The sequence below is a fragment of the Deinococcus yavapaiensis KR-236 genome (assembly GCF_003217515.1).
GTDB classification, from domain to species: Bacteria; Deinococcota; Deinococci; order Deinococcales; family Deinococcaceae; genus Deinococcus_A; species Deinococcus_A yavapaiensis.
Map to the genome: position 1 here is coordinate 1 of NZ_QJSX01000021.1, position 57207 is coordinate 57207.

Genomic DNA, 57207 nt, shown 5'->3' on the forward strand with positions numbered 1-57207 from the left:
GAGACGGCGGAGAATCTCGTGTACGAGGTCATGATTCGACTGATGGTGCGCCGACTGGTCAAAAGTACGTCCTGAGGCTTATCAAACGCACTTTAGTTGTTAGAGGTGTCGTTTTCGCTGGGCAGCGCCGGATATGATCACCACATGGGCCGATCTTAGGGAATCTTAGGTGCGTCAGGCAGCCCCTGGTAGTTTCAGCGCTGAAGAAATGAAGGTGTCGGCGGCGGAACAGGATGAAACAGGATCGCAGGCCATACGCGCCTCAGGTGTTGTCCGGTTGCGCTCGAAACCCTAGCAAAACTTAGCAGCCTCGAGCGGATTGACGCGGGGCGGGCCGTCTTCGAGGAGCGTCACGAGGAAGGCGCGCACCTCGTCGGCTGCGCATCGCTGGAAGGTCAGGGTGAAGGCGTGCGTGGGCGGCTCGAGGAAGCTCTCGGGCGCTGTGCCGTCTTCGTGAATGTGGAAGTCGAAGCCGGGCGGCGTGGATCGACGGGTTAGCGGAGTGATAACGAGCACATGGGCAACGCTAGCGGGTGTACCTGAACGCTGGGGAAAACGCCGGGCGGGAAGCCCCGCGCGCTTTTTGCGGTTTGCAAGCCGTTGCAGACGGGCAAAGAGACAGTACCCTTTCTGAGTACTTATTTGTTGATGGCGTCGGATGCCTTGTGGGTCACCGCCATTCCGGTACTTGCTGTACAGATTTTCCATGATGTTTTCTACGCTCTTCGAACTTTCCCTGTCCGTGAGTAATAGATAATGCCTCCTTTATAACAGGCAGGTTGGGTGAGTGAGAGTTAAGAGTACGCTCAAAAGGTAAACCAAATAACCGGGATGCAACGACCTCCACCCCACGTACGGTCACTTAGTGTGGAGCGAGCAAATAGTGAGACCGCCCCGGCGGAGGTCCGTATGAACCAGGCTCCTGCACGCCGTTCACGCGCTCCCAAGGGTCATCACGTCCCCGCCACCCTCCTCGCCGCCACGCTTGCAGCGAGTGCCTCCACGGTACTTGCGGGGGGAACCGGAGCACCGGTTTCCATGCCGACGCTCGCCCAAACGGCGCCCGGCATCAAGGTCATGTCATCACTCGAAGGCCAAACGACGCTGCCTCTGCGCACCAAGTGGACCGTCACCACCAACCTCTACCCCAACCAAGTCGCGTCCGTCACCTTCCTGATCGACGGGGTGGCCCGCTGGATCGAGAAGATCATTCCGTACTCGTACGCGGACGAGGGGTACCTCATCACCACCTTCCTCAGCCCGGGCCGACACACCTTCACGGCCACCGTGAAAGCCGACGATGGCAGAACCGCCTCCAACACGGTCACCGCCACTGTCAGTAAAACGCCTGCACCACCCGCGGCGCTCGCTGGACGCTGGCGACGCACGGTCCAAGTGGCTGGTGAGCCATCGCTTTCCGGCCCGTGGGACCTCATCTTCGACGATGTCGGCGCGTGGGCGATCGCTCCCGTGAGCAGTGGCGTCGTGGAACAAATCAGTGTGCGGGGCGACGTCATCCAAGTATTCGCGCCCGTTCAGATGGGCTTACCGGAGTTGGGCGTAGCCGCGTATGGTGCGCACGACATTTACGGCACCATCTGCTCCCTGGACGGACCGGAGCAAACGTTCAAGTGGTCCAAGCAGGGCGATCAACTGAAATTGCAGTCCATCAGCGGTGGCTGCGAAGGACGCACGCATCTTTGGGAAGGGACGTGGACGCGCGTGCCATCCTCAGCTCCACGTGGACCACTAATGCCACGAAAGTAAGTCGTTCACTGCAATCGGAAGGGTAGGGAGTTTCCTCCGTGCCCTTCCTAGATCTAGGGCCGTCTTCCGAGGCGCGCAAAGAAGAAAGCGCCCTTCTTGGGCGCTGATAAGGAAAAGATTGCGTGCTATGCGTCGTGAGTCAACTTAATGCGGCGCTCGGTTACCTGCACTTCTCAATTTCTGATGCAGATCGGTCCTTCGTTACTGCGCTCCACCCTCACGTTGCCGTTCGAGTCGATCACCAATGCAAAGCGACCCCTGTCTAGCGTCTTGGTACCGTCACTGCTTGTGAGATGGCCGGTGCCAAGGTCAACGACAGCCAACCTGCCCTCGGGATACCCGTTAACGGTCAGACGAGAGCGGGTCATTCCCGTGTAGGTTGTGCCTGAAGAACCCGTGTATGTACCGCGGAAGAAGACCTGGATGACTATGTGGAATCCGCCGTTGGCATCCTCAAACCGTCGCTCCTCGCCGGTCACATAGGTAGTTCCAGTGACGGTTTCTCCCGTGCAAGGATCCGTGAAGTTTTCCTCTTGAATTCTATCGATCGGGATGACCGTTGGGCCAGCCGCAAAGGCAGTGGTGGCGAAGAAGGCGATAGCAAGAATGCTTCTCTTCATACGAACTCCCTTCTCGATTGTTCTTCGAGGTTTTTAGTGTGCGCTCAAGAAGCGCTCATTAGTTGCAGGACACGTGAAGGTTCTAAGAGACGTGCCTCTACAAGAACCTAATGTTTTTACGGCGCAAGGGACGACCCCCTCTCCCACAGCGTGAATTGCCCTTAGAGGGTGCCAAGGAGGGGTTTGAAGTTCAGACAAAGAGGTTGTTCGCCAACAGAAGGCAAAACGCCCCGGTGTGAAAGCCAAGCAAGGTCGAAGACAACCGCTCCAAATCCCGTCCCAGCCGCCTGAACCTCGACAACCAGTCGCAACTCGTCATTCAAGACCCCAAGACGTACGCATCGAAGCGAACGATCCACCTAGCGCCCGGCACGGTGAGCGTGCTCGAAGCGCACCGTGAGCGACAAGCCCGCGAACGAGCGGCGGCAGGGGAGGCGTATCACGACCAAGGACTCGTCTTCGCCTCGGAAATCGGCAGGTTGACGTACCCGCGCAACCTTGAGCGGGCCTGGTACATGCTCCTCGAGCGCGTGCGGCGAGAGCAAGCACATAAAGCTCGTGATGCTGGGCAAGAGCCGAAGGAAGGCGATCTTCTGCCTAAGATTCGCCTTCACGACCTCCGCCATACGGCCGCCTCGCTCATGGCCCGCAAGGGTGCCAGCTTGAAGATAATCGCGGACGTTCTCGGGCATGAAGACGAAGCGTTCACATCTCGCACGTACATGCACCTCTATGACGAGCAGCGGGACGAAGCGGCACTTGACCTGTCGGATCTGTTCCGGAGGGCGAGCGGGCAGAATTGATACCGTTGTGACACGGTGGTGACAATCGAGGTACTGTGACGGTCGAAACGTCAGAGATTCAAAAAGAAAAACCCCGTCTCTGACGGGGTTTCCTGCTGGTGGGTTGTGTAGGGCTCGAACCTACGACCCGCTGATTAAAAGTCAGCTGCTCTACCGGCTGAGCTAACAACCCGGAGCACAAGGAGTATAGGGACGCGCATGGAGCGTGTCAACACACCCGCCTGCCAGACCTCGCGTCATGTGACGTTTTGCGGCGGCGAGCGCGATAGACTGGGGTGTGACGTTGAACCGTGTCGTTTTGGCGACTTCGAATGAAGGAAAAATCCGTGAGTTCACCGAGGCGCTCGCGCCGCTCGGGTGGACCCTCGTTCCACTGCCGCGTGTGACGATGCCTCCCGAGGACGGAGCGACGTACGAAGAGAACGCCGCGCTCAAGGCCTGCGCCATTTCGCTGCAGACCGGTCTTCCCGCCATCGCCGATGATTCCGGCTTGGAAGTGACGGCGTTACGAGGCGAACCGGGCGTGTACAGCGCTCGCTTCGGAGGCCGCAAGACGGACGTGGAGCGCAACGTGTACCTGCTGGAGCGCTTACGAGACGCGAAGGCCAAGGACCGCTCGGCGAAGTTCGTGTCCGTCATCGTCCTCGCGTACCCGGACGGCCACTTGGAAACGTACCGAGGAGAAGCGCCGGGTGTCATTTTGGAAGGTCCGCGCGGTGAGGGAGGCTTCGGGTACGACCCTCTCTTCGTACCCGCCGGAAACGACCGGTCTTTCGGTGAGATGAGCGTGGAGGAAAAGCGTCCCCTCTCGCACCGCGGTCGCGCGCTCGGAGCCCTCTTGGACGCCCACAAGAACGGTCCGCCGGAACGAGAGATCATTTCAGTCGAGTGAGCGAAACGGCGACGGGCGGGTCATCGACCCGCCCGTCTTTTCGTGGCGTTACGCGCTTACTGCGTACTTCTGGGATCGAGCACGTCGCGAAGTCCGTCACCGAGCAAGTTGAAGCCCAGCACCGTGAGCAAAATGGCGAGACCCGGGAAGATCATCGTCCATGGAGCGGAAAGGTACACGCCAAGCTGAAAGGCGTCGGCGATCATGGTGCCCCACTCGGGCGCGGGCGGCGTCGCGCCGAGGCCGAGGAAGCCCAACGCGGCGACTTCGATGGTCGCTGTGGCGATGCTGAGGCTTCCCTGCACGATCAGGGGCGTCATGGAGTTCGGCAGGACGTGCCGGAACATCACGCGTGAACTCGTGGCGCCCAGTGCGCCGGCCGCTTGCACGAACTCGCGCTCGCGTATGGACAGCACGACGGAGCGCGCGAGGCGGATGTAGATGGGAATCTGAACGATCGACACAGCGAGCATCGCGCCGTACAGGCGCACGTCGACATTGTGCGAGGCGAGCCATCCGATGAAGCGACCGAACGCGCCGCCCGTGCTGGGATCGCTGGGAATGATCGCCGTGATCATGATGGCCAGGAGGATTCCCGGAAAGCCCAGCATGAGGTCCGAGATGTACCCGATGACGTTGTCGAACCAACCTCCGAAAAAGCCGGACAAGACGCCGAGCAAGGCGCCCGCGATCATCGCGAGCAATGTCGCCACGATGCCGACTTGAAGCGAAATGCGAGCGCCGTGCAGAATGCGCGTCGCGACGTCGCGCCCGAGCTGATCGGTGCCCATGATGTGCTCGGCGCTCGGAGGCTTGAGACGCGTGAGGTAGTTGCGGTCCGTGAGGGGATCGTAGGGACGAATGACCGGGGCGAGCGCGGCGAGCACGACGAACAGCAGCACGATCACCGCGCCGACCTTCGCGGGCGTGCTCTTGCGCATGCGGCGCCAGAAGACGCCTTGGCGCCGCTTCTGGGACGGCGCGGCCGTCGACGTCGGAAGAACTTCGTTCGTCATGAGTAATGAATCCTAGGGTCGAGGAAGGCGTAGCTGAGGTCCACGGCGAGGTTGACCACCGACACGACGAGCGCCGCGAAGATCACGCCTCCTTGAATGACAGGGTAGTCACGATCGAAGATGCCTTGATACAGCCAACTGCCGAGACCGGGCCACGAGAAGATCGTCTCGGTGAGGACAGCGCCCCCGAGAAGCGCTCCGATTTGCAACCCGATGACGGTCACGACGGGCAGCATGGCGTTTCGCAAGGCGTGCCGAACGACGACGCGCGTGCGCGACACGCCCTTCGCGGCGGCCGTTCGGATGTAATCTTGCGACAGGACTTCCAGCATGGCGCTGCGTGTGATGCGCGCGATGATCGCCATGGGAATCGTCCCGAGCGCGACCGAAGGCAAGATGAGGTGGCGAAGCGCTTCCCACGCCACGGCGAACTGACCGCGCAGCAAGCCGTCGAGGACGAACAGCCCCGTGATCGGCTCGATGTTCGAGTCGGTGGAAAGGCGGGCGGACGGCGGCAGCCATTGCAACTTCACGGCGAAGAAGTACGCAAGCAACATCCCCAGCCAAAAGACGGGCATGGACACGCCGACGAGACTGATTGTCATGGCGGCGTTGTCGAGGAACTTGTTGCGATTCAAGGCGGCGATGATGCCGGCGGGCAGTCCGACGAGAATCGCGAAGAGGATCGCGCCGATCGTGAGTTCGAACGTCGCGGGGAAGCGGGTACGCAGATCGTCCACGACGGGAACTTGGCTCTTGATGCCCGCGCCGAGATCACCTCGGGCAATGTCGGCGACGAACTTGCCGAACTGCACGGGGATCGGCTGGTCGAGGCCAAGCTGGGTGCGCAGACGCGCGACGGACTCGGGGGTGGCGCGCTCACCGAGGATGACCGTGGCAGGGTCGCCGGGAATGGCGCGCACGAACGCGAACACCACGAGGGTGATGCCGAGAACGACCAGCAGCGTCCTGAGGACGCGCCGGATCAGAAACGAGGTCAAGCGAGTCTCCTTAAGGGAAACGTCCCTCCCCGAAAAGAGGGGAGGGACGAGACGGGAATGATCAGCGCTTGCCGTCGACGCTGATGGTGTTGAACGGTTCGCTGCCGAGCGGCGACGGCACCCAGCCCTTGACGTAGGTGCGAGCGGCGGCCAGCGGACGCGAGTGCACGATGGGCAGGCGCACGTTCGCTTCGTAGGTGAGCTCGTGGACTTGCGCGTAGAGCTTGGCCTTGTCGGCTTGACTCGTCGCCGAGCGCGCCTTGTCCATGAGTTGCGAGATGTTGGTCGGGTTGAAGCCCGAGTCGGCCGCGGCGTTCGCCGAGCCGTAGTACGCGCTGTAGAAGTTGTCGGGATCGCCGTAGTCGCCGGTCCAGCCGATCATGTACATGTCGAAGCCGGGGTCCTTGTTACGATCGGCGAGGTACTGCGCCCAGTCCTTCGTCTTGAGGTTGACCTTGATGCCGATGGCGCTCAGGTCGGCGGCCATCGCTTCGGCGATGGGCTTGGGCGTCGGGAAGTACGGGCGCGACACGGGCATGTACCACAAGTCGAGCGTGAAGCCGTTCGGGTAGCCCGCGTCGGCGAGCATCTTCTTGGCGCCTGCCGGGTCGAACTTGTAGTCGGCGGGGACGCTCTTCGAGTTCGCCCATCCGAGGGTATCGGGGAGGAACGAGGCGTTCGAGGTGCCCAGGCCGTTCCAGAAGGCTTGCACGATGGCCTTCTTGTTGATCGCCATGGAGATCGCTTCGCGCACCTTGTCGTTCTTGAGGTACTGGTTACGCGTGTTGAGGCTCAAGAAGCCGACGTTGAACGAAGGCTTGAGGACGGCGCGCAGGTTCTTGTCGGCCTTGACCGAGGCGTAAGTGTCGGGCGCGAGGTCGACGGTGAAGTCGATGGTGCCCGCCTTGAGTTCGTTGAGGCGCGCGCTGGGGTCCTTGATGAAGCGGAAGACGAGTTCGTCGACCTTCGGCTTGGCGCCCCAGTAGTTCTTGTTGGCGCTGAGGACGATGCGGTCCCCGGTGCGCCAGCTTTCGAAGGCGAAGGGGCCCGAGCCGACCGCCACGCCGGCGGGCGTGCCGTACTTCGCGCCTTGCTCGCGAATCGCCTTGGGCGAGGCGATGCCGAAGTAGCCTTGCGCCAGCAAATTCGGGAAGGCGGGCACAGGCTGCGTCAAGGTGAAGCGGATGGTGTAGTCGTTGACCTTCTCGGCGCTCTTCACGAGGCTGTTCTTGTCGCCTTTGAAGCCGCCGAACTGCTCGCCGAACGACTCGAACGTGCGGCCTTGGTCACGGTAGCCGTATTGATCCTTGGGATCCCACCAGCGGTTGAAGTTGAACAAGATCGCGTCCGCGTTGACGGTCGTGCCGTCGTGGAACTTCACGTTGCGGCGCAAATTGAACGTCCACTGCGTGAGGTCCGCGTTGGGCTTCCACGACGTGGCGAGGCCGGGCGCGAGGTTCGCGCTGCCGGTCTTGAAGCCGACGATGTAGTCGTAGATTTGTCGGTGGACGATGGTCGAGTTGCCGTCCGTGACGTTGCCGCCCTCGAGGTTGACCGGTTCGCCGCCTGACCCGTACACGAGCGTCGCAGCCGAAGCGCTGCCGAGCATGGCGGTGGCGAGAAGCGCGGTGAGGAATGCCTTCTTCATTCGTCCTCCTGTGAAGTCACTCGCACGTTGCGTTCGGGTGAGTGAAGCTTCGATATTCCTTGAACGTGCAGTGTATCAAAGTTCACACCAAATACAAGGTCTTGCACAAAGACCCGGCATGGTGTAGCGGCGCTTGCAAGAAGAAACGTGCCCCGAGCTTACGCCCGGAGCACGACCGCGTCAAGTTTCACTCTTCGCCGAGATACGCCTTGCGTACACTTTCGTCACGCGCGATGTCGGCGGCGTCGCCCGACAAACGAATCTCGCCCGTTTGCAAGACGTACGCTCGCTGAGCCACCGACAAGGCCATGGACGCGTTTTGCTCCACGAGCAGAATCGTCGTGCCCCGCTCCTTGTTGAGTCGCTGCACGATGTCGAAGATGGTTTCGACGAACTTCGGCGACAATCCCATCGACGGCTCGTCGAGCAAAAGCACCTTCGGATCGACCATGAGGGCACGCCCGATGGCGAGCATCTGCTGCTCGCCGCCCGACAGCGTCCCGCCGAGCTGGCTTTCGCGTTCCTTGAGGCGCGGGAAAAGCTGGAACACCTCTTCCATGCGGCTCGCCGTGAGCTTGCGATCCGTCACGCGGTACGCGCCGATGTCGAGGTTCTCGCGCACCGTGAGCTGTCCGAAGATGCGCCGACCTTCGGGCACGTGACTCATCCCGAGCGCCGTGATGTCGTGCGCCGGCATGCCGACGATGTTCTTGCCCGCCAACGTCACGTTGCCCACCTTGGGTCTCAGCATGCCCGACAGCGTGCGCAGCGTCGTCGTCTTGCCCGCTCCGTTGCCGCCGATGAGCGCGACCACTTCGCCTTCGCCTACCGTCAGATCGATGCCCTTGAGCGCGTGGATCTGCCCGTAGTACGTATGGACGCCCTGAACTTCGAGCATCACAGCGCTTCCTTTCCGTACTCTCCCGCCGCCGCGCCGCGCCCGAGGTACGCTTCCATGACGCGCGGATCGTTCCGTACCTGGTGAGGCAGACCTTCGGCGATCTTCGTGCCGTAGTCGAGCACGGTGATCTGCTCGCTGAGGGTCATGACGAGGCGCATGTCGTGCTCGATCAACACGATCGTGATGCCGAGCTCGTCGCGAATTCGGCGAATGAGACTCTTGAGATCTTCGGTTTCACGCGGATTCATTCCGGCGGCCGGCTCGTCGAGCAGCAGCAGCTTGGGGTCGGTCGCGAGCGCCCGAGCGATTTCCAGGCGGCGCTGGTCGCCGTACGGCAAGTTGGTGGCGTACTCGTTGCGGTAACGATCGAGTCCGACGAACTGCAGCAACTCACGGCCACGCGCGCGCGCCTGGCGTTCGTCTTCGTGAAAGCGGCGGTTGTGCAGCAAGGCGTCCACGAACGACGACTTCATGCGAGGATGGCGGCCGACGAGCAGATTCTCCTCGACCGTCATCGCTCCGAACAGACGAATGTTCTGGAACGTGCGCGCGATGCCCGCCGCCGTCACTTGATCCGGTCTGAGGCCCACGAGGTCACGTCCGTCGAGGGTGACGACCCCGTTGTCGGGCTTGTAGATGCCCGTCACCATGTTGAAGAACGTCGTCTTGCCCGCGCCGTTCGGGCCGATCACGGACGCGATGCGCCGACCGGGCACTTCGAGGTCCACGGCGTTCACGGCGAGCAGACCGCCGAACGTCTTCGTGAGGTTCTTGACCGACAGCATTACTTCTCTCCTCCCGTGCGGTCGTTTTCTTCGCGCGTAGCGAGGCCGGGCGAGCGCGAGTCCGTGCCGATGTTTCGACCCGTCGTGAGGGCGCCGTCGTTCGCGTGCCGCTCGGCGTTGTCCCCGAGCGAGTCCACCGCTCCGACCGCGCCGTCGCCCTCATGCATTTCGATTTTACGGCGCACGTTCGGCAAGAGACCTTCGGGGCGGAAGAGCATCATAAGCACCAAGATGATGCCGAACACGAGCCGCTGATACTGCGCGGGATCGAGGGTGGCGTTGAGGCCGCCCGGAAAGGCCCCTTGAATCTGCTCGCTTAGAGCGGGCAGGAGATTGAGGTTGAGCAGCGTCACGACCGTCGCCCCGAGGATCACGCCGGGAATAGAGCCCATGCCGCCGAGAATCACCATCGACAGCACGCCGATCGATTGGAAGAAGTTGAACGACTCGGGCGAGATGAACTGCTGCTTGGCGGCGAACACGACGCCCATGATGCCGGCGAACGAGGCGCCCGACGCGAACGCCAGCAGCTTCGTGCGCACGAGGGGAATGCCCATCGCTTGCGCGGCCACCTCGTCTTCGCGAATGGCGATCCACGCGCGGCCGATGCGCGACCGGTCGAGTCGCATGTTCACGATGATCACGAGGAGAATGATCAACAGCACGAGAAAGTACAAGAAGAAGAGGTTGAACTGCTCGGGCGCGAAGCCGAGGGAATTCGCGATGGAATTCAAGATCGGCACGGGCGCACTGCCGATCGGGGTGATGCCTTGCGAGCCGTTCGTGTACTTCGTGAGGTTCGTGGCGAGGACGCGAATGACTTCACCAAGGCCGAGCGTCACGATGGCGAGGTAGTCGCCTCGCAACTTCAGCACGGGCAGACCGATCACGATTCCGACGATGGCGGCCGCCGCGATGGCGAGAATCAAGAAAAGCCAAAAGAGGTTCGGGTTGACGCTCGACAGCCCGGCATTTCCCAGGATACGGCCGATTTGCGGCGAAGCGAAGATGCCCCACAAGTAGGCGCCCACCGCGAAGAAGGCGACGTAGCCGAGGTCGAGCAGACCCGCGAGCCCGACGACGATGTTGAGGCCGAGGGCGAGCGCCGCGAAGATACTGATTTGAATCGCGAGGTCGAAGATGCCGGTGTTCTGCCGCCCGACGAGGGGCAGCACGACGATCAAGCTCCCGAGGGCCACGACGAGCCTCGCCCACGGCGCGGCTCGCCATTGAAATGCGAACAGCAAATTCGCGAGGAACAGCACCAGCAAGCCCGACTGCAGCACGGCAGGCAAGTTCTTCTCGAAGACGAGCATCAAGAAACTGGTGATGGCCGCGTAGCCGACGAGCAGCCACGTGCGGTCCGAACGAGGAGAGGGTCGAAGAGCGGCCGTCATACTTTCTCCGTGTTGCCGCGGCCCAACAGGCCTTGCGGCTTGAGCATGAGAATCAGGATGAGCGCGAGGAAGGCGCCGATGTCCTTGTACTCCGCCCCGATCGCCTGCAGAAACGACAGCGGTTGGAACAGCGAGCCGAAGATCGAAATGATTCCGAGGAAGTTCTCCAAAAGGCCGAGCACGAGTCCGCCGAGCACCGCGCCTGGAATCGAGCCGATGCCGCCGAGCACCGCCGCCGTGAAGGCCTTGATGCCGGGAATGATGCCGCTGTAGGCGTTCACCGTTCCGAACTGCAGCCCGAACATCACGCCGCCCACCCCGCCGAGCGCTCCGCCGATGAGGAAGGTCAAGGCGATCATTCGGTTCGCGTCGATGCCCATCAGTCCGGCCGTCGTACGATCTTGTGCGACCGCGCGAATGGCGCGTCCGACCCGGGTGCGGTTGACGAGGTAATTCAAGAACGCCAGCATCAAGAGCGCGATGACGACGATCAAGATGTCCTTGACGCTGAGACGCACCCCGAGCGACGTCACGAACGCGGGCAGGCTCAACTGGGAGTTGAACTCGGTGGGCAACTCGTACACGAGGTTGAAGCGGCCTTGCGTGCCTTCCAGGAACTTCAAAAGGTCTTGCAAAATCAGCGAGACGCCGATCGCCGTGATGAGCGGTACGAGGCGAGGCGCGCCGCGCAGCGGACGGTAAGCGAGGCGTTCGATCACCACGTTGAGAACGCCTGCGACGAGCATCGCCGCGAAGAGTGCGATCAAAAGCTTGAGGTAGGCGTTCAGCGCGACGGGCGCGAGGATGCGAAACGCTTCGAAGCCGACGACCGCGCCCGTGACGAACACCTCGGAGTGCGCGAAGTTGATGAGTTGCAGCACCCCGTACACCATCGTGTACCCGAGCGCGATGATCGCGTACACGAAGCCCAGGGTGAGGCCCGTCACGAGCACTTGGACGAGCAATGGTCCGACGATATCCACGAATCTCCCTTCCGTTCCTACGACGAACTCCGCTCGACGAGGACGTTCGAACGGAGTCTTACTCGAAAAGGGCCGAGCGCGCGGCTCGGCCCTCGACTACACGTTCAAGCTGTTTACGACCCGGTGGGACGATCAGCGACGCGGAGGCTCGACCGTGAGTTCGGCGGCGACGCGCGTCGAGAGGTTGGGGCGCACTTCGACGATGTACATCGTCGCGCTTTGACGATCGCCGACCGAGTTGAAGCGCAGGCTGCCCGAGAGCAGGCCGGTCGCGTTGATGCCGCGAATCGCCGTTTGCACTTGAGCGCGCGTCGGGAGCTTGTTGCCGTTGCTGCGAATGGCGTTGAGGACGCCTTGCAAAACGACCTTGGCAGAATCGTAGCCGTTCGCGCCGAAGCCTTGCGCGTCGGTGTTGAACGTCTTCTTGTACAGCGCGGCGAAGCTACGCGCGGTCGGCAGCTCGGAAAGCGGCGCGGCCACCGTCGTGAAGAGCGCGCCCGCGGCGGCGCTGCCGGCGATGCGTTGCAAGTCGGTGGAGTCCCATCCGTCGCCGCCCATGACCTTGGCCTTCACGCCCGCGTCACGCAGTTGCTTGATGAACACGCCCGCTTGGTCGTAGATCGAGCCGAAGTAGATGACGTCGGGGTTGAGCGCGCGGATCTTGATGATGAGAGGCTGGAAGTTGTTCTTTTCTTCCGTGCCTTCCGAGCCGAGCACACGCACGCCGTTGGCCTTGAGGTACTTCTCGACTTCGGCCGACAGACCTTCGCCGTACGCCGTCTTGTCGTTGAGGACGTACGCCGTCTTGGCCTTGAGGGTCTGGATGATGTAACGGCCGGCGGCCGGACCTTGTGCGTCGTCGCGCGCGACGATGCGGTTCATGTTCTTCAGGGCGCGGTCGGTGACGGCGTTGGCCGTGTTGGCGGGCGAAACCATGGCGACGTTGGCGGGCGCGAGGACTTCCGACGCGGGAATCGCGACGCCCGAGTTCAGGGTGCCGACGACGGCGAGGATGTCACGATCGGCCGCGATGCGGCGAGCGCTCGCGGTGCCCGTGGCGGGTTCGGCTTGGTCGTCGTACGCGACGAGTTGCAAGTTGAAGCCGAGGTTCGCGAAGCGCTGACGGTACTCGTTGAGGGCGAGTTGCGCGCCGTTGCGGATTTGCGTGCCGAGGTTCGATTGACCGCCCGACAGGGGGCTGAGCGTCGCGATCTTGATCGTTTGACGCGTCTGGGCCAGCGAGGAGCCGAGCGACAACGCGCCGACGAGGGCGAGGGTGATTGCACCAATTCTCTTCATACGTCCTCCACTTGACAGAGGCGCCAAGCGCCAGTTTGAGATTTGCGTCATTCTATGGGCGCCTTTAGCGCTTGTCAATAAAATCCTGACGAGGGTCACAAATAGCCGATTGTGGCCAAATTCATACTTCGCCGAGATAACGCTCTACTTCCCAAGGATGAACTTCCGCCGAGTAGGCGTTCCACTCGGCGCGCTTCGCCGCGATGAAGTGGTCCACGACGTGCTCGCCGAGCGCGGCACGCAGCACCTCGTCCTTCTCCAATTCCTCGACCGCCTCGCCGAGGTTGGCGGGCAGATTTCGAATGCGGTGGGCTCGACGCTCGCGCACCGTCATCTTGTAGATGTTGCGCTGAATGGGCGGCGGCGGCTCGGTCTGCTCCTCGATGCCGTGCAGTCCCGCCGCCAGCATCGCCGCGAGGGCGAGATACGGATTGCACGCCGGGTCGGGCAAGCGCAACTCGGCGCGGGTGCTCACTCCGCGCTTGGCGGGAACGCGAATCATCGCCGATCGGTTCGACGTGCTCCACGCGGCCGTCGTCGGCGCTTCGAAACCTGGCACGAGACGCTTGTACGAGTTCACGAGCGGATTGGTGATCGCGCACAAGCCCGGCGCGTGCTCCAAGAGTCCCCCGATGAAGCGCATCGCCACGTCCGACAGGCCGTGCTCGCCGCCCTCCTCGTAAAAGGCGTTGCGGCCGTCTTTGAACAGTGACAAGTGCACGTGCATGCCGCTTCCGGCGAGGCGTCCGACCGGCTTGGGCATGAACGACGCGTGCAAGCCGTATTCCAACGCGACGCGCTTCACGACGAACTTGAACGTGCAGATGTTGTCGGCCGTGCGCAAGGCGTCGGTGTAACGAAAGTCGATTTCGTGCTGACCGGGCGCGACTTCGTGGTGTGCCGCCTCGATCTCGAAGCCGAGCCCCACCAAGACGTTCGTGATCTCGCGCCGCAGCCGCTCTCCTCGGTCGATGGGCGCGAGGTCGAAGTAGCCCGCGTGGTCGTTGGTGATGGTCGTCGGTCGTCCCGCCGCGTCGCGCTCGAACAAGAAGAACTCGGGCTCGGGGCCCGCGAACATCTCGAAGCCTGCCTGCTTGGCCCGCTCGATTTGGCGGCGCAGCACGAAGCGCGGGTCGCCTTCGAACGGCTCTCCGCCGGGCAAGGCGACGTCGCAGATGACGCGCGCCACGCGGCCGCGCTGCCCTTCCACCTCCGAGAAGGTCGGCAGCACCAGAAACGTCGAAAAGTCGGGCTTCAGCAGCATGTCGGACTCCTCGATGCGCGTGAAACCCTCGATGGACGATCCGTCGAACATGATCTCCCCGGCGAGCGCCTTCTCGAACTGAGAGGCAGGCACCTCGACGTTTTTCACGAAGCCGAGGATGTCGGTGAATTGAAGGCGCAGGAATCGCACGTCGCCGGACGTGAGTCGCGCGAGGATCTCGCTTTTGGTCATGCTCATGCTCGCCCTTGAGCTTAGCTCAGCGAAGCGTCTTTGAGCGTTGTGCACTCTCGAAGAGGCGAGCGTGGTGTTACCATTTGCTCAGCATGTTGAACTTCCTGCGGCGTCCCGCCGTTACAGAGGAAGAGCTGGTGGAAGCCCTCGCCGAGTGTGGTCTGGACGGCACTTCGCACATCGTCGCGCACGCCTCGCTGCGCGCCTTCGGCTTCGTGGAGGGCGGCGCGCCCGCCATGATCCGGGCGCTTCGCACGGCCGCCGCGACCGTCGTCATGCCTGCCTTCAGCTACTACACCTTGGTGTGGCCCGAGGAAGGGCGCCAACCCGACTGGCCTCGTCCCGCGCCACCTCCCGGCGCGGGGTTCGGGCGTTTCACGCGGGTGAGCAGCGACATCGGGCGCGTGCCGCAAACGCTCGTCGACGACCCGTCGACGCTCCGCTCCTTCCACCCGGCTCTGAGCTTCGTCGCAGTCGGCGACCAAGCCAAGGAGATTCTCGACGCGCAGACGCTCGAAGCGCCGTACGCGCCGATCGGAAAACTGTACGACCTCGACGGTCACACGGTGCTGCTCGGCGTGGACCACCGCAGCAACACCACCGTCCACTACGGCGAGTACCTCGCCGGGATGCCGCTGCTCGACCGTTACGTGATGGTGAACGGCAAGGTGCGCAAGACGAGCTTCCCGAATTGCTCGGCGGACTTCGGCCGCATCGCCTCGAACATCGAAGGTCGGGTCGCGCACGTCGGGCGCGGCAAGATCAGCGTCTTCGAAGTGCGCGAACTCGTCGACCGTACCGTCGAGCTGCTGTCGCACGATCCGGAAGCGCTGTTGTGCACCTATCCCGGCTGCCGCTGCCAAGCCGTGCGAACGCTCGTACGCAAGCACGGCCTCACGCCGCGCCCACACGTCAACGTCAACGCTTGAAGTCGGGAAGCTTCTTGTCGCTGGAGTGGCCCGGCTTCACATTGAGGTCGGGCCGCACGAAGTGAACGGCGTGGTTCGCCGCGACGCCGCCCTGCGCAAAACCTGCCGCGAGCAACTTCAAGTCGCCTCCGTTCGACGAGAGGTCGCCCGCGACGAACACGCCCGGCAAGTTCGTCGCGCCGCTCGCGTCCGCGACGACGTACTCGCCCGTCCAAGCGAGGTTCCAGCTCGACAGGGGAGACAAGTCGGGCAGGTAGCCGTTCAGCACGAACGTCGCGTCGAACGCCCCGAGATCGGCGAGGTCCGAAGGAGCGCGCACGTCGAGCTTCGAGAGCGCGGCGAGCTGCTCGGGCGTCCCTCGAAAGAGGGCTCGGCGGTGTCCGAGCAGGACGTGAGCACCCGCGTCGTGCAAGGCGAGCGCCAGCGTCGCGGCTTGCGGTACGCCTCCGAACACGAGGACTCGCTTGCCCGCGAGGCTCGTCACGTCGGTCGGCACCTCGTCGTTTCGAGGCCGCAACGCGCCGATGCCCGCCGAGAGAATCACGGCGCTCGCCGTGTACGACGCGACGTTCGTCGTGACCGTCCACGCGCCTTCCGAGCGCTCCAACTTCGTCGCGACGCTTTGGAGTTCGACGGCCGGATCGAAGCGTGACAGTTGCTTCACCAGCTTCTCGACGAGGTCGGCGGCGCGCACGGCGGGAAAGCCCGGAGCGTCGTACACGAACTTCTCGGGGTAGAGCGCCGCGAGTTGACCGCCGAGTTCCGGGCGCGCCTCCACGATCCTCACGGTGAGGCCGCGCAAGGCGACGTAGAAGGCGGCGTACAGCCCGACCGGTCCGCCTCCCACGATCAACACGTCCGAATGGGGGTTCGACACGCGAGAATCCTGTCGAATCAAGCGGAGGTCGATTGTTCCCTTTGCCGCTCGCGGTGCGTGCGAATCAGGTCGAGGAGTTCGTCGCGTCGCACGACCTTCACGCGCGGACGGCCCTGCGAGTCTCCGCGCGTCTTCTCGTGCGCGTCGAGCGCGAGCCATTCGTGCAGAGTCACGAAGTCCACGGCCTTCGACTTGAGAAAGTCCGTGACGGCCTCGGGCTTCGGCTCCTCGGCGAGCGGAAGCCGCTCGAGGTCTTCGAGCAAGAGCTTCACGGTCGCGACCGAGTCGGCCTTGTTCGTGCCGATCACGCCGCTCGGGCCGCGCTTGATCCAGCCCGCGACGTACTCGCCGACGCTCGGTTGTCCGTCCGCGAACACGCGACCTCCGTCGTTCGGAATGATCCCTTTGCGGGCGTCGAACGGCACGCCCGGCAGTGGCACACCTTTGTAGCCGACCGAGCGCAGCACCAACTGCACGTCGAGCGTCTCGAACTCGCCCGTGCCGACGGCGTTGCCGTTCTCGTCGAGTTTGTTGCGCTCGATCTTGAGCCCCTCGACCTGCTCGGTGCCGAACGCCTCGACGGGCGAGACGAAGAAGCGCAGGTGGATGCGGCGCGTCTTGCCGCTTGGCGTTCGCCGCGCGAATTCCTGCAAGACTTCGACGTTCTTTTTCACGATGTTGTCGGTGACGCCCGCGAGTTCCTCGTCGCTCACCGCGACTTCTTCGGGCTTCACGATGACGTCCGCGTCTTCGAGTTCGCCGAGTTCGCGTAGCTCCTTCGTCGTGAACTTCGCTTGCAGCGGTCCGCGGCGACCGAGAACGTAGATGTCGGTGACGTGGTTTCGTTCGAGCGCGTCGAGGGCGTGATCGGCAATGTCGGTCACCCGCAGTTCGGCGACGGTCTTCGCGAGGATGCGCGTGACGTCCACGGCGACGTTCCCCACTCCGACGACGGCCACTCCCCTGGCCGTCAGCACCATCTGGCGCGCTTCGGCGTCGGGATGGCCGTTGTACCAAGCGACGAACTCGGTCGCGGACATGGAGCCTTCGAGCCGTTCGCCGGGAATTCCGAGGTTACGGTCCGACGAGGCGCCGACGGCGTACACCACCGCGTCGTAGAAGCGGTTCAAGTCTTCTCGCGTGAGGTCGCGCCCGAACTCCACGTGGCCGAGGAAACGCACGCGAGCGTCCTCCAAGATCTTTTGGTACTGCGTCGTGACGCTTTTGATCTTCTGGTGGTCGGGCGCCACGCCGTAGCGCACGAGACCGTAAGGCGTGGCGAGCCGATCGAACACGTCGACGCTGACGGGCACGTCGCCTTGCTTGAGAAGGGCCTCGGCGGCGTAGAGCCCGCTCGGTCCCGACCCGATCACGGCGACGCGCAAAGGACGATCCGAAGTGAAAGGATGCGACATGACCGGTAGTTTAGTGTGCTGAGTACGCATCGGAAAAGGACTTGTCTGATTTTGCGCCGTCCGCCTCGTCAAAAGGCGGTTCGTTCGCGTTCTCGCATCAAGGCGAGGCTTTCCGAGATGCGCGACCGAGCGCCGGAACGACGAAGCCCGCCCTCCAATTCGGAGGGCGGGCTGGACGTGGACGGATTACTCGGCGGCGATGCGCTTGAGGGCTTGCGGGTCGCGCAAGGTGATTTTGCCGTAGCCGGCGCTGATAACGCCTTCGCGCGACAATTCCCCGACGACCTTCGTGACCGTTTCGCGGACCGAGCCGACGGCGGCGGCGAGTTCGTCGTGCGTGGCGTAGATCATCGTCTCGCCGCTTTGCAGCTTCGTGGCGAGGGCCGTGTCGGCGAGCTCGAGCAGTTCGGCGGCGATGCGCGAGCGCAAGCGCTTGCCGACGAGGCGGTAGATGCTTTCGTAGGCGCGGTCGAGCATCTTGACGAGGTGCGTCGTGACTTCGAGGTTGTCCTCGGCGCCCATGAGCGCGGGATTAATCACGTCGACGGTGGAGTCCGTGACGGCCTCGGCGAAGTACGAGCGTTCCAGACCGGTCAGAGCTTCCTCACCGAAGAACTCGCCCGGCTTGACGTAGCGGAGGGTGAGGCCGTTTCCTTCGTCGTCCATGGTGTGGATGCGAACGAGGCCGGATTGAACGCGGTAGAGCATATCGCTCTTGCCAGGGTAGAGAATCACGGCACCGGGACGGTGGGTGACGGTATCGACGAATGTTTTTTGTGCAAGCATGTGCTCGCCTCCTTGGGCAGCGGCTTGCTGGGCCGCGTGAGCGCTTGTTCGGGGGTGTTGGGCCCTTCCCAACCTTGATCACAGTGTACACCTAAATCACAGTTTTGTAAACAAAAAGGTTTTTTTAAGTACTACTCACGTCACAATGGTCAATCTTCACGCTGCGGGCGTCGAATGTTGTAAAAAGCGTTTTCTGCGCGCGTCAGGTTCTTCAACCTTTCTACAGTTCCTCACGAAAACGTGAGGACGGGCACCCGGCCCGTCCTCACGCGAACTTGAAATCCCAGCGAGGCTTACAGCGCCTCTTCCTTCTTGATCGGGAAGGCGCTGATGACCTTGTCGCCTTCGGACACGTTGATCACCTTCACGCCTTGCGCGTTGCGACCCGTGACGCGAATGTCCTCGACATGCGTGCGAATCACGGTGCCCTTCTCGGTCAGCACCATCAACTCCTCGTCGCCGCGCACGAGCCCGAGCGTGACGAGGCAGCCCGTCTTCTCGGTCACGGCGAGGGTGATGACGCCTTGGCCGCCGCGGCCCTTGGCCGGGTAGTCCGAGATCGGCGTGCGCTTGCCGAGACCGCACTCGCTGACCGCCAGCAACTCCGTGTCGCCATCGGCGGGCGCGAGCGCCATGCTCACGACCTTGTCGGCGTCACGCAGACGAATGCCGATCACGCCCTGCGTCGCACGGCCCGTGTCGCGCACATCGCCCGCTTCGAAGCGAAGCGCTTGTCCGTCCGCCGTCGCGAGGACGATGTGTTCGCCGTCGCGGACGATGCCGACCGAGATCAGCTCGTCGCCTTCCACGAGATTCAGGGCGATCAGGCCCGCCGACGTGATGTTGGAGTACTCGGCGATGCTCGTCTTCTTGATGATGCCGCGCTTCGTGGCGAACACGAAGCAGCCTTCCTGATCGAAGTCCTTGATCGCGAGGACCGACGCGATGTTCTCGCCGTCACGCAATCCCTTGAAGAGGTTGCGGATGTGCGTGCCCTTCGCGTCGCGCGCCGCCTCGGGAATGTCGTAGATCTTCTCGTGGAAGACGCGCCCCTGGTCGGTGAAGAACAGCAGGTAGTCGTGCGTGCTGCCCACCATCACGCGCACCGAGACGTCCTCTTCGCGAAGCTTGCCGCCGTTCGCGCCGCGTCCACCGCGCTTTTGCTCACGGTACGCGTCGAGGCGCGTGCGCTTGAGGTATCCCGCGCGCGTCATCGTGATGACCATGTCCTCGACGGCGATGAGGTCTTCTTTGTTGATGTCGTCGTCGAGGACCGTGATGGTGCTGCGGCGCTCGTCGGCGTACTTGTCACGCACCTGGCGAATTTCCTTCTTGATCTCGTTCCACAACTTGCGCGTGTCGCCGAGGATGCCGCGCAGACGTTCGATCAAGATGCCCAACTCGGCGAGCTCCGCCACGATCTTTTCACGCTCGAGGCCCGTGAGGCGCTGCAGGCGCATGTCGAGAATCGCCGCCGCTTGCGCGTCGCTGAGCTCGAAGCGCGCCATGAGGCCGTCCTTGGCTTCGGCCGTCGTCCGAGAACGGCGAATGAGCGCGATGACCTCGTCGATGTGGTCGAGCGCCTTGAGCACCCCTTCGAGGATGTGAGCGCGCGCTTCGGCCTTGTCGAGTTCGTACTGCGTGCGGCGCGTCACGACGTCCGCGCGGTGGTCCAAGAACAACTGCATCGTGTCCTTGAGGGGCAGCACGCGCGGTTCGCCCTTCACGATGGCGAGATTGATGACCGTGAAGGTGCTTTGCAGTTGCGTGTACTTGTACAACTGGTTGAGGACGAGGGTCGGAATGGCGCCGCGCTTGAGCTCCACGACGATGCGCACGGGCTCCTTGCGGTCCGACTCGTCGCGCAGATTCGAGATGTCGGGAATCTTGCCCGACTTGAACATCGCCGCGATCGTGGTGATCAGCGACGTCTTGTTCACCTGGTACGGAATCTCGGAGATGATGATCTGGTGGCGGCCGTTGCGCTCCTCAATGCGGGCCTTGCCGCGCACGCGCAAGCTGGAGTGGCCCGTCGCGTACGCTTCGCGAATGCCCGCCTTGCCGACACGACCTCCGGTGGGGAAGTCGGGGCCGGGCACATACGTCATGAGCTCGTCGAGGGTGAGGTGCGGATTGTCGATGAGGGCCAAAAGGCCCGAGGCGATTTCGCCGAGGTTGTGCGGCGGAATGTTCGTGCTCATGCCGACCGCGATGCCCGTCGCGCCGTTCACGAGGAGGTTCGGCACCGCCGAGGGCAGCACCGTGGGTTCCTGCGTCGTGTCGTCGTAGTTCGGCTTGAGGTCGACGGTGTCCTTCTCGATGTCGGCCAGGACCTCCTCGGCGATCTTCGTCATGCGCGCTTCCGTATAGCGCATGGCGGCGGGCGGATCGCCGTCGATGGAGCCGAAGTTCCCCTGACCGTCCACGAGCGGGTAGCGCACGTTCCACCACTGCGCGAGGCGGACCATCGCGTCGTAGATGGCCGAGTCGCCGTGCGGGTGGTAGTGCTTCATCACCTCGCCGACGGTCGCAGCGGATTTGGCGTGCTTGTGGTTGCTGGCGAGCCCTTCTTGCAGCATCGCGTAGAGAATGCGGCGTTGCACGGGCTTGAGGCCGTCACGAACGTCGGGAAGCGCGCGGTCCACGATGACGGACATCGCGTAGTTGATGAAATTCGTCTTGACTTCGTTGGTGATATCGACGGGTAAAACGTTCGTCACTGGGCCTCCAGGCTCGGAGCTGAGCTTGCGAAAAGCGCTTGAAAAAGCGTGACCGCCGAGCTTCTCGGTCACGCCCGCGCGACTGCGGAAGTGGTCGCGCTGAACCCTCGTATTGTACCACGAACAGGTTGCTTTATGTTATTGGCGTAACAACGCGGGCGCGGCGCAGCACGAGCGCGAACTCCTCAATTCAACGTCCGCTTCGGCACCCACATCGCCAAGGCCTCGAAACGGTCCGCGAGGGTCGGAGCGCGCAGAATCTCCTCGCGCTGCTCGCTCGAAAGTGGAAGCAGGGCCGTGCAGTACGTCGCCAGCAACAGCGGATCGCCCGGAGCGCTTTCGCGCACACGCTCCTCCTCGGCGCGGTGGGCGCGCATGACGCCTTCGAGAACCTTGCGCGACAAGACGTCCACGACCGCCTTGTCGCCTTCCTCGAGCGGAAGGGTGCGAATGTAGGCGCTGAGGTAAGGATGGGTCGTGTCGAACGCCGTGACTTCGAAGCGCTCCCCCCCGACGACCAAGATGGACGCCGTGCCGTCCTCGTGATCGATCACTTCGCGCAGGTGCGCGAGGGTACCGACGAGACCCACGCGCGACTCGAAGTCCGAGCGAGCCTCGTCGGCGGGCAAGAGGCGAGTGATGCCGAACGGTTCACCCGACGCGCGTACGCGAGCGAGAAGAGCGCGGTAACGCGGCTCGAAAATGTACAGCGGCAAGACCAAGCCCGGCAGCAATACCACGTTCGGCAGCGGAAAGAGCGGCAGGGACATGCGCTCATGCTGCTGCTCGGAAGTGACCGTCACATCACTCGAGGCTACAAACACGTCCATCTTTAAAGCTTTCAGAGCCCATTTTTCCGGCGGCGCGTACGTTTTGGCGCGGGCGGTGGCGGAGCGCCCCATCCGGAAAGTCGTTCGGGCGTCACGCCGAGCTTCAAGAGCGTCGCCGAGTCCTGCGGCGAGAGGCTCGCCGATTCGAACAAGTCGGGGCGGCGCTTCCAAGTGCGCGCCAACGCTTCGTCACGCCGCCAACGCGCGATACGGGCGTGATCGCCCGACAGCAGCACCTCGGGCACCTCTTGGCCTTGAAATTCGGGCGGACGCGTGAACTCCGGGTAGTCCAGGAGGCCGCTCGAAAACGAATCGTCGCGGTGCGACGCCTCGTCGCCGATGACGCCCGGCACGAGCCGAGCGACGGACTCCAACAAGCAGGCCGCCGCCGCCTCGCCGCCCATCATTACGAAGTCGCCGAGACTGATCTCGCGCGTTGCCAACGACTCCACCCGCGCGTCGAAGCCCTCGTAGCGCCCGCACAAAATCGCGACGTGCTCTTTGAGGGCGAGCTCTTCGGCCGTGCGCTGCGTGAAGCGCTCTCCCGCGGGCGTCAGCAAAATCACCTCGTCGGGCGTTCCGATCGACGCCAAGGCGCGCGCCGCGACGTCCACGCGAATCACCATGCCCGCCCCGCCGCCGTACGGGGTGTCATCCACCTTGCGGTGACGGTTGCCGCTGAAGTCGCGCAAGTCCACGACCTCGAAGCTCAGCAAGCCTTTCTCGGCGGCCTTGCCCAAAAGCGCTTCACGCGTCCAGGGGCGGACGAGGTCGGGAAAGAGCGTCAAAAGCGAGAACTTCATTCGTCCGCGTCGTCTCCCAAAAGGCCCGGCGGCGCGTCCAGCACCACTTCGCGTCCGCGCCGCACCTCCACGTAGGGAGCTTGCAGCGGCACGAACGACTCGCCGCGCGCGTGCCGCACCACCAAGAGGTCCTGCGCGCCCGCGTCTTGCACGTCACGAACCTCGCCGATCGTCTCTCCGCCCGGCGTCACGACCTTCATCCCTCGAAGCTCGTGGTAGTAGTACTCGTCCTCGGGCAGCGCGGGCAGCTCCGACTCGCTGGCGAACACGTCCTTTTCGCGCAAACGCTCGGCGCTTTCGCGCGACTCCACGCCGCCGAAGAACACCACGAGCCCGGGACCGTGCTGCTGAATGTCCTTCACGCGCAGCCAGCCCGCGCCGTCCACGTACAGGCGTTGCACGGCCAGCAGCTGATCGGCGCTGCCGATCACGAAGAGCTTCACGCCGCCCGACACGCCTTGCGGTCCCAGCAACCGCCCGACACGAATGAGATCCGGATTCGTCACGCGATCTTAGCGCTCCCCGCGCGGCGAATCGAGATCCACCGTGAGACGCTCGCGCGGATCCGACGCCACGCGTACGACCGTACGGATCGCTTGAATGACGCGCCCGCCTCGCCCGATGACGCGGCCCTCCTCGCCGGGCGCCACGTGGATGAGGAGCGTCTGGCCGCGTCTCGAGACGCGAACGAGCGACGGCTGGTCCACCACGCTCTGAGCGAGGTACAAGGCGACATCCGCAGGATCAGTCTTCATGGACCACAGTCTAGCGGTCTTTGCCCGACCGCTGCCTCACCGAGCGTGGTTGGCGAGCATGCGCTCGTACAACCGGCCGTACAGTCCCGCCGCCTTCGTCCACGAGAAGTCGAGCTTCATGCCCGCCTCGGCGCGCGACTTCCACTCGCCCGACTCGTCGAAGCACTTGCGCGCGCTGCGCAGCGCGCGCAGCAACGCCGTCGCCGACGCTTTCTGGAAGCGGAAGCCGACGTCTTTGGGTACGGAGTCGCGCAGACCGCCCGTGTCGCGTACGATCGGCGGAGTGCCGTAGCGCAGGGCGATCATCTGCGAAAGGCCGCACGGCTCGAAGCGGCTCGGCATCACGAACGCGTCGGAGCCCGCGTAGATTCGGTGCGCGAACGGCTCGTTCATGCCGCGCACGAAACGCACGCCCTCGCCGTCCCACTCGCTCAACGCCGCTTCGAGTCGAGGATCGCCGCTGCCGAGCACGACGACGTTCCAGTCGCGCGTCACGTCGGGCATCACTTCCAACAACAAGTCGATGCCTTTTTGCTCCACGAGCCGTGTGACCGCCGCCAAGATCGGGCGGTCGTCGAATCCCAACTCCTTGCGAAGGGCTTTGCCGTTGGCGCCCTTGCCCTTGTACGTCTTGAAGGACTTGGCGATCTGGTCGTCCGTGCGTGGATCCCAGCGTTCCTCGTCGAGCCCGTTGAGGATGCCGACGAGTTCTCCGCGCGCGAAGCGTTCGCGCAACACGCCGTCGAGACCCTCGCCCATGTCGGGCGTCGTGATCTCGCGCGCGTACGTCGGAGAGACGGTCGTCACGAGGTCCGAGTAGAGCAGGCCCGCCTTCATGAGGTTGAGGTCGCCGTGGTATTCCAACCGCTCGGGCGTGAAGTACTCGCGCGGCAAGCCGGTCCAGTCGAAGGCGCCGCCGTTCCAGCGACCTTGATATTGCAGGTTGTGCACGGTGAACACGCTCGGCAATCCGCGCTCGCGTGCCAGCAGGCACAGCAAGGCCGCCGCCCAGTCGTGGGCGTGCAGTACGTCGAACGAGGCGCCGAGCGCGTCGAGTGCCGGCAACGCCGCACGGCAAAAGCGAACGAAGCGCCAAACGTCGTCCTCGCCGTACATCCCCGCGCGGTTGAATTCCGGCAAGCCGAGGAACAAGAAGCGCACGCCGTCTTCCTCGATTTCCCCGATGTGGACTTCGCCGTGCGTCATGAGGAGACGCGGCGCTGGTTCGATGTCGCGGTACCACGGCGACAACACGGTCACGCGAGCACCTTGGGAACTCAGGGCGCGCGGCAAGGCGTCCAGGACGTCGGCGAGGCCGCCCGTACGTGAAAACGGGTAGACCTCGGACGCGACATGCAACACTCGAAGGGCAAGCGACATGGCGGTAGTGTACAACGTACGCGAAAGCGTTCGTCACTGCGCGCGAGCTTGTCGTTTGACAAGCTCTGCCCACCTTGCTAAAGTCATGTCGCTGCGAAGCACCGGGGCTCTTAGCTCAACGGTCAGAGCAGTCGGCTCATAACCGATTGGTTGCCGGTTCAAATCCGGCAGGGCCCACCAGCACAAGGGCAGCGCGCGACGGGCGGTTAGCTCAGCGGTAGAGCATTCGCTTCACACGCGAGGGGTCGTAGGTTCAAATCCTATACCGCCCACCAACAAGAACCTCGAGAAATTCGAGGTTCTTTTTTTGTTACGATCGCCTACAAATCTGTTCTAAGCTTGTGCAAGCGTTCATTTATAGTCAATGATAAAGCTGTAAGTGAAAAACTTCTATGCACTGTTTAACGTCGAACTTGTTAGGCTCGAAAGGTGAGCCAAGGAGTTCGGCGGGCAGTCCAAGGCGGCGGCTTTCTCTTCGCCGCCATGATGCTCGTGAACGTCTTCAACTACGGCTACGCCGTCGTCCTCGGTCGGCTGTTCGGTCCCGTCCAGTACGGCGCCTACGCCTCGTTCACGTCCCTCTTTCTGCTTATCAGCCTGCTTCCCCTTACCTTTCAGCAAGTCGGCGCTCGCTACGCCGCGACCGGACAGAGCATCGTCGGATCGGCCGTCCGCCTCGGCTGGCTGTCGGGCACCGCGCTCGCCCTCGTCCTCGTCGGTGGCGCCTTCTGGCTCGGACCGGTCCTCAACTTGCCCGCCTTGTGGCTCGTCGCGCTCGGCATCGTCGCGCCGATCTACGTGTGGACGGGGGTGTTGAGAGGCGAAGCGCAAGGGCGACAGAACTTCCAGGGATTCGGCGTGAACATGATTTTGGAGCACGCCGTCAAAATCCTGTTGACGCCCCTTGCCTTGCTCGCCTTGCCCGGCGCGAGCGGCGCCGTGCTCGCCACGCTCGCCGCCTTGCCGTTCACCACGCTGCATCTTCGGCGCTACCATCCGGCGCGCCTAGAAGAGTCCCCGCATCGACGCGAAGCCGTGAAGTACGCGCTGCCCGTCTTGTCGAACCTCGCCGCGCAAGCCGTGATCATCAACTCGGACGTCTTGATGGTCAAGGCGTTCCTGCCCGCGCACGAAGCCGGCATCTACGCCGCCGTCGCGATTCTGGGGCGCGTCGTGTTCTACAGCTCATGGGCGGTCGGAACGGCGCTGTTTCCTTTGGTGTCGTCGCGTCAAGGTGACGGGGCATCTCCTCGCAAACTCTTGTGGATCGCGCTCGCCGTCGTCGGCGTGATCAGCGGCGGCGTCACCCTCGTGTGCGCCCTCGCCCCGCAATTCGTGCTGGGACTGCTGTTCGGCGCCGCGTACCTGGAAGGAGCGCCGCTCGTCGGGGCGTACGCGTTGTTCACGACGTTCTACGCGCTGTCGAACGTCATCAGCAATCACTACCTCGCCCTCGGCCGTCACGGTCTCGGGTACCTTCCCATCTTCGGGGCCATCGCTCAAGTCGTGCTGATCGCCTTGTTCCACGACACCCTCCAAGAAGTCATCTGGAGTCAACTCGTCGCCAAAGGAGCGCTGTTGCTACTCAGCGTCGCGGCGATCTTCATTTACGAGCGCAGGAGGAATTGATGGCCTACTCGGACTTTCTGACTTGGCGAGACAACGACCTCGACCCCGTCGACTTGTCGATCGTGATTCCCACGTACAACGAGTCGGAGCGTATTTTGCCCACGTTGGGCGCCATGGCCGTCATCGTGTCCGGCCTCGGGTACCGCTGGGAACTCATCGTGTCGGACGACGGCAGCAAGGACGGCACCGCCGACCTCGTCGAGTCGCTGGGATGGAAGAACCTGCTCGTGGTTCGGCACGCGAACACCGGCAAGGGCGGCGCCGTTCGGCGCGGCGTCTTGGCGGCGCGCGGAGGACGCGTCTTGTTCGCCGACGCCGACAACAGCACCCCGATCGAGGAGCTTCCGAGGCTCATGCAGCAACTCGACGCCGGGTACGACTTGGCGGTCGGTTCGCGCGTCGGAGAAGGCGCGAGCGAGGAAAACAAGAGCGCCGCGCGCAAGCTCGTGTCGGGAAGCTTGCGGTTGGTCACGCGCGTGCTGAGCGGCGTGACCGTTCGCGACACGCAGTGCGGCTTCAAGCTCTTCGGCCCTCGGTCGCGGCGCTTGTTCGAGTTGCAGAAGATGCAAGGCTTCTCGTTCGACCTCGAACTTTTGTACCTCGCGCACAAGCTCGGCTTGCGCGTCGCCGAGGTGCCCGTGCGTTGGTTCGACGCGCCGGGCAGCAAAGTCAACTCGGTGCAAGACAGCGTCAAGTTCCTCAAGGACATCTTCGCCGTGCGGCGGCTCGATCAGCAGGGTGCCTACGAAGGGAAGCTCTGAATGCACATCGCCCTCGTCACGGCCTACCCTCCCAGCCGAGGCAGCCTCAACGAGTACGGCTTTCACCTCGCCGCGGCCTTTCGGCGCAAGCGTGAAGTCGATCGCCTCAGCATCCTCGCCGACGAATTTCCCGAGTCCGAGAACGCCGAGTCCGATCCGTTCTACGTTCGTCGAGTGTGGCGCTTCAACGATCCCGGCAACGCCACGCGCCTCTTGACGGAACTGCGCCGCCTCAAGCCGGACGTGGTGCTGTTCAACTTGCAGTTCGCGTCGTTCGGCGATCGGCGAGTGCCCGCCGCGCTCGGTTTGCTCGCGCCGATCCTCGCGAGCCGCGCGGGCTTCCCGACCATCACGCTGCTGCACAACATCTTCGAGACCGTCGACCTCGACAAGGCGGGATTCGGTGGCAATCCCATGCTCAACGCCGTCACGCGGCTCGCGGGCCGCGTCTTCACGCGCGTGCTGCTCGGCAGCGACCTCGTGGCGTTCACGCTGCCGCGCTACGTGGAGATCATTCGGCGCGACTACGGAGCGCGCAACGTCTTTCTCGCGCCGCACGGCAGCTTCGAGACGCCCGAACCGCCCACGCCGCTTCCGAGCGATCCCGTCGTGATGGCCTTCGGGAAGTTCGGGACGTACAAGCGGGTCGAGGAGCTCGTCGAAGCGCACCGCGTCCTTCTGACGCGCGATCCGCGCGTGCACCTCGTCATCGCCGGAAGCGACTCGCCCAACGCCGCCGGGTACCTGCAGAGCGTTCGCGAACGCTACGCGGACGTGCCCAACATCACCTACACCGGGTACGTCGCCGAGGAGGACGTGCCGCGCATCTTCCGAGACAGCACCGTCGTCGCGTTTCCTTACAACAGCACGACCGGTTCGAGCGGCGTCCTGCACCAAGCCGGACAATTCGCGCGGGCGGCCGTCATGCCGAACATCGGCGACTTGCGGGACTTGATCGAGGAGGAAGGATACCGCGCGGAGTTCTTCGAGACGGGCGACGCGGCGAGCCTCGCCGAAGCGCTTTGGCGCGTCGTGTCCGACTCCGAGCACGCGCGTGAACTCGGCCTCGCCAACCACCGCGCCGCCTCGGGACTCACGCTCGACGAGGTGACCGACTGGTACGTTCTACACTTCCAGCGGTTGCTCGCCCAGCAAGCGGCGCGGCGCGACGAACGCGCGGCCGCATCGCCACGTCAAGCCGATCGCAGGAGGTGAAGCATGGACATCGAACGACGACAAGAACCGCAACGAACGATCCTGGCGCTCAAAGGGCGCTTCGACGCTCACCAAGTGCCGCGCTTCAAAGCCCAAGCGGAAGCGTTCGACGAACCGCTTCGACTGGACTTGACGCACGTGAACTTCATCGACTCCACCGCCCTCGCCGCGATCATCAACTTGTACAAGCGCGTGCGGGAAGCGGGGCACACGATGAGCATCGGCGGACTGCAAGACCCCGTGCGGGTCATATTGGAAATCACCGGACTGTACGCCATCCTTCCCATCGAGGAGGCGAGCTGATCCGTGCCCGAGAACGTGCTGCAGTCCACGATGGACGCCCTCGGCGACTGCTTCGACCAAGTCGTGTTCTTGGAGCAGGCCGTGAAGCGCGCGGTGCGGACGAACGACCTCGCGGGCCTCTCGGACCTCGTGCAAGAAGCGCAAAGCGTCATGGGCGCCCGCGGCAGCGGCCTCAACCTCGCGGGACGCTGGCTGACCCCGGTTCCCGGATGGCTGAGAAACCAGCCCAGACCGACGAGCCGCATCTTCACGCTGGACGAGGCCGACGCGCCCCAACACCTGCTCGGCGTGCCCCTGCCGGGCGGCTGGGTCGCTTTTTGGGACAAGCCGTCGGTGTTCACCGCCGGAGACGCCCGCCTCGCCGAGACGCTCGGCGAGTTGATCAGCGCGACCGAGGACGCCTTGCGAGCCCGCGCCGAACGAGTGCAGACGGCGCTCGCCGAGCACGACCGCCAAACTGCCGCGCGCATCTGGCGGCGCGTCGTTCCCGAAACCATCACGCCGCCTCGCGCGTACCGCGTCGTGTCCGTGCTACGTCCCGCACGCGAAGTCGGAGGAGACTTCCTGACCGCCACGGACGATTGGATCGTCATCGGGGACGTCAGCGGCAAAGGCGTGCCCGCCGCGATGTTCACGGGCATGTTCGTCTCGAACTTGCCGCTCGCCGTGGAGCGCGGCGACGTCGGCTCGGCCCTCGCGCGCAGTTTGCACACCTACCTCGAGGACGCCGAGATGTTCGCGACCCTCGCCGCCTTGTGCCTTCACCCCGACGGACGCTTCGAGTACCTCAGCATGGGGCATCCACCCATCTACCTGCGCCACCCCGACGGCTCCGTGGAAAGCTTCAAGGTCACGGCGCCTCCCCTCGGAACGTTTCAACTGCCGACCTACCCGATGCGAGAAGGCCGCTTCACGCCGGGCGGCCTGATGTGCCTGTACACCGACGGCTTGAGCGAAGCGGAACGAGAATCGTCCGACGGCTTGGAGCTGTTCGGACACGAGCGCATCGCCGACGTCCTGCGTGACGTCGAGACCCCGGAAGCCGCTCGGGACGCGATGACCGCCGCCTTGCAAGAATGGCGCATCACGGACGACTTCACGATGGCGTTCGTCCAGTACCGGCCGGAGGACGCATGACGGCCACGTTGCAAGTGCCCGCCGACACGGCGTTCCTCGCGCAACTCGGCGAGTTCACGCAGCGGCACTGCGCACGCAGTTCGCAAGTCGTACTGATCGACCTCGCCGTCACCGAACTCGCCACGAACGCCATTCGCCACGGGCGCGCGCGCACCCTGCGCTTGGCAGTCGACGACAGGGGAGACGAGTACTGCCTCACGTTCGAGGACGACGGCGAACCGTTCGACTCCGTCTCGGCCGAAGCTCAGCCGACGGGCGAGTTGCGAGAAGGCGGTTACGGCCTGCCCCTCGTGAGGCGCATCAGCAAAGCCATGACGTACGAACGACGAGACGGACTCAACGCCGTTCGTCTCGTCTTCGAAGCAGGAGGTTCCGTATGATCGAATGGACTCAACCGACGCCTGGCGTGGCGCACTTCACCATCACCGGACGCCTCGACGCGCACGAAGCGCCGAAACTTCGCGAAAGCTTCGAACGAGCGCGCGAAGCGGGCGCGAGCCGCTTCGAAGTGGCGATGGACCGAGTGGACTTCATGGACTCGTCCGGCTTGGCCGCCGTCGTCTCGGGACTCAAGGCCAGCCGACTCGAAGGCGGCGAGCTCATCATCGTTTCGCCCAGCCCGATGGTGCGCAAGGTGCTCGAACTCACGCTGCTCGACCAAGTCATTCCCATCGCGAACGCGGCGAGCTCCGGAGAAGGATCGAGCTGAGATGAGCCGCACGGTCCTCGTGGTGGACGACGAGGCTTACATCCGGCAGTTGATTGCCCACGTCCTGAATCGGGCGGGCTGCGTCGTGTTCGAGGCGGCCGACGGAGAGCAGGCCCTCACGGCTTTGCGCGAGCACCCCGAGACGGCCCTCGTCATCTCCGATCTCGGAATGCCTCACCTCGACGGATTCGGCTTGCTCGAACGCCTCGCGGGCGAGCAGGGACCGCCCGTCGTGATCCTCACGTCACGCGGCCAGGAAAGCGACGAGCGGCGCGCGCGCGAACTCGGCGCGGTCGGAGTGATCACCAAGCCTTTCGCGCGACAAGACCTTCTGAGAGTGATCGAAAGGCACCTCCCAACGTGAGCCCGGGCGTGTTCGTAGAATGGCGTGGCCATCGTGGGAAACGACTCACGATGGCCGACCATGCCTGATACGACACCTCCACGCTCGCTCGACTCCCCGTCCGCGGCTCGGGACGGCCCGCGCCTGCTCGCCGTCGCGCTCGTGATCGTGTTGCTCTTGCACGGCACGCTGCTCTTCGGCCAGTCGTTCGTGCGAACGTACGACGCGCTGATTCACATCTTCTTCGCGTCGCACTACGCCCAGAATTGGTTCGATCCTTGGGAGCCGCGCTGGTACACGGGCTTTTGGCTCGTCTCGTATCCGCCGTTGGCGCACTACCTCATCGCCCTCGCGAGCAAGCTCGTCGACCTCAAGACGGCCTTCGCGGTCGTGCAACTGTTCGCCTTGCTGGCGCTCACGGTCGGCGTGTACCGTTTCTCGCGCCTCGTCGTTCCGGCGCGCGCCGCCGGGTACGCGTGCGTCGCCTTGGCGTTGTCGAGTTCCATCGCCGAGACGGTGCACGTGTTCGGGCAGCTTCCGACGACCTTGTCGCTCGCGTTTTTGCTCAACGCCATTCCGTTCGGCTGGGCGTGGGTGCGCGACGGCGACAAGCGCTCGCTCGTGCGCGCCGTGCTGTGGATGGCGGCGACGACCGCCGGGCATCACGTCACCACCTTGTTCGGCAGCGTCTTCTTCACGGCGCCCACCTTGCTGATCGTGGTCCTGGCCGCCGCGCGGTGGCGCGACCTTCCGACGGGCCGACGACGCTGGACGACGGCGGCGCGTCAAGTCCTGCCGCGCGCGGCGCGCGCCGCCCTCTTCGCCGTCCTGACGGTGATGACGCTCGTCGTGGTGGTCTTGCCGTACTGGCTGTGGAGCCGCGCGGACCCCATCTCGCAAGTCCCGATTCCGCACGCCAGCCGCGAGAACTTCCTCAGCAACACCAACGCCGGACTGGTGTTTTGGCTGATTCCCTGGGCGAGCACCTTGCTGTTCTTGCCGTTCGCGTGGTCGAAGGCGCGCTCGTGGCGCTGGCCGCTCGTGGCGAGCTTGACGATGCTGTTCGTGCTCGGCACGGGCGGCACCACGCCCCTGCCTCGCTTGCTGCTGCGCGGCGCCTTCGACATCCTGACCCTCGACCGCTTCACCTTCTGGGCGACGATCCTGATTTTGCCGTTCGTCGGCCTCGCCCTCGAAAGCGTGAGCAACGGGACGTTGCGCGCGTGGTTGGCGGCCGTGCTGACGCCGCGCGGACGAGACGTCGCGCTCGCCTTGCTGCTCGTCGGCACCGTCGGCCTCGCCACGACCATCGGCAATCTCACGCGCTACCGCAAATTCCAACCCGAACCCATCGACATCAACCCCATCGTCTCGTTTCTCGACAAGGACTTGCACTGGAGGTACCGCTACCTCACCCTCGGCTTCGGCGATCAGATGGCGTGGCTGTCCGCCAACACCCGCGCGTCGACGCCCGACGGTGATTACCACTCGGCTCGGCGCCTGCCCGAGTTGACGGCGACGCCGATCGAACGCTTGGAAGGCGCGAAGTTCAGCGGCCCCGAAGGACTCGCGAGCTTGCGGCGTTTCCTGACGGTCCCCGAGAAGTACAACCTCAAGTTCGTCTTCAGCAACGACGCGTTCTACGATCCGCTGCTGTACTTCAGCGGATGGCAAAGACTCGGTACCCTCGAAAACGGCATCGCCTTGTGGGAACGCGAAGACATTCCCCCGCTGCCCGAACGCCTGGAACGCCCGGAACTGCCGCCGTATCAAGTGGCGATGTGGGGCATCCTGCCGCTCTCGGCGCCCATCTTGGCGTTCTTGTCGCTCGCCCTCGGATCGCGCGCCGTGAAGCGCGACGATCTTCTTGACGAGCCGTCCACGTCCTTGCCTTCGACCGCCGATCGAACGCCGTCCGTCGTCGTCGTCCGCCGAATTCGCGGCGGACTCCTGCTGATGCTCCTCGTCGCGGGCGGCGCCGTCGCGGTCGTCGCGTGGCGAGCGCAGCAAGCGGCCCGCTCGCCCGCCCGCGTCGTGACACGCTACTGGGACGCCTTGGACTTCCGCCGATTTGGGCAGGCGTACGGGCTCGTCGATCCTCGCGACGACCTCACCGAGGAACGCTGGCTGCTCGACTTGTCCGTGCAGGGCGGACTGCGCACGGGCTACGCGAAGCTCAGCGACATCGACGTCCAATCCGTGAGCTTCGCCGGGAAGCCCGGAGCGGTCGGCGCGCGAGCGATCGTGCAAGTACGCCTGAACTGGTTCACGGCGCTCGGAAACTTCACGGACGTCGTTCGGCACGACCTGCGCCTCACGCCCGCCGGGTGGCGCATCACGACGCGGCCCTTGCTGCAGGCGCGCCCGCCCGCCCGCTTCCTCTCGCAGCCCGACGTGGACTACGCCATCCCGCCTCGACGCTTCCAGCCCGTCGGCGTTCCCGGCGAGGACGTCTTGGACCGACCGCGTCTCGTGCTCGGCTCCGTGCGGCTCGTGAGCTTCACGCGGCCGTCCCGCGACGACAGCGGACGACAGCGGGAACTCGCCATGATCGGCACGCTCACCAACGTGGACGCGCGGCCCGCCGACACGACCGTCACGGGCGTTCTGCGCGACGAGGGTGGGCGGCTCATCGCGCGCAACAACGTGGAGACGGGCATGATCCACAAACTGCTGCCCGGCGAGACGACCCCGTTCGTGCTGCGCTTCGACGCCGTGGACGAAGTCGTCACCGAGCGCTCGGTGGCGAGCGCTAGCGTGGACGCCAAGGGCGTCGTGACGGGCCGCGACCTCTGGCGCCGACTCGGCGCTTGGACGCGTCCGAGTTCCACGAAGGCGAGCGTGACGGTCGTGAACGTCGGAACGGACGAAGCGACCATCGGGCACGTTCTCGTGGGCTTGTACGACGCGCGCGGCTTGGCGTGGGTGGAGGAGGCGTTCTTGCCAAGGGCCGTGGCGCCCGGCGATCAAGACAAGGTGCGCGTGAACGCCGACCTTCCGCCTGACTACCGCGTCGTGATGAACGTGCGGCGCAGCGTCGAAGGACTGCAGGTGGCGGACGAACCGCCCGCGCCCACGACCTTCCCGCTCGGCGACGGTCGCCGTTTCGCCGTGTGGCTGCACGACTTCGGACGGGCGGGCCGATGAAGCGACGAACGCGAACAGCCGGGATCGTCCTCGCCGCGCTCGCGTCGATCTTTGGCGCGTGTCAAAGCCGACGTGAAGTCGGCGCTCCGCCGCCCGTCGGCGCCTTGGAGGTGCGAGCGCACGTTCGCTCGGGAGCGGCGCGCGTCGTCGTGACGGGCGCCTCGCCGACGGACTTGCCGAACGGCACAGTCGTCGCGTTGGAGCTCGCCACGCCCGCCGGACCTCTCGTCGTCCGTCAAACCGCGCGAGCGGGGCGCGCCGCCTTCACCGTTCCGTATCGCCGCGCGGGTCGCCTCGTGTACCGCGTGACCGCCGGGAACACGTCGCGTCGCGGCTCGCTCGACGTCGAGGCGGGACGCGCCGTTCGCATCGACGCGCAAACGCAGCCGCGCGCGTCGCGCGTCACGGGAGAACGCCCGCCGCTGCTCGTCGCGCAAGCTCTCGACGCTTTCGGCAACGTTCCCGACCGTCCGTCGAACGTCCGCGTGTTCGCTCCCGACGGAACCCGAAGCGTTCGCGAGTTGCGCCCGACGCACCTCTTGAGCTGGACACTCCTGGAGGCGGGCGAGGACGTCGGAACGCTCGACGTGAGCGTGACGACCGACGAGGCGCGCCGCGAACTCGTCGTGGCCGACCTCACGCCCGGCCGAACGGCCGAAGTGGCGCTCGACACGCGACGACGAGCCGCGTACGCCGACGGACGCGACCGCTGGCGGCTCGACGCGCGCGACGTCCGTGACGCCCTCGGAAACGACGTCGTCGACGGCACGGCATTGACGTTTTATGCGAGCGGACCCGACGGCGTCACCTTCAGCGCCACGCTGCCCGCCGTGTCGGGCGAGCGGCCCCTCGACCTCACGCCGCCCGAGCCGGGTCGCTACACCTTCACGGTGCGGGCCGAGGACGCGTCGTCCTCCACCCTCGACCTTACCGCCCGCCCCGGCCTGGTTCGCGGGTCCTTGAGGGCGCGCCGCGAAGGACGCGTGATCGTCCTCGGTCCTCTCGTGACGACGCGAGGAGCGCGTCCGGACACGGGAACGCCGGTCAGCGTGAGCGTCCTCGCGACGAACGAGCGCGTCCTGCGCGAAGACGTGACGGCCGTCGGGAACGGCGTGGCACGCTACGAGCTGCCCGTGCTGCCGAGCGCCGCGCGCGTCGTGAGGCTCGAAGTGCTCGGGGAGCGCTTCGACGTGAGCCTGACAGGGGAGGACGGCCCGTGAAACGCGCCGCCGTGCTGCTCGGCGCCCTGCTGCTCGGCGGCGCCGTGTTCGTGCTCGGCGGTCCGAGGGCCGCGCTTCAGCGACAACTCGGCGCGACGACCCTGCGGTCGGAAGCGGACGACGTGACCGAGCAGCGACGGCTCGACCTCTCCGACATGCGCTGGACGTCCGACGAGACGCGCTTCACGTTTCCGTCCGACGCGCGGCGCGAAGAAGTGACGGCCGCTTACCGACAAGCCCTCGTCGAATTGTCGTACGCGCTCTACACGGCCGATGCGACCGGCTTGGGATCGTACTTTCGCGAAGGTGCCCTGACCGACGCGCGCCGCGCCGTCTCCAGCGGCGAGCGGCAGCAATTCGTCACGTGGAACCACGCGTTGACGTTGCGCTTCTACGCGCCGAAGGGAAACATCGCGAGCTTCACCGACCGCGCCTGCTACGCCCAGTGGTCGGGCGCGACGCCGAGGCCGCTCTCGGGGCGCCGCGAGTCCGACGTCGTCATGCGTCTCGGGGACGACGGCGTGTGGCGCGTGGATCAATGGCAAGTGCGCCGCGACACGCCGCTCGACTTGCCGAGCGGGCAGGTGACGCCCGACACCGTTCGCGGCGCGCCCTGCCCACCGTGACGCTTCAAATGAATTCGGTCAAGTCCGGGGATTCGCGCAGCTTCGCCAAGACGCTTTTGAGTTCCTGCACGCGGTCCTTGCGCGAAATCAAGGTGATGTGGCCCGTGCGGACGATCACGAGGTCTTCCAAGCCGAGCGTCACGATGAGGTCGCGCGCGTCCGTGCTGTAGATGATCGCGCCGTGCGTGTCGATGCCGACGTGCCGACCCATCACGGCGTTGCCGTCCTGCTGGGCGCCCAGCACGCGCTCCAACGCGTTCCAGTCGCCGAGGTCGTCCCACGTGAACGCCGCTCGGATCACGAGGGCTTCACGCGTCTTTTCCATCAAGGCGTAGTCGAAGCTGAGCTTCGGAAGCTGGGCGTACGCCTGCGGGCCACGTTCGAACAGCGGGTTCACGATGTCGGGAGCGTGCGCGCGAAGCTCGCGCAGGGCCACGCCCGCGCGCATCACGAAGACGCCGCTGTTCCACAAGTACCGTCCGCTGTCGACGAATTCCTGGGCGGTCTCCGCGTTCGGCTTTTCGGTGAACCGCGCGACGCGCGCGCCGTCCCATTGTTCCCATCCCGCGAGGCTCTCGCCCGCCTCGATGTAGCCGTAACCCGTTGCCGGGTACTGAGGCGGAATGCCGAGGGTCACGATGCCGTCTCGCTCGCCTGCGAGCTGGACCGCCGCGCGAATGCTGCGTTCGAAGCCCGACGGATCGCCGATCCAGTGATCGGCCGGGAAGAAGCCCAAGATGACGTCCTCGCCGCCTTGCCGCACGGCTTCGGTGACCGCGTACGCGATGGCGGGTCCCGTGTCCCGCCCCTCGGGCTCGATGATCAAGTGATGGGCGGGCAAGTTCGGCAAGTGTTGGAGCACGTCCTCCAGCCAAGCGCGCGCCGTCACCACCCACAGGCCGTCCCAACCGTCCGCGATGCTCGTGAGGCGCGCGGCCGTCGCTTGCAGCAAGCTCTGACCGTCGAGGAGTTGCAGGAACTGCTTGGGTGAACTGCTCCGACTCGCGGGCCAAAGGCGTTCGCCTTTGCCGCCCGCGAGGATGATCGGGAAAAACTGAGCCACACGCCCTCCTCGACTCGATGAAGTCTGGCCGAAGTTTAACCTCGAATCGTCGGCGATTCGGACGCGATGAATTCATGCGCTTTGAAGCTCATCTTTCCCATTGATTCATACAGCGTAAGTTTTTTGCCAACACGTTTCATTGTGAAGAAGGACTCGCCAGAATCTCGGACCTGCTACCCCAAGGTTCGTCTTTGACGACGAACCTAGAACACGAGCAAGGAGACGCCGCCGACATGTCGCAATTCCCACCATCCCCTTCGAGCTTCTCGGACGCCGAGCGGCACGTGGCGGAGCGGCCTACGCACACGACGTCGTTGCGCTCGCACCTGCTGCGCCCCTTGTGGTTTCCGCTGCTGCTGCTCTTGATGATCATGGCCACGGTCACCTGGTCGGTTCTGAGAAACGCCCAGTTCGCAAGGCGCGTGCACACCTCGCAAGCGAGCCTGACCCTCGCCGAGAACATACTGAACGACGTGATCGACCTCGAGACGGGGGAACGCGGCTACGTCATCACGCGTGACCCGCGATTTCTCGAACCGTACAACGCCGCGAAGCAGCGGCTTCCCGAGCATTTCAAGGCGTTGCGCGACACCATCGGCGAAGTGGACTCAGGGCTCGCGCAGCGCCGCACGCAGCAAATCCAGACCCTCGAACGCCTCGTGCGCGAATGGGAGCAGCGAGGCGGCGGCTTGATCCTGCGCATCGTGGATGTCGATCCGGCGCGCGCGGTGCAGCTCGTGAAGGAGCAGCGCGGCAAGCGCATCGTCGACGAGATTCGCCGAACGATCAGCGCGTACCGACAAGACGAACTCGTCCGACAGGAAGCCGACACGCGAGCGAGCAACGGCGCCTTGCGAAGCGCGCTCGTGGTGACGGTGCTCGGCGTGCTCGTCGCGGCCCTGTTGCTGCTGATCTTCTTTTTGAGAACGGCGGCGGGCGTCTCGGAAGCCTTGGGGCGCTTGTCTCAGGCCACGTCCCGCATCGCGGGCGGCGACTTGGACGCCGCCGTCGAATCGCACGACATCACGGAATTGGCGGTCCTCGCCGGGAACTTCAACGTGATGTCGCACGAGCTTCAACGCAAGAACCGCGAGCGTGACGCCTCGCTCGCCCGCATCGCCGCGAGCGAAGCTCGCACGCACGCCCTCATCAACGCGGTGCCCGACATTCTGATGAGCGTCGACGAGACGGGCACGATCCGCACCTTCAAACCGCCCGCCGACGTCGACAACCCCGAGTGGGTGAACGCCATGGTCGGCCATCGTCTGCGCGACGTCCTGCCGCCGCACGTCGCCGACGCGTTGAGGCGCGGCGTGCAGGAAAGTTTGCGCGGCCGAAAGGTGGCCCGTTCCGAGTTCACGATGGACATGGCCGCCGTGACGCCCGACGCGCCCGCCATTCAAGACTTCGAGGCTCGCTTCGTTCCCGTGTCGTCGCGAGAATCCCTCGTCATCGCCCGTGACATCACGGAACGCAAGAAGGTCGAGCGCCTCAAGAACGAGTTCGTCTCCACCGTGAGCCACGAACTGCGCACGCCCCTCACGTCGATTCGCGGCTCGCTCAGCCTTCTGGCAAGCGGCGTGCAGGGCGAACTGCCCGCCCGCAGCAAGAAGCTCGTGGAAATCGCCTTGAACAACAGCGAGCGGCTCGTGCGGCTCATCAACGACATCCTCGACATCGAAAAGATCGAGTCCGGAAAAGTCGAGTTCAAGGACGCTCCCGTGGAAATCTCCGCGCTTTTGCAGCGCGCCGCCGACGACAACCGCGCGTTCTCGCAGCAATTCGGCGTCGAATTGGGCGTCGAACCCGGACCGGACGTGCGCGTGATCGGCGACGAGGACCGCTTGCTGCAAGTCCTCACGAACTTGATCTCCAACGCCTCGAAGTTCTCGCCGCGAGGCAGCGAGGTGACGATTTCTCGTGTCGTGCAAGACGGACGCGTGCGAATCTCGGTGCGAGACCGCGGCCCGGGCATTCCCGCGGAGTTCCGCCCGCACATCTTCGGGCGGTTCGCGCAAGCTGATTCCTCGGCGACGCGCCAGCAAGGCGGTACGGGACTGGGACTGAGCATCAGCAAGGCCATCGTGGAACGTCACGGCGGGCGTCTGTTCTTCGAGGACCATCCGGAAGGCGGTACCGTGTTCGCGTTCGAACTTCCCGTCGCGCCGTCCGCTCCTACGGAGATCCCGATTCCGTCCACGGCGCGGCGGCTCTTGGTGTGCGAAGACGACCATGACGTCGCGTACCTCCTGCAGCTCATCTTGCGTCAAGGCGGCTTCGAATCGGACATCGCCTACAGCGCCGAGGAAGCCGAAGCGCGGCTCGTCGAGCGTCCGTACGACGCCTTGGTCCTCGACTTGCTGCTTCCCAACCGAGACGGCTTGTCGTTCATCCGACAGTTGCGGCACCAACCTCAAACCTCGGAGATGCCCATCATCGTGGTGTCGGCCATCGCCGACGAACGTCGCGGCCTGCTCAACGGAGACGCGATCGCGGTCGTGGACTGGATCAACAAGCCCGTCGATCACAACCGCTTGCTGTCCGCCGTGAAATTGGCCGGAAAACGCACGGGCGGGCGCGCTCCGCAAGTCCTGCACGTCGAGGACGACACGGACGTGCGGCTCGTCGTGCAGGAACTGCTTCAGGAGGTGGCCGAAGTCAAGGGAGCGGGCAGCATCGCCGAAGCGTCCGCGATGCTGCGCTCGCAGTCCTTCGACCTCGTCCTTCTCGACGTGACCTTGCCCGACGGCAACGGCTTGGAGCTGCTCGCCCAAGTGCGCGAGACGCACCCGCCCGTGCCCGTCCTCGTCTTCTCGGCGAGCGACCTCGATCGCTCCAGCTTGGAGCACGTCGCGGCGACGCTCGTGAAGTCACGAACGTCCAACGATCAACTTCTCGGAACCATCAAAGCTTTGCTCGATCCCGCCGCTCTGCCCGGAGGCTCTCATGATTGACGCGCCGAGCCGCATTCTGCTCGCCGAAGACGATCCCGACATTCAAGCCATCGCCCAGATCGCCTTGGAGGACGTCGGCGGCTTTCAAGTCCACTTGTGCGCCTCGGGCGCCGAGGCCTTGGCGCAGTTCGCCGACTTCGCGCCCGACCTCGTGATGCTGGACGTGATGATGCCCGGCATGACCGGACCCGACACGCTCAAGGCGCTGCGGGAACTGCCCGGCGGACGCGACGTGCCCGTCGTGTTCATGACCGCGCGCGTGCAGGCGTCCGAAGTGCAGGCGTACCTGGATCTCGGCGCGATCGGGGTGATTCCCAAGCCGTTCGAGCCCATGACCCTCGCCGAGGACGTGCGCGCCCTGCTGCACGATCACTCGGCGAACACGGAGGCGCGGGAGGACGACGAGTTCGAAGCCCTCGTGCGCGCTCAAGGCGAGCAGTTCCGCCAGCAGTTGCCCGAACGCCTCGCGCGGATACGCACGGTCTTCGAGCGCGTGCGGCGCGGCGAGACCGAACCTCGCGCCCTCTCGCTCGAAGCGCACGCGCTCTCCGGAACGAGCGGCACCTTGCAGTTCACGCGAATCGCCGAGATCGCCGCGCGCATCGAACGCGATCCCTCCTTGGCGGACGCCACCTTGCACGGGCAGGACGTCGCCCGGCTCGACGCCCTCGTCGCGGAGCTCGAAGCGGCCATCGGGGAGGCGGCACGATGAACGCGTTCGCTTCGAGCGTGAAGCTTCGATCAGTTCCGTCGCCCGCGCGCGGTTCCTAGGATGAGACTGTGACGACTTCCCCGCAGCCGACGGCAACCTTGCACGCGTTGACGGGCCTTCGCTTCATCGCGGCGGTGCACGTGGTGCTCTACCATTACGGGACGCGCACCTTCGAAGGGCTGCCCGCGTGGATCGTGAACATTCTGCACGCCGGATACGTCGGCGTGACCTTGTTCTTCGTGCTGTCGGGCTTCATCCTGACGTACGTCTACCTCGACGCGGACGCTCGACGAACCGTCGACGCCCGCAAGTTCTGGATCGCGCGCGTCGCCCGCATCTACCCGGTATACCTGCTGGGATTGCTGCTGTGGTTGCCGTTCTTCCTCGGAAAGGCGGGCGGAAACTTCATTTCGCCGCTCACTGCCTGGATCACGGGCGTCACGGCGCCCGTCGCTTTGCAAGCGTGGATTCCCAGCGCGGCTTGCGTGTGGAACTGCCCCTCGTGGTCGGTGTCCGTCGAGGGCTTCTTCTACCTGCTCTTTCCGCTGCTCGTCGCGGTGTTGTATCCGCGTCTGCGCGTCTCCACGCCCGTCTCGTTCGCGCTGACCTTCGTGGGCTTGTGGGCCTTGTCGTTGCTTCCGCCGACGATCTACCTTCTCGCCGAGCGCACGGGCGCCTTTCACGGGCAGTACGAAGTCTGGCTGGCCGCCTTGAAGTTCAATCCGCTCACGCGCCTGCCCGAGTTCCTGATGGGCATCACGCTCGGCAAGTTCTACCTCACGAGGCGCGCCCAAGGTCACACGGACATTCGCGCGGGCACCTTGCTCGGACCGATCGTCGCGTTGCTGATCGTCGTGATCATCGCCGTGAGCCCGCGCTTTCCGTACGTGTACCTGCACAACGGGATGCTCGCCCCGCTGTTCGCCGCGCTGATCTACGCGCTCGCCACGAACCGAGGCGCTCTCACGGCCGCGCTGTCCGTTCCGCTGCTCGTGTTGCTCGGCGAGGCGAGCTACTCGCTGTACGTGTTCCACGCCCCCCTGTGGGACTGGCTGTACAAGTTCGCGAGCGGTGCGGGCCTTCAGACCAACGAGGGCACCAGCTTGCCGTTTCTCGCCGCGTACCTCGCCATCATCGTCGGCGTGTCCGTCTTGGCGTTTCGCTTCATCGAGATCCCGGCGCGCGACGCGCTTCGCAACCTGCTGTCCGGCAAGCCTATTCGCAGCGCTCCGAAGCCGCGTGACGCTTCCGTTCCCGCCGTTCGCTTCAATCCGCGCCGACCGGAGTTCCTCGCCGGAATCCTCGTCGGCCTCGTCGCCGCCGGAGGGTTCTTGCTGCACCCGCTGTTCGCGCGAGCCGAAAAAGTGCGAAGCTCGCTGCCGGTCGCCGCGCCGACCACCGACGAGGTCGGCGCGACCGGCAGCCTGCTCGACCCGGCTCGCCTCGCGCAAGGCGTCGAAGCCGCCGGTTGGCGTCCCGTCGGCGGGCAGTGGACCGTCAGCGACGGATCGGTCGTACAGAAGCAAACGCAAGGCTACGACCTCAACCTCGTGTCGAGCGGCGTGTACGACGCGCCGTACGTGTTTCGCGTCGCCTTCCGGCTGCTGAGCGGAAACGGGGGAGGCGTCATCTTCAACGCGCCGAACGCGGACTCCAAGAACGGCGCGCAACTCGTTCGCTACACCGACGACGGCAGCGGGATCTTCTGGGGCCGCTTCGACGCGAGCGGAAAGTTCACCGGGGACGGCTTCGCGCAGACGCTGCCGCCCGAGAAGGCGGGACGGCACGTCCTCGAACTTCGCGTGGCCGAGTCGACGTACGGCATCGTCCTCGACGGGCGTGAACTCGTCGCGAACGCGCCGCTGCGCTCGCCGTCGGGTCACATCGGCCTGCAAACCTCCGTGAGCTCCGTCGCCTTCGACTCGGCGGAAGTCGTCAAGGAAGGAATCTCCAAGGCCCAGTCCGTCGCGACTCCCGACGCCTCCGGGAAGAAGGCGCCCGCTCGGCCTGATACGTCGGCGTCGACCGAGACGCCCGGCACCTCTACCGCCGACACCTTCCGGGAGACGTTCGCCGCCGCGCCCGACAAGGCAGGCTGGTCGGTCCTCGGCGGCACGTGGGCCTTGAAGGACGGCGCGTTCGTCGAGACCACCGAGAAAGGCTTCGATCAAGTCCTGCGGCTCGACAAAGTGTTCACCGCTCCCTTCACGTTCTCGACGACCTTCCGAAACCTCACCGGAAACGGCGGCGGCGTGGTCTTCGGCGCGTCGGACAGCACGGATCGCTCTGGACGCCATCAAGTTCGCTTCAGCGACGACGGCACCGCGCTGTTCTGGGGATACTTCGACGCGAACGGCGACTTCGTCGGGCAAGGCTCGGCGAAGACGCAAGCTCCGGGAACGGCGCCTCACATCCTGCGCGTCGACACGACGCCGAAGACGTACAGCCTCGCGCTCGACGGTACGAACGTGGCACGCGACGTGCCGCTTCGAACGCCGTCGGGCCGCGTCGGCTTGCAAAGCTCGGCGGGCACCGCGCGTTTCGAAGCCGTCGAAGTCACGCCGGGCAAGGCGACCGCGTCCTCTCCTTGAAGAAGGGCGCGGTCGCCGCGACGTCAGTAAGTCGCTTTCGCCGCGCCGAGCGCGCGCGCTTCGAGCAACTCGACGGGTGAGGACGAGGCGGCGGCCATCAACCGCCACGTGCCCGACACCTCGGAACTCGTCAGCTTCATCGTGTACGGCGACTTGCCGCTCAGGCCGTAGAAGTTCAGCGTCGTTCCGTCGAGCGTAAAGGTCAAGGCGCTTCGATCGACCTTGATGCCCATCGTGCCGAGCGCCGTTCCGAGCCCCGCGTCGGAACGCGTGCGCGCCATCTCGACGTTGTTGACGAACAAGCGCCACAAGCGGTTGGACTCTTCACGCCGCACTTGAATCTCGCGTCCGCTCGTCGCGTTCACCACCCCGATGGCGAGACCGTCGCTCGTCGGTACGTTCACTTGCCGGAAGCGCAGCGAAAACGTCACCGAACCCGAGTATCGCAAGGGCGCCGTGAAGTAAGATCCGCCCGCGTCGAGATTCACGCCGGCCGGGAGGGGCGTCGTGCCGTCGATGCCGTTCACCTTACCGAGCGTCGCGCGTCCGTCGTACAGCGACACGGGCGCTTCGCCGTTCGTGCCGTACTGATTCGTGAACGCCCGCGCGAAGGACGTGCTCGCAGGACGAGGCGCGCCGTTCTCGTCGATGAGGCCGAAAGGATTGCGGTACGACGTGGGGGCGGGGTCGAACGCCGCCCACGCGATGAGCCCCTCGAAGCCGAACTTCTCGGCCCAGTACACGCTTTCCTCGACGGCTCGTTTTTGCATCTCGGGCGTGCTCGGCGTGCTGGGCCGCGTTCCGACGGGCAGATTCCACTGCACGTTCGGGACGATCATGCCGTTGTCGTCGTCGCGCGCGGGCCAGCCGAGTTCGGACAGCACGACGGGTTTGCGCTGCGTGTTGTTGTCCTGGATGTAGCGGAAGATGGTGGCGGGCACCGCGTACGGCCAAAAGCCGTTGTCCGCCCACAGGTAGCTGTTGAACGTCAAGGCGTCGGACAGTTCGTAGATGCTGCGGCTTCCCTCGGGCGCGTCCGGAAACGACTTGAAGGTGTTGTCGAACGCGGCGGAGTTGACGTACACCTGCAAGTCCGGGGCTTCCTGCCGAATCGCCGCCTTGAGCTTGCCCATCCAAGTGAGGATGCGCGTCGCGGTCGTCGCGTCCGCCCACGCTCCGAAGCCGTCGGGCTCGTTCTTGAGGTTGACGCCGCGCACGTTGGGCTTCGTGCGAAGCAGACGGACCAGCCAGCGCGTGTACGCCTCGTGGTACGGGTAATTCGATTCGAGCGTGTCCCAGTTGAATCCGCCGTGCTCGTTGGTTTCCTCTTCCATGAACAGCGTCGGCAGAACGTCGAGGCCTTCGCTGGCGGCGATGTCGATGAAGCGGCCCACCGTGGCGAGGCGCGCGTCGTTGAAGTGCCCTTGACCGTCGGTGAAGCCCAGCGTGCCGAGGTTGCGGTACTCGACGTCGTAGAAGAGGAATACGCGAACGGTGTTGATGCCGAGGTCGCGCTTCATCTGCTGCAAGTCGGCGCGGATGTCGCTCTCGGTGAGGCGGCCGTCCTCGAACTCGGGCCACCACATGGGATTCACGGCCTTGCGCGGCCAGTACATGCTGCCCTTGAGCTTGGCACCGGACGTCGTGAGGCCCGTCGCGACCACGCGCCGCGCGTTCGGCGCGGCGGTCGAGCCGTTTCCGGAGGAGGTCGAGGGGAGAGGCGTCGGAAGACGCGTGCACGAGGCGAGGATCAATGCCGTACTGAGAAGCGCGAAGACTCGGGTCGAACGGCGGCGGTGAAGTTGATGCATGAGAAGCCGATTCCCTTTCGGTTGCCTACTGGCGCGGAAGGCATAAAAAGCGAGAAGAACTGCGAGGTCGGTCGCACCACTGGCTCCCCCTGCTCGAGGTGCCCGGATTACAGAGCAGGGTTCAAAGCCTCCTGCGCGGTTTCGCGCGCGAGGAAAACGACAAGCGTTGTGTTAACACTATATGAATTGGATGTGCAATCGTGATGAGGAACATCATTTAGAATTGCTCAGAAGGTTCTATACACGTTTCTCACTTAAAGAAACGTTGCTCTCCTGAGCGACAGCCTCGCGAGAAAGAAGTCAAAGTCGTGTCGGGTCGAAGTCGCGCGACTTCACACGCGAACTTCCCGCCGCGTGCTGAAGCGCGTCCACCGTGCGGCGAAGCTCGCGAATCAGCGCGACCAAGCCACGGCGCTCCCGCACGTCCTCGTCTTGCGCGCGACGCTCGAACGTCTCGGCGAGTCGCTCGTAATACCACAGCGTGCCCGAACGTCCCGCCGTGAACCGCTCGAACACGGTCTCACCGACGTCGCTCGTCAGGAAGTCCAGCAGGATCGCCCGCACGTTGTACAGCTTGTCGGCGCCCGACACCAGAAGCGTCGAGGCGTCCTTGAGGGCCAAGCGATCCAGGTACGCCACCTTGCGCTCGGCCCACGGCGCCTTCACGCCACGCTCGTCGGGCGCCGCGTCCGTGCAACCCCACATGAGACGCGCGACCTCGTCGCCGAACGACTCCTCGATTTCGCCGGCGATGTCGAGCGCGCTGCGCCCCGTGTTCGTCGGGCCGTCCTCCAGCGCGTCGTGCAGCAGGCCCGCGATCGCCTCGTCCTCCGAACCGCCGAACTCCAGCACGAGGCTCGTCACGCCCAGCAGGTGCGCGACGTACGGCGTACCGCTGCCCTTGCGGGTCTGCACGGCATGCAGGCGCGCGGCGAACACGAGGGCCGACTCGAAGCGGGGCGACAAGGACGGGGAAGAGGTCATGCACCGACCGTACCACGACCGCCAAAGGTCGGCGTCGCCGTTCGCGCCCCGCTCGGCGCCTTCGAACGGTGAACGTGCCCGCATCCGTCTTCGACACGCCTCCAGCCCACCTGTGCGAAACTGCCTTCTCGAATGAGGTCGACATGCTGCAAGTCCTGACCGAACTCGCGCCCTACCTGCGACGCCACACTCGTCAGTACGTGATAGGCGCGGTCGCGGTCGTCCTGACCGCCTTTTTCGTCACCCTTTCTCCTCGCGTGCTCGCTCGCGCCATCGACGCGGTCCGCAGCGGCCAAGCCGACACGGCCACCTTGACACGCTTCGCCGCCACGCTCGGCGCGATCGCCCTCGGCGCGGCGTGCTTCAACTTGCTGCAACGACGGCAGATGATCGTCGCGTCACGGCAAATCGAGACGGAGTTGCGCGACGACCTGTTCACGCACCTCACCACCCTGGACCGCCGCTTCTACGACCGTTCGCGCACGGGCGACCTCATGAACCTCCTCGCGAGCGACCTCTCGACGGTGCGCGAAGTGCTGGGTCCGGGCCTCAACATGGGAAGCCGCGTGACCCTCATCGCTGTCGGCGCCCTCGTGGGGATGTTCACCTTGCAACCGTTGCTCGGAACCCTCGTCGCCGTCGCCGCGCCCGTCATGGTGAGCGCGGCGGCGTTGCTGCGCCGCCGCGTCGCGGCCCGCTTTCAAGCGTCCCAAGCGCAACTGTCCGACATCGCGGCGCGCACCCAGGAAAACTTTGCGGGCGCGCGCCTCGTACGCGGATACGCCCTCGAACAGCGGGAACTCGAGGTCTTCGAGGCGCTCAACGAGCAGTACGTACGGCTGAACTTGTCGCTCGCGCGCGTCGAGGCCGCCTTGCCCGCCGTGATGAGCTTGCTGATGGCCGCCGCGTGGCTGACGATTCTTCTGATCGGCGGCCGCCTCGTGATCTTCGGGGCGGGCCTCACGGTCGGCGAGTACGTGGCGTTCACGACGTACCTCGCGCTTCTCGCGGGGCCCGTCGTCGACATCGGCCGCATGCTCAACATCTACCAGCGGGGCGCCACCTCGTGGAGCCGCTTGCAGCGTCTGCTGCTCGAACGTCCGCGCGTCGCCGACTCGGGCCGGACCGACCCCTCGGTGTCGGAATTGCGCGGCGACTTGGAATTTCGCGACGTCACGCTGCAAATCGGCGGCGTGACGCTGCTGTCGCACGTGAACTTGCGGGTGCAAAGCGGCACGAGCGTCGGGATCACGGGCCGCACGGGCGCCGGGAAGAGCTTGCTCGCCGCGCTCGTCGCGCGGCAATTCGATCCCACCGAGGGCCGCGTGCTCATCGATGGGCACGACGCGCGCGCCCTTCCCCTCTCCGTGCTGCGCGAACACATCGGCTTCGTGCCTCAAGAGCCGTTCTTGTTCTCGGACACGCTCGCGCAGAACATCGCGTTCGGCCTCGCCGAGACGCGTGACCCGACCGGACCGCGCGTGGCGCCGCCGGGCCGCGTCCAAGAAGCCGCTCGGCTCGCCGTGCTCGACGCGGACGTCCAGACCTTTCCGAATCGGTACGACACGATGCTCGGCGAGCGCGGCGTGACCCTCTCGGGCGGGCAACGCCAGCGCACGGCCATCGCTCGGGCGTTGGCGCGCGAGCCGCGCATCCTCGTACTCGACGACGCCTTGTCCGCCGTGGACAGCCACACCGAGCGCGCGTTGCTCGGCAACTTGCGGGGCGTGATGCGCGGGCGAACCGTCCTCGTGGTGTCGCACCGCGTGTCCGCCCTGAGAGACCTCGACCAGATCGTGGTGCTCGACGGCGGACGCGTCGTGGGGCGAGGCACGCACGACGAATTGATGGCGGCGGGCGGCTTGTACACGGACTTGGTGCGGCGGCAACGCGCGGACGACTCGCACGACGCGGGGGAGAACTCGTGACCGCCACGCCCGCGCCCGCTCCGACGGCGTCCGAAGCGCACCTGCGCGCCCGACTGCTGATCTTCGCCAAGCCGTACTGGCGCGTCGCCGCGCTCGCGCTCGTCACGATGCTGACCTTCGCGCTCGTCGACACCGCTCTCGTGAGCGTGCTGCGTCGAGCGGTCGACGAGGCGCTCGCTCCGATCGGCGCGTTTCGCGACCTCACGCCCGCTCGGCGTTACGACCGCCTGCTCGGCCTCGCCGAAGTGTACGGGTCGCTCGCCCTCGCCGCCTTCGGACTGCGGTACGGTCAAATGTACGTTTTGACGCAACTCGGACAACTCGTCGTGCGTGACTTGCGCCGCGCGCTCTTCGCGAAGTTCCAGCGCCTGCCGCTCGCCTACTTCGACCGCAACCCCGTGGGGCGCCTCATGACGCGCGTCACCTCCGACGTGGACGCCATCCAGCAATTCCTGACGCAAGGACTCGTCGGGCTCGCGCAAGACGCGCTGCTGCTGCTCGTGTTCGCCACGGCGATGCTCGTGTACGACTGGCGCCTCGCGCTCGTCGCGTTCGGCGCGCTGCCCGTGATGGTTCTCGTTACGAGTTGGCTGCGCGGCCACATGCGAACGGCCTTTCGCGAAACGCGCACGCGCCAAGCCATCGTCAACGCCAACCTCGCCGAGAACATCTCCGGGATGAGCACCGTGCAACTCTTCGGCCGCGAAGCTCGGCATCGCCACGACTTCGGACTTCTCAACGCGAGCTTGCTGAGCGCGAATCTCGACACCATCAAGTGGTACAGCTTGTTCTACCCGACCGTCGCGCTCATCGCGGAACTCGGCCTCGCGTTGACGCTTTGGTACGGAGGGCTGCGCACCTTGGAAGGCGCGGTCACCATCGGCACGCTCGTCGCGATGATGGAGTTGCTGCGCCGCCTGCTCGTGCCTCTGCAAGACCTCGCCGACAAGTTCAACATTTTGCAAGCCGCCATGGCGAGCGCCGAGCGCATCTTCGAAGTGCTCGACGAACCCGAGACGCTGCCCGACTCGCCGCGGCCACGTCCCCTTCGGCATCTCGCGGGTCGCGTGGATTTCGAAGACGTGTGGTTCTCGTACCATCCGTCCGGCCAAGACGTCCCGGACGACGCTTGGGTGTTGCGCGAACTCGACTTGCACATCCAGCCGGGCGAGAGCGTCGCCCTCGTCGGCGCCACGGGCGCGGGCAAGACGAGCGTCATCAGCCTCGTCAGTCGCTTCTACGACGTGCAGCGCGGCACCGTGAAGGTCGACGGCGTGGACGTGCGCGACTACGCTCAGCGGGACTTGCGGCGGCACGTCGGCGTGGTGCTGCAAGACGTCTTCTTGTTCACGGGAACGATCCTGAGCAACTTGACCCTCGGCGACGAGCGCTTGTCACGCGACCGCGTGATCGAAGTGTGCCGCTTCGTCGGGGCGCACGACTTCATCGTGGAGTTGGCCAACGGATACGACACGCCCGTGCAAGAGCGCGGCGCGACCCTCTCGACGGGACAAAAGCAACTCTTGGCCTTCGCGCGCGCCCTCCTGCAAAACCCGGACGTGATCCTCGTGCTGGACGAAGCGACCGCCAACATCGACACCGAAACCGAGCAGCGTCTGCAAGAAGCGCTTGAGAAGCTGATGATGGGCCGAACGAGCATCATCATCGCGCACCGCTTGTCCACCATCGAGCATGTCGACCGCATCGTGGTGATGCGCGCGGGACGCGTCGTGGAGCAAGGTCGCCACGCGGAACTCCTCGCGCGCAACGGCGAGTACGCACGCTTGCACGCCGATCAGCGTCGGCGCGTCGAGGAGGCTTGAACGCTCAAGGGATTTCGAGCGCTACCGTGAAGAAGCCCGGCCTCGGCTGATACCCGAGGCGCCGATTCAACGCGAGAATCGGTGCGTTCAGGGAGTTGTTGTTCGTTCGTACGCGCGGCAACCCCCGAGTTCTCGCCGAACGAATGACGAGCAACTTCACCGCCAAGGCGAGATGCCGCCCTCGGTACGCTCGGTCGACGCCCGTGAAAGCGTTGGTACCCTCGCCGATGTCGTCGTGCACGCCCAGCGCGCCCAACGCCACGTAGCGCTCGCCGTCCACCGCCAAGAACTGCCCGTCGGCGCGAAACCAATGCGCGTCGAACACGTGACGACAAAACTCCTCGTACGGCGCGAAGGTCCCGTCCGCGTCGGGTACATCCAGGGCCGCCGCGCGATTGAGGTCGTACAAGCGCCGCTTGTTCGCCTCGGTCATGCCCTCGTCCGCGAGAGTGGTGAAGCGAACGCCGCTCGCTTCGAGCGAAGGAATAACGTTCGCGAAGGGCGCGTCGTCGAACGTCTCGACGTCCAGCACGGATTCGAACGTGTGGAAGGCCACGTCGAAGCCGAACGAGCGCGCGAACGCGAGGTCCCTCGCCTCGTCGTCACGCACCGAGGTCGTGACGCTCGTCGCCTCGTGGGCTCGACAAAAGGCGAGGGCGTCGTTCAACAAGGCGCGTCCCACGCCGCGCCGCCGCGCGGGCGGATCGACGACGACTCGGACGAAGAAATGCCCCGGTCGGTCCCAAGGATCGTATCCCGCGTGCCCGTACCCGAGAAGGCGGCCCGTGGCGTCTTGCGCGACCACACGATGCACGAGGCCGCCCGCAGGAGGGGAGACGTGCGTTTCTCGCAGCCGTTCGACCGTCGGCGGAATGGTGAAGAACCGGGAAGCGATGTCGACCACGCGCGGGTAGTCGACGTTGGGATCGATCGGACGAATGCGCACGAGTCCTCCTGACGTGACGTCAGCTTACGAACTCGCTTCGTGCGCGACATGCCGAAAATGACTTAGATCGGGCGGCGCCGATTCGGTCGCGTGAACGCCCAGGGGCATTGGCAAAGCGGCAACGGGACCGGACAATGACGCAACATGACTTCAAGCAACGAAGCCGAGCTGAACATGCGCGTCGCCCGCCAATTCCTCGATGAAGTGTGGACGCAGGGCAACTACGAGAACCTTCGCGCCCTGGTCGCCCCCCGCCACGTGCATCACTTCACCACCTTCGACGTTCATGGCCCCGAAGGCGTTCGAGAGTTCGTCCGAGGCTTCAAAGAGGCGTTTCCTGACGCGTCGTTCCACGTCGTGGACATCTTCGCGAGCGCCGACCGCGTCGCCGTTCGCGCCAGCGTCCAAGCGACGCACGCGGAGACCGGCAAGCGCGTTTCGTACCACGTCATCGACATCTTCCGCTTCGAAGACGGGCGGCTCGTCGAGCGGTGGGGAGAGCTGGACACGGCGCACCTGACGAGCCAACTTCAAGCGCCCGCGCCGAAGTGACGACGCCCTCTCCGAGCAGCGACTCGGCGCTCGGAGAGGGCGCCGTGTCGAGTTCACCTTCAGGCACGAGCATTCGGAGAGGCGTGGAACCAGGTTTCGACCTTCAGCGTGCCTGGAGCGCTCCGCGCGTCGTGTCGCGCTCGTGCGCGGGTTGCCAGCCCAGGGCGGGCGCGACGTGCCGAGCGATGGTCTCCAGCATTCGCGCGTTGTACTCCACGCCAAGCTGGTTGGGCACCGTGAGCAGCAGCGTGTCCGCCGCTTGGACGGCCGCGTCTCGAGCGAGTTCCTCGGCGATCTCGTCGGGCGCGCCGGTGTAGCTGCGGCCGAAACGGGCGCGCACGCCTTCGAGCAGTCCGACTTGATCGTTGTCGTCGCGCCCGCCGAACAGCAAGCGGTCGAAGTCGTCCGTGACGGGCAACACGCTGCGACTTACCGACACGCGCGGCTCGCCCGCGTGACCGGAACGGCGCCACGCGTCTCGGAACAAGGCGATCTGCTCGGCTTGCAGCTCGTCGAAGGGCACGCCCGTGTCCTCGCTGAGCAGCGTGGACGACATCAAGTGCATGCCTTGCTCGCCCGCCCACTCGGCGGTCTGACGCGTGCCCGCACCCCACCAGATGCGCTGCCGAAGGCCCGCCGACTGCGGTTGAACGGCCAGCATCGCCACGGAGGGCGCGCCGCCTCGGTCGGCGTGGACGACGGGCGTCGCACTGATAGCGGCGCGGAACTGCTCGGTCTTGACGCGGGCGTAGTCGCCGGGAGCCTGACCCGGCGCGGGCGTGTGCCCGAACGCTTCGTACCCTCGGTAGGCGGACTCGGGAGATCCACGGCTCACGCCGATTTGAAGTCGGCCGTCGCTGAGCAAATCGGTGATGGCGGCTTGCTCGGCGAGGGCGAGGGGATTCTCGTAGCGCATGTCGATGACGGCCGTCCCGAGTTCGACGCGTTCGGTGCGGGCGGCCATGGCGGCGAGGAGGGGAAAGGGGGTGGAGAGGCTCTTGCCGAAGTGGTGGACGCGAAGGTAGGCGCCGTCCAATCCGATGCGCTCGGCTTCGACGGCGAGGTCCACGGTTTGCTTCAGAGCGTCGGCGGCGGTCGGAGTGCGGGAGCCGCCCGTGGCGTGCCAGTGGCCGAAGGTGAGAAAGCCGATGCGCTTGGGATGAGTGGGGGACGTGGCGTGCATGTCAGACCTCGATCAAGGGTGCGTGGGGACTCGTGGCGTTGTCGTGCGCACTGGACGGGGCGCTCGTGGCTTTGCGAAGCAGGGCCGTGAGTTGCCGCTGCTCTTCGGGCGTGAGGTGGGCGAACTGCCGCGTGTGAAGGGCCTTGAGGCTGACGACGGCGTCGTGGACGACTTGGCGGCCACGGGGAGTGAGGTGCAGGTGGTTGCAGCGCTTGGTGACGTGACGTTCGATGAGGTGTTGCCCTTCGAGCTTCGTGAGCTGGTACGTGACGTTGCCCTTGGTGACGAGGAGTCGCCCGGCGAGCTCTTGCTGGGTGAGCCCGGACCGAGCGTCGATGTGAGCGAGGACGTCGAACTCCATGACGGTGAGACCGTGGTCGAGAAGCGTGGCTTCGATTTCTTGGAGGGCGTGGTGGTAGGTGCGTGCCAAGAGCGTCCACACGAGGAGGGCGCGTCGTTCGGCGCGTGAGTCGTGTCGGGTCGTGCTCTCCTCGCCCATATGTTTAAATTTAAACACATTGGAAGAAAAGGCAATGTGACACGAGGACCGCTCCCTCCTTGTGACAAGAGAGACACGTTTTCTCGGGCCCCACCCGACGCTTCGGAACGCGCATGAGGTTGTAGACGATGAGTTAAGGTACTCGTGGAGGTACGACCATGCCGTACGCCGTAGAGGACTATGTGCAAATGTTCCGCAGGCACCGCGACGCGCTCGTCGACTTGCTCGAGCGCCTTCCCGACGAGTCGGGCGACACCACCTTCTGGGAAGGCGGAATGAGCATCACGCAACTGGTAGACCATCTGTACTCGACCAGCGTGGGCGTCGTGGACCTGCTCTCCGGTCGACCCTGGGGAAAGCAATCTCCCTCCCCTTCGCTGAACGCGGCGGTGGCACGGCTTCGCGACCACACCCCGGTCGTCGTCGAGGCGCTCTCGTCGTTGAGCGACGACGATCTTCAGAGCGAGCGGACGGTCTTCGGAGGAGCGCGATGGCCGACGTACCAGCTCATCGATTTCCACCGTGAGCACGAGGTTCACCACAAGGGACAGCTTTGGTTGATGGCGCGAGCCGTCGAGGTCGAGCCACCGTTCTTCGTTCGCATGCCCTGACCTTCCCGGCCGCCTGACCTGTGGGTGCTAGCAGAAGCGAACCTTCAGAACGCTTCGACTTCGGTGCGAGGATCGGCTGAATCCGTGATCTCGGTGGTCCGACAACACGACGAGCTTAGCGAAACTCGTCGTGCTCGGCCCGCCGCACGGTCGTCACGTTTTCAGCGAGCGCCTCCGAGCGCGCCGGGGAAGCCGCGTCTCACCCTCGTTCAATGCACGGACGACGTGATTGCGACACCGCCCCGAGCATCACCGTGCCGCCGCCGTCTCCCGAATGGACGCGGCGCGCTCGAAGGCTTGACGGGCTCGCACCGCCTCGCCCTGCGCCTCGAACACCTCGGCGGCCAAGCGGAAGAAGCGCTCGGCGTCGGCGAGTTGGTAAACGGCGAGGGCGTCCTCGCCCGCCCGTAGCCACCACTCTCCCGCGAGGTTCGGCTTGGTCCCCGCCTGCCAATGGTGCGCGATTCGCGCGCTGGGTCCGCCCGAACGCTCCAGGACGCGCGCGGCGCTGCGGTGCAGCAGCGCGCGCACGGTGCCGGGAATGCCCGCCTCGACCGCCTCGTAGATGAGGTCGTGAGAGAAGCGCGCACCTTGAACGATCTGAGCCGCCTCGAGCTCCTCCCACGCCTCCGCCACGCTCATCAGGGGCGCCCCGAGCGTCTCGGCGACCTGCTCCACGTCGAAGTCGCTTTGCAGCACCGCTGCGGCCCGCGCCGCTTGCAACGCCGGGGCAGAGAGACGCTCGAGCCGCTTCGAGAGCAACTCGCCGACCTTCTTGGGAGGCGGCAAGCGCTCGGGAAACGCGGCGCCGAGTCGGTCGGTCTCGATGAGGTGCTTGACGGTCTCAAGCAAAAAGAGCGGATTGCCGCCCGCGTACCGCGCCGCGCCGCGCCGCACGGAGGCGCTCGCGGGCACTCCGAGCGAACTCAGCAACTCGTCCGAATGGGCGTCCCCGAGAGGCTCCAACTCGATCATGACGGCTTGGCCCGCCTCGAGTTGGGCGCGCACGATGGCCTCGGCGCCCGGCGAAAGCTCGCCTTTGCGAAAGGTACAGATCGGCGGAGCGATGTGCTGCGACTCGCCCGACACGCTGCCGTTGCCGTACATGTAGGCGCCGTCCTCCAGCGAGGCTTCGTCGAAGTACTGAAAATCGTCGATGACGTGCACTTGATGGCCGCTCGTGAGAAGCCGCAAGAACTCCGTCATCGCCTGGTGGAAACGCAGTAGGTCGACCTCGTTCGAGATCGGCGGCGCCTCGAAGCCTTGCTCCACGAACTCCGGAAAGTAGCGCGCCATCTCGCGCTTGACCCAGTCGGGAACCTCGACGCCGGGCGCGCGCGCGTAGAGGTTGTGGAACGCCCGAACCGACGAGGACTTCGGATAGCGCGCGTCACCGGGCCGCCCCTGATTCACCATGAATTCGCCCTTGCTCGCGGCGAAGTCCAGCGCGAGGCGCGTCTTGCCAACGCCCGGTGCGCCCGCCAAGTACGCCACCTTGCCCGCGCGCCACGCCTCGTCCAACAGTGCCCACTCGCGCTCGCGACCCACGAGAACCGGTGGGCGCAGCACCGTCACCGGCAGGATCGTCGCGCCTCTCGAAGGTGCGACCGAGGGCACGCGGTTCGCTTCGATGAGCCGCGCGAGTTCGGTCGTGTCCGGCAGTGGTGAGACGCCGAGCTCCTCGCGCAGAACCTCCTCGCACTTGTGGTACGCCTTGAGGGCGGCGGGTCGGTCGCCGCGCAGGTAGTGCAGCCGCATCACGCTTCGCCACGCCTCCTCCGAGACAACGTCGAGGTCGAGAAGCGCGACTGCGCGCGTGAGCGCCTCGTCGTACTCGCCCTCCGCTTCGAGCCGCCTCACTTCGGCGCGCAGCGCGATGCGTCGCCACTCGCGCGAGCGTTCGCGCTGCGCCTCCACCCACTCGTCGAGGTCGGGAACGTCGTCGTAGGTCAGGCCTTGCAGCACCTCGCCTCCGAAGCGCGTGAACTCGCCGTACTCACCACGTAGGAAAATCTCGCGGGCCGTGAGGGCGTCAACGGTGAAGTCCTTGGCGAGCGCGAGAATCTCACCGCCTGTCACGAGGTCGGCGCCCGTGGCCGCCTTGAGCTTGCGAAGCAAATGCACGAGGTTGTTCCTCGCCGCCGCCTCCCGCGTTCCGGGCCACAAGATCTCCGAGAGCCGCGCGCGCCGCGTCGGCCCTTCGAGGGCGAGGTACGCCAGCAACGCCGCCGTCTTGCGCTCGAGCGGCAAGCCGAGCTCGTGGGCCGATTCGAGGTGAGCGGTCCCGAGCATCCGAAGGTGCCAAGAGGGCGCGGTCATGGAAGTTCGCTCATCGTAGCAAAAGCAACACGCGCTTCAGCTGAGAGGACGGGTCCGAGGAGGGTCGCGGCGGTACTCTCCGGACGAAACCCCGAGAAGAGACGATGGGAGCAACGTCGGCGCCGACCGAGGGGCCGAGTCACCACGAAGCGTCTCGCGCGACGAACGCCGATGCATCACGAATGGTCCCGAGAGCATCCATGGTGAACGGCCGTGGACGAACGCGAAGCGGCGCATCATGGCTCCTCGTGAGCCTCGCCGTGTCGAGCGCCCTTGTGCACGACGCAGAAGCGATTGCCATCCGGATCTTCCAGCACGACGTAATCCGCGCTGGGCTTGTACCGCCAGTCCACCCGCTTGGCTCCAATCGCGACGAGTCGCGTCACTTCCGCCTCCTGATCAGGCGTGTAGAGGTCGAGGTGATGACGACGGTGCGTCGACGCTTCCGAGGTGACGAGCTTGATCGCGAGTTGTGGGCCGTGACCGTCCAGCGGGACCAGCACCGCCCAGTCGTCGGACGGGGCTTCGCGCGGGCGGTACCGCAGGGCCTGGGTCCAGAAGGCGACGGCGCGCGGCACATCTCGTACGCCCCACACGATCGAGCCGATTTCGAGCATGCTGACAGCATAGGCTCGAACGTCGGTCCGAAGAGAGCTTCCCCGCGTTCAGGAGAAGGCAGAGTGTTCGAGGCACGGCAGGCGTCGAAGCGGAGGTTGTATCACCGCAATGTCACCTGCGAGCTTGGGAAAGTACGACAAGACAAAACGTCAGGAGCGCTTGCCCCTGACGTTCCACCCTGCGTCGATCAGCGACGAGGACCGTCGGTGGGACCGCCGAGGTGCACTTCGCGTCGATTGTCACGACGAGGAATCAAGCCTGCCAAGCCCAGCAAGCCGAGCAGGCCCCACGGAAAGCCATTGGTTTCCTCGGCGTCTTCCAGGGTGCCTTGCTCGCCGACCCCGGCGTCACTGGAATTCGGGTCGGTCGTTCCGGTCGTGTCGGTCGTTCCGGTCGTGGTGTCGGTCGTGGTGCCGGTATCGTCGGTTTGAGCAAACGCAGGCATCGGCAAGGCGACCAG

The 57207-nt window shown here is 65.1% G+C and carries 51 protein-coding genes, 3 tRNA genes, 1 pseudogene and 1 riboswitch; of the genes and pseudogenes, 24 read left to right on the forward strand and 31 right to left on the reverse strand.

Features of this window, described 5'->3' with window-relative positions:
* Positions 1-291: 291 nt before the first annotated feature.
* Complete coding sequence (locus tag DES52_RS22670) at positions 292-708, reverse strand: hypothetical protein (protein ID WP_146237395.1); 417 nt, start codon at positions 706-708, stop codon at positions 292-294.
* A gap of 330 nt (positions 709-1038) precedes the next feature.
* Here DES52_RS22670 and DES52_RS19750 point away from each other — a divergent pair, with 330 nt between their 5' ends.
* Positions 1039-1767: a hypothetical protein gene (locus tag DES52_RS19750; RefSeq protein ID WP_110888558.1), complete on the forward strand. Its 729-nt coding sequence runs from the start codon at positions 1039-1041 to the stop codon at positions 1765-1767.
* A gap of 173 nt (positions 1768-1940) precedes the next feature.
* Here DES52_RS19750 and DES52_RS19755 read toward each other — a convergent pair whose 3' ends face one another.
* Both DES52_RS19755 and DES52_RS19760 read right to left on the reverse strand, forming a co-directional pair.
* Positions 1941-2387 (reverse strand): hypothetical protein, encoded by a 447-nt coding sequence (locus DES52_RS19755; RefSeq protein WP_110888559.1) that lies wholly within the window; start codon positions 2385-2387, stop codon positions 1941-1943.
* A 190-nt stretch (positions 2388-2577) separates the two neighbouring features.
* Positions 2578-2691 (reverse strand): annotated as a pseudogene (locus tag DES52_RS19760) (IS5/IS1182 family transposase); the annotation flags it as partial.
* A gap of 49 nt (positions 2692-2740) precedes the next feature.
* Between DES52_RS19760 and DES52_RS19765 the strand changes: the two are divergent.
* The gene (locus tag DES52_RS19765) at positions 2741-3190 is read left to right on the forward strand and encodes a tyrosine-type recombinase/integrase (RefSeq protein ID WP_342767098.1); all 450 of its coding nucleotides are present in this window, start codon (positions 2741-2743) and stop codon (positions 3188-3190) included.
* Positions 3191-3286: 96 nt separating this feature from the next.
* On the opposite strand, the gene DES52_RS19770 is transcribed toward DES52_RS19765, so the two are convergent.
* Positions 3287-3362 (reverse strand) — tRNA-Lys (locus DES52_RS19770).
* 105 nt (positions 3363-3467) lie between these two features.
* Between DES52_RS19770 and rdgB the strand changes: the two genes are divergently transcribed.
* A complete protein-coding gene (rdgB, locus tag DES52_RS19775) occupies positions 3468-4082 on the forward strand; it encodes an RdgB/HAM1 family non-canonical purine NTP pyrophosphatase (protein ID WP_110888561.1) in 615 nt (204 codons plus the stop codon).
* Between the two features lie 56 nt (positions 4083-4138).
* On the opposite strand, the gene DES52_RS19780 is transcribed toward rdgB, so the two are convergent.
* The 9 genes from DES52_RS19780 to glnA form a co-directional block, all read right to left on the reverse strand.
* The gene (locus tag DES52_RS19780) at positions 4139-5098 is read right to left on the reverse strand and encodes an ABC transporter permease (protein ID WP_170131183.1); all 960 of its coding nucleotides are present in this window, start codon (positions 5096-5098) and stop codon (positions 4139-4141) included.
* Positions 5095-6099: an ABC transporter permease gene (locus DES52_RS19785; RefSeq protein ID WP_110888562.1), complete on the reverse strand. Its 1005-nt coding sequence runs from the start codon at positions 6097-6099 to the stop codon at positions 5095-5097. Before DES52_RS19785 ends, DES52_RS19780 begins: the two co-directional genes overlap by 4 nt.
* Positions 6100-6160: 61 nt before the next feature.
* Positions 6161-7747, reverse strand: a complete 1587-nt coding sequence (locus DES52_RS19790) for an ABC transporter substrate-binding protein (RefSeq protein ID WP_110888563.1) — start codon at positions 7745-7747, stop codon at positions 6161-6163.
* 187 nt (positions 7748-7934) lie between these two features.
* Positions 7935-8645, reverse strand: coding sequence for an ABC transporter ATP-binding protein (locus tag DES52_RS19795; protein ID WP_110888564.1), 711 nt, complete (start codon positions 8643-8645; stop codon positions 7935-7937).
* Positions 8645-9433, reverse strand: coding sequence for an ABC transporter ATP-binding protein (locus DES52_RS19800; RefSeq protein WP_110888565.1), 789 nt, complete (start codon positions 9431-9433; stop codon positions 8645-8647). The genes DES52_RS19795 and DES52_RS19800 overlap by 1 nt, the downstream gene beginning before the upstream one ends.
* Entirely contained in the window at positions 9433-10830 is a 1398-nt protein-coding gene (locus DES52_RS19805; protein ID WP_110888566.1) for an ABC transporter permease subunit, read from the reverse strand. The genes DES52_RS19800 and DES52_RS19805 overlap by 1 nt, the downstream gene beginning before the upstream one ends.
* Positions 10827-11813 carry a branched-chain amino acid ABC transporter permease gene (locus tag DES52_RS19810; RefSeq protein WP_110888567.1) on the reverse strand — a complete coding sequence of 329 codons (987 nt, stop codon included), beginning with the start codon at positions 11811-11813 and terminating at the stop codon, positions 10827-10829. The genes DES52_RS19805 and DES52_RS19810 overlap by 4 nt, the downstream gene beginning before the upstream one ends.
* Before the next feature lie 132 nt (positions 11814-11945).
* Entirely contained in the window at positions 11946-13112 is a 1167-nt protein-coding gene (locus DES52_RS19815) for a branched-chain amino acid ABC transporter substrate-binding protein (RefSeq protein WP_110888568.1), read from the reverse strand.
* Positions 13113-13233: 121 nt separating this feature from the next.
* On the reverse strand, positions 13234-14574 hold the full coding sequence (gene glnA / locus DES52_RS19820; protein WP_110888569.1) for a type I glutamate--ammonia ligase: 1341 nt from the start codon (positions 14572-14574) through the stop codon (positions 13234-13236).
* 86 nt (positions 14575-14660) lie between these two features.
* Between glnA and DES52_RS19825 the strand changes: the two genes are divergently transcribed.
* Positions 14661-15497 carry an AAC(3) family N-acetyltransferase gene (locus DES52_RS19825; RefSeq protein WP_110888570.1) on the forward strand — a complete coding sequence of 279 codons (837 nt, stop codon included), beginning with the start codon at positions 14661-14663 and terminating at the stop codon, positions 15495-15497.
* Here the strand turns inward: DES52_RS19825 and DES52_RS19830 are convergent.
* The 9 genes from DES52_RS19830 to DES52_RS19870 form a co-directional block, all read right to left on the reverse strand.
* Positions 15487-16374: an NAD(P)/FAD-dependent oxidoreductase gene (locus DES52_RS19830; RefSeq protein ID WP_245901175.1), complete on the reverse strand. Its 888-nt coding sequence runs from the start codon at positions 16372-16374 to the stop codon at positions 15487-15489. The genes DES52_RS19825 and DES52_RS19830 overlap by 11 nt on opposite strands.
* Before the next feature lie 17 nt (positions 16375-16391).
* Positions 16392-17789, reverse strand: coding sequence for an FAD-dependent oxidoreductase (locus DES52_RS19835; protein ID WP_110888571.1), 1398 nt, complete (start codon positions 17787-17789; stop codon positions 16392-16394).
* A gap of 186 nt (positions 17790-17975) precedes the next feature.
* The gene (locus tag DES52_RS19840) at positions 17976-18575 is read right to left on the reverse strand and encodes a helix-turn-helix domain-containing protein (protein ID WP_110888572.1); all 600 of its coding nucleotides are present in this window, start codon (positions 18573-18575) and stop codon (positions 17976-17978) included.
* A gap of 293 nt (positions 18576-18868) precedes the next feature.
* A complete protein-coding gene (gene gyrA, locus DES52_RS19845) occupies positions 18869-21295 on the reverse strand; it encodes a DNA gyrase subunit A (RefSeq protein ID WP_110888604.1) in 2427 nt (808 codons plus the stop codon).
* 185 nt (positions 21296-21480) lie between these two features.
* A complete protein-coding gene (locus DES52_RS19850) occupies positions 21481-22098 on the reverse strand; it encodes an LON peptidase substrate-binding domain-containing protein (protein WP_342767097.1) in 618 nt (205 codons plus the stop codon).
* 38 nt (positions 22099-22136) lie between these two features.
* The gene (gene trmD / locus DES52_RS19855; protein ID WP_110888574.1) at positions 22137-22928 is read right to left on the reverse strand and encodes a tRNA (guanosine(37)-N1)-methyltransferase TrmD; all 792 of its coding nucleotides are present in this window, start codon (positions 22926-22928) and stop codon (positions 22137-22139) included.
* A complete protein-coding gene (gene rimM, locus DES52_RS19860; protein ID WP_110888575.1) occupies positions 22925-23434 on the reverse strand; it encodes a ribosome maturation factor RimM in 510 nt (169 codons plus the stop codon). Before rimM ends, trmD begins: the two co-directional genes overlap by 4 nt.
* A gap of 6 nt (positions 23435-23440) precedes the next feature.
* Positions 23441-23683, reverse strand: a complete 243-nt coding sequence (locus DES52_RS19865) for a KH domain-containing protein (protein ID WP_170131184.1) — start codon at positions 23681-23683, stop codon at positions 23441-23443.
* Positions 23684-23719: 36 nt separating this feature from the next.
* Complete coding sequence (locus DES52_RS19870) at positions 23720-25063, reverse strand: glycogen synthase (RefSeq protein ID WP_110888577.1); 1344 nt, start codon at positions 25061-25063, stop codon at positions 23720-23722.
* A 104-nt stretch (positions 25064-25167) separates the two neighbouring features.
* On the opposite strand from DES52_RS19870, the gene DES52_RS19875 reads away from it, so the two are divergent.
* From DES52_RS19875 to DES52_RS19935, 13 genes are all read left to right on the forward strand, one after another.
* Positions 25168-25243: transfer RNA gene (locus tag DES52_RS19875), tRNA-Ile, on the forward strand.
* Between the two features lie 20 nt (positions 25244-25263).
* Positions 25264-25338: transfer RNA gene (locus tag DES52_RS19880), tRNA-Val, on the forward strand.
* Between the two features lie 154 nt (positions 25339-25492).
* Positions 25493-26692: a lipopolysaccharide biosynthesis protein gene (locus DES52_RS19885; RefSeq protein WP_110888578.1), complete on the forward strand. Its 1200-nt coding sequence runs from the start codon at positions 25493-25495 to the stop codon at positions 26690-26692.
* A complete protein-coding gene (locus tag DES52_RS19890; protein ID WP_110888579.1) occupies positions 26692-27453 on the forward strand; it encodes a dolichyl-phosphate beta-glucosyltransferase in 762 nt (253 codons plus the stop codon). Before DES52_RS19885 ends, DES52_RS19890 begins: the two co-directional genes overlap by 1 nt.
* Positions 27454-28668, forward strand: coding sequence for a glycosyltransferase (locus DES52_RS19895; protein ID WP_110888580.1), 1215 nt, complete (start codon positions 27454-27456; stop codon positions 28666-28668). It begins immediately after the preceding gene.
* Between the two features lie 3 nt (positions 28669-28671).
* Positions 28672-28971, forward strand: a complete 300-nt coding sequence (locus DES52_RS19900; protein WP_110888581.1) for an STAS domain-containing protein — start codon at positions 28672-28674, stop codon at positions 28969-28971.
* A 3-nt stretch (positions 28972-28974) separates the two neighbouring features.
* Complete coding sequence (locus tag DES52_RS19905; RefSeq protein WP_110888582.1) at positions 28975-30108, forward strand: PP2C family protein-serine/threonine phosphatase; 1134 nt, start codon at positions 28975-28977, stop codon at positions 30106-30108.
* Positions 30105-30488, forward strand: coding sequence for an ATP-binding protein (locus DES52_RS19910; protein ID WP_170131185.1), 384 nt, complete (start codon positions 30105-30107; stop codon positions 30486-30488). The genes DES52_RS19905 and DES52_RS19910 overlap by 4 nt, the downstream gene beginning before the upstream one ends.
* Complete coding sequence (locus tag DES52_RS19915) at positions 30485-30817, forward strand: STAS domain-containing protein (protein ID WP_110888584.1); 333 nt, start codon at positions 30485-30487, stop codon at positions 30815-30817. Before DES52_RS19910 ends, DES52_RS19915 begins: the two co-directional genes overlap by 4 nt.
* A 1-nt stretch (position 30818) precedes the next feature.
* A complete protein-coding gene (locus tag DES52_RS19920) occupies positions 30819-31181 on the forward strand; it encodes a response regulator (RefSeq protein ID WP_110888585.1) in 363 nt (120 codons plus the stop codon).
* Positions 31182-31241: 60 nt separating this feature from the next.
* Entirely contained in the window at positions 31242-34307 is a 3066-nt protein-coding gene (locus DES52_RS19925; RefSeq protein ID WP_146237396.1) for a 6-pyruvoyl-tetrahydropterin synthase-related protein, read from the forward strand.
* Entirely contained in the window at positions 34304-35527 is a 1224-nt protein-coding gene (locus DES52_RS19930; protein ID WP_110888587.1) for a serine/threonine-protein kinase, read from the forward strand. Before DES52_RS19925 ends, DES52_RS19930 begins: the two co-directional genes overlap by 4 nt.
* Positions 35524-36153, forward strand: a complete 630-nt coding sequence (locus DES52_RS19935) for a hypothetical protein (protein WP_110888588.1) — start codon at positions 35524-35526, stop codon at positions 36151-36153. The genes DES52_RS19930 and DES52_RS19935 overlap by 4 nt, the downstream gene beginning before the upstream one ends.
* Positions 36154-36157: 4 nt before the next feature.
* On the opposite strand, the gene DES52_RS19940 is transcribed toward DES52_RS19935, so the two are convergent.
* Complete coding sequence (locus DES52_RS19940; RefSeq protein ID WP_110888589.1) at positions 36158-37216, reverse strand: mannose-1-phosphate guanylyltransferase; 1059 nt, start codon at positions 37214-37216, stop codon at positions 36158-36160.
* A gap of 233 nt (positions 37217-37449) precedes the next feature.
* Here DES52_RS19940 and DES52_RS19945 point away from each other — a divergent pair, with 233 nt between their 5' ends.
* From DES52_RS19945 to DES52_RS19955, 3 genes are all read left to right on the forward strand, one after another.
* Positions 37450-40170, forward strand: a complete 2721-nt coding sequence (locus tag DES52_RS19945; RefSeq protein ID WP_146237397.1) for a response regulator — start codon at positions 37450-37452, stop codon at positions 40168-40170.
* Positions 40163-40882: a response regulator gene (locus DES52_RS23185; protein ID WP_170131186.1), complete on the forward strand. Its 720-nt coding sequence runs from the start codon at positions 40163-40165 to the stop codon at positions 40880-40882. Before DES52_RS19945 ends, DES52_RS23185 begins: the two co-directional genes overlap by 8 nt.
* A 68-nt stretch (positions 40883-40950) precedes the next feature.
* Positions 40951-43473 (forward strand): acyltransferase family protein, encoded by a 2523-nt coding sequence (locus DES52_RS19955; protein ID WP_110888591.1) that lies wholly within the window; start codon positions 40951-40953, stop codon positions 43471-43473.
* 23 nt (positions 43474-43496) lie between these two features.
* Here DES52_RS19955 and DES52_RS19960 read toward each other — a convergent pair whose 3' ends face one another.
* Together DES52_RS19960 and DES52_RS19965 are read right to left on the reverse strand one after the other, a co-directional pair.
* Positions 43497-45284, reverse strand: a complete 1788-nt coding sequence (locus DES52_RS19960; protein ID WP_110888592.1) for a glycoside hydrolase 5 family protein — start codon at positions 45282-45284, stop codon at positions 43497-43499.
* A 57-nt stretch (positions 45285-45341) separates the two neighbouring features.
* Positions 45342-45425: riboswitch (cyclic di-GMP riboswitch) on the reverse strand.
* A gap of 159 nt (positions 45426-45584) precedes the next feature.
* Complete coding sequence (locus DES52_RS19965) at positions 45585-46268, reverse strand: HD domain-containing protein (RefSeq protein ID WP_110888605.1); 684 nt, start codon at positions 46266-46268, stop codon at positions 45585-45587.
* Positions 46269-46411: 143 nt separating this feature from the next.
* Here DES52_RS19965 and DES52_RS19970 point away from each other — a divergent pair, with 143 nt between their 5' ends.
* Together DES52_RS19970 and DES52_RS19975 are read left to right on the forward strand one after the other, a co-directional pair.
* Positions 46412-48196, forward strand: coding sequence for an ABC transporter ATP-binding protein (locus DES52_RS19970; RefSeq protein ID WP_110888593.1), 1785 nt, complete (start codon positions 46412-46414; stop codon positions 48194-48196).
* Positions 48193-50019, forward strand: a complete 1827-nt coding sequence (locus tag DES52_RS19975; RefSeq protein WP_245901177.1) for an ABC transporter ATP-binding protein — start codon at positions 48193-48195, stop codon at positions 50017-50019. The genes DES52_RS19970 and DES52_RS19975 overlap by 4 nt, the downstream gene beginning before the upstream one ends.
* Before the next feature lie 4 nt (positions 50020-50023).
* On the opposite strand, the gene DES52_RS19980 is transcribed toward DES52_RS19975, so the two are convergent.
* On the reverse strand, positions 50024-50965 hold the full coding sequence (locus tag DES52_RS19980; protein WP_110888594.1) for a GNAT family N-acetyltransferase: 942 nt from the start codon (positions 50963-50965) through the stop codon (positions 50024-50026).
* Positions 50966-51109: 144 nt separating this feature from the next.
* Here DES52_RS19980 and DES52_RS19985 point away from each other — a divergent pair, with 144 nt between their 5' ends.
* Complete coding sequence (locus tag DES52_RS19985; RefSeq protein WP_110888595.1) at positions 51110-51517, forward strand: ester cyclase; 408 nt, start codon at positions 51110-51112, stop codon at positions 51515-51517.
* A gap of 103 nt (positions 51518-51620) precedes the next feature.
* Here the strand turns inward: DES52_RS19985 and DES52_RS19990 are convergent, their stop codons facing one another.
* Together DES52_RS19990 and DES52_RS19995 are read right to left on the reverse strand one after the other, a co-directional pair.
* Positions 51621-52700, reverse strand: coding sequence for an LLM class flavin-dependent oxidoreductase (locus tag DES52_RS19990; RefSeq protein ID WP_110888596.1), 1080 nt, complete (start codon positions 52698-52700; stop codon positions 51621-51623).
* 1 nt (position 52701) lies between these two features.
* The gene (locus DES52_RS19995; RefSeq protein WP_110888597.1) at positions 52702-53199 is read right to left on the reverse strand and encodes a MarR family winged helix-turn-helix transcriptional regulator; all 498 of its coding nucleotides are present in this window, start codon (positions 53197-53199) and stop codon (positions 52702-52704) included.
* 158 nt (positions 53200-53357) lie between these two features.
* On the opposite strand from DES52_RS19995, the gene DES52_RS20000 reads away from it, so the two are divergent.
* On the forward strand, positions 53358-53810 hold the full coding sequence (locus tag DES52_RS20000; protein ID WP_110888598.1) for a DinB family protein: 453 nt from the start codon (positions 53358-53360) through the stop codon (positions 53808-53810).
* Between the two features lie 249 nt (positions 53811-54059).
* On the opposite strand, the gene DES52_RS20005 is transcribed toward DES52_RS20000, so the two are convergent.
* The 3 genes from DES52_RS20005 to DES52_RS20015 all read right to left on the reverse strand — a co-directional run.
* Positions 54060-56129: an ATP-binding protein gene (locus DES52_RS20005; protein WP_110888599.1), complete on the reverse strand. Its 2070-nt coding sequence runs from the start codon at positions 56127-56129 to the stop codon at positions 54060-54062.
* A gap of 236 nt (positions 56130-56365) precedes the next feature.
* Complete coding sequence (locus tag DES52_RS20010; RefSeq protein ID WP_110888600.1) at positions 56366-56746, reverse strand: VOC family protein; 381 nt, start codon at positions 56744-56746, stop codon at positions 56366-56368.
* A 188-nt stretch (positions 56747-56934) separates the two neighbouring features.
* On the reverse strand, positions 56935-57207 hold a 273-nt coding region (locus tag DES52_RS20015), incomplete at its 5' end, for a hypothetical protein (protein ID WP_425451136.1).

What these genes read in the sequence shown, in the direction of transcription:
- DES52_RS22670 (WP_146237395.1), bottom strand. Translation starts at nt 708, where the DNA reads ATGGAAAATCTGTACAGCAAGTACCGGAATGGCGGTGACCCACAAGGC.
- DES52_RS19750 (WP_110888558.1), top strand. Translation starts at nt 1,039, where the DNA reads ATGCCGACGCTCGCCCAAACGGCGCCCGGCATCAAGGTCATGTCATCA.
- DES52_RS19755 (WP_110888559.1), bottom strand. Translation starts at nt 2,387, where the DNA reads ATGAAGAGAAGCATTCTTGCTATCGCCTTCTTCGCCACCACTGCCTTT.
- DES52_RS19780 (WP_170131183.1), bottom strand. Translation starts at nt 5,098, where the DNA reads ATGACGAACGAAGTTCTTCCGACGTCGACGGCCGCGCCGTCCCAGAAG.
- DES52_RS19790 (WP_110888563.1), bottom strand. Translation starts at nt 7,747, where the DNA reads ATGAAGAAGGCATTCCTCACCGCGCTTCTCGCCACCGCCATGCTCGGC.
- DES52_RS19795 (WP_110888564.1), bottom strand. Translation starts at nt 8,645, where the DNA reads ATGCTCGAAGTTCAGGGCGTCCATACGTACTACGGGCAGATCCACGCG.
- DES52_RS19800 (WP_110888565.1), bottom strand. Translation starts at nt 9,433, where the DNA reads ATGCTGTCGGTCAAGAACCTCACGAAGACGTTCGGCGGTCTGCTCGCC.
- DES52_RS19805 (WP_110888566.1), bottom strand. Translation starts at nt 10,830, where the DNA reads ATGACGGCCGCTCTTCGACCCTCTCCTCGTTCGGACCGCACGTGGCTG.
- DES52_RS19815 (WP_110888568.1), bottom strand. Translation starts at nt 13,112, where the DNA reads ATGAAGAGAATTGGTGCAATCACCCTCGCCCTCGTCGGCGCGTTGTCG.
- glnA (WP_110888569.1), bottom strand. Translation starts at nt 14,574, where the DNA reads ATGAGCATGACCAAAAGCGAGATCCTCGCGCGACTCACGTCCGGCGAC.
- DES52_RS19825 (WP_110888570.1), top strand. Translation starts at nt 14,661, where the DNA reads ATGTTGAACTTCCTGCGGCGTCCCGCCGTTACAGAGGAAGAGCTGGTG.
- DES52_RS19835 (WP_110888571.1), bottom strand. Translation starts at nt 17,789, where the DNA reads ATGTCGCATCCTTTCACTTCGGATCGTCCTTTGCGCGTCGCCGTGATC.
- DES52_RS19840 (WP_110888572.1), bottom strand. Translation starts at nt 18,575, where the DNA reads ATGCTTGCACAAAAAACATTCGTCGATACCGTCACCCACCGTCCCGGT.
- trmD (WP_110888574.1), bottom strand. Translation starts at nt 22,928, where the DNA reads ATGAAGTTCTCGCTTTTGACGCTCTTTCCCGACCTCGTCCGCCCCTGG.
- DES52_RS19865 (WP_170131184.1), bottom strand. Translation starts at nt 23,683, where the DNA reads ATGAAGACTGATCCTGCGGATGTCGCCTTGTACCTCGCTCAGAGCGTG.
- DES52_RS19870 (WP_110888577.1), bottom strand. Translation starts at nt 25,063, where the DNA reads ATGTCGCTTGCCCTTCGAGTGTTGCATGTCGCGTCCGAGGTCTACCCG.
- DES52_RS19890 (WP_110888579.1), top strand. Translation starts at nt 26,692, where the DNA reads ATGGCCTACTCGGACTTTCTGACTTGGCGAGACAACGACCTCGACCCC.
- DES52_RS19895 (WP_110888580.1), top strand. Translation starts at nt 27,454, where the DNA reads ATGCACATCGCCCTCGTCACGGCCTACCCTCCCAGCCGAGGCAGCCTC.
- DES52_RS19900 (WP_110888581.1), top strand. Translation starts at nt 28,672, where the DNA reads ATGGACATCGAACGACGACAAGAACCGCAACGAACGATCCTGGCGCTC.
- DES52_RS19910 (WP_170131185.1), top strand. Translation starts at nt 30,105, where the DNA reads ATGACGGCCACGTTGCAAGTGCCCGCCGACACGGCGTTCCTCGCGCAA.
- DES52_RS19915 (WP_110888584.1), top strand. Translation starts at nt 30,485, where the DNA reads ATGATCGAATGGACTCAACCGACGCCTGGCGTGGCGCACTTCACCATC.
- DES52_RS19920 (WP_110888585.1), top strand. Translation starts at nt 30,819, where the DNA reads ATGAGCCGCACGGTCCTCGTGGTGGACGACGAGGCTTACATCCGGCAG.
- DES52_RS19925 (WP_146237396.1), top strand. Translation starts at nt 31,242, where the DNA reads ATGCCTGATACGACACCTCCACGCTCGCTCGACTCCCCGTCCGCGGCT.
- DES52_RS19930 (WP_110888587.1), top strand. Translation starts at nt 34,304, where the DNA reads ATGAAGCGACGAACGCGAACAGCCGGGATCGTCCTCGCCGCGCTCGCG.
- DES52_RS19945 (WP_146237397.1), top strand. Translation starts at nt 37,450, where the DNA reads ATGTCGCAATTCCCACCATCCCCTTCGAGCTTCTCGGACGCCGAGCGG.
- DES52_RS23185 (WP_170131186.1), top strand. Translation starts at nt 40,163, where the DNA reads ATGATTGACGCGCCGAGCCGCATTCTGCTCGCCGAAGACGATCCCGAC.
- DES52_RS19960 (WP_110888592.1), bottom strand. Translation starts at nt 45,284, where the DNA reads ATGCATCAACTTCACCGCCGCCGTTCGACCCGAGTCTTCGCGCTTCTC.
- DES52_RS19965 (WP_110888605.1), bottom strand. Translation starts at nt 46,268, where the DNA reads ATGACCTCTTCCCCGTCCTTGTCGCCCCGCTTCGAGTCGGCCCTCGTG.
- DES52_RS19970 (WP_110888593.1), top strand. Translation starts at nt 46,412, where the DNA reads ATGCTGCAAGTCCTGACCGAACTCGCGCCCTACCTGCGACGCCACACT.
- DES52_RS19985 (WP_110888595.1), top strand. Translation starts at nt 51,110, where the DNA reads ATGACTTCAAGCAACGAAGCCGAGCTGAACATGCGCGTCGCCCGCCAA.
- DES52_RS19990 (WP_110888596.1), bottom strand. Translation starts at nt 52,700, where the DNA reads ATGCACGCCACGTCCCCCACTCATCCCAAGCGCATCGGCTTTCTCACC.
- DES52_RS19995 (WP_110888597.1), bottom strand. Translation starts at nt 53,199, where the DNA reads ATGGGCGAGGAGAGCACGACCCGACACGACTCACGCGCCGAACGACGC.
- DES52_RS20000 (WP_110888598.1), top strand. Translation starts at nt 53,358, where the DNA reads ATGCCGTACGCCGTAGAGGACTATGTGCAAATGTTCCGCAGGCACCGC.
- DES52_RS20005 (WP_110888599.1), bottom strand. Translation starts at nt 56,129, where the DNA reads ATGACCGCGCCCTCTTGGCACCTTCGGATGCTCGGGACCGCTCACCTC.
- DES52_RS20010 (WP_110888600.1), bottom strand. Translation starts at nt 56,746, where the DNA reads ATGCTCGAAATCGGCTCGATCGTGTGGGGCGTACGAGATGTGCCGCGC.